The following is a 44791-nucleotide window of genomic DNA, read 5'->3' as shown; positions in this document are numbered from 1 at the left end:
CACGGCCCGGGAAACCTACCGGGTCCGCATCGACGATCTCGGTAATCCCAAAGCCGTTCCGATCGCGCGGGCCGACTATGATCGGCAGCGGACGGAGGCAGCGACCGGTGCTGCCGCAGCTCGGACCTGACCGAGAGAGGCCGCGCCGCTGCGATCGATGGCGCTCGCAGCGGCGCAGCTTCACGGTATAGACTGACGGTCGATCGACTTGGTATGCGCGTGAGCGCTCATGATGAGGTTGCAGGATGAATCCCGCTGTTGTTGCCGTCGCCATCACCGGCTCTGTTCCGCGCAAGAAGGATAATCCCGCGGTGCCGATCCTGCCCGCCGAGCAGATCGAATCGACGCACCAGGCCTTCGAGGCCGGTGCTACGCTTGCCCATATTCATGTTCGCAACGACGATGAGACGCCGTCTTCAGACCCGGAGCGCTTCGCCCTGGTGCAGGAAGGCATCCGGAAGCATTGCCCAGGGATGATCGTGCAGTTCTCGACCGGCGGGCGTGGCCGCGATCCCTCGGCACGCGGGTCATCGCTCTATCTGAAGCCGGACATGGCCTCGCTGTCGACGGGGTCGGTGAACTTTCCGACCATTGTCTACGAGAACAGCGCCGCGCTGGTCGAGACTCTCGCCGCCGGCATGAAGGCAAATGGCGTTCGTCCTGAAATCGAGATCTTCGATCTGTCGCATCTGCATGGCGCACGACGCCTGATCGAGGCGGGGCTGATGGATGCGCGTCCGCATGTGCAATTCGTCATGGGCGTCAAGAACGCGATGCCGGCCGACGAGCACGTGCTCGACATCCTGCTGGCCGAGCTGCGTCGCCTGATCCCGAAGGCAACCTGGACCGCGGCCGGCATTGGCCGCCATCAGGCCGAGGTCATGGACTGGGCCCTTTCGCGCGGCGCCGATGCGGTTCGCACCGGGCTCGAGGACAATATCAGGGTCGACAAGACGCGCCTTGCCGCCAGCAATGCGGAGCTCGTGAGCATCGCCTGCGAGGCCTTGGCGCGCCATGGCCGCCGAGCCGCAACCGCAACAGAGGCGCGATCCTTGCTCGGGATCGTGCGGTAGGGGACGACCGTCCCGCACCTGACATGCTCCTGGCTGCCTTCTGCCATTCGGCGGCCGGCGTTCCCGTGTGCTGAGTCTCCCGGTAAGAGGGGCTCACAGGCGTGATCGGCGCCTGCCGGGCAGGCGACGACTGGAATGCGGTTCTTGAAATCTGACAGCAGGCTCATCGGGGTCCTGCTGGTGCTCGCAATCACCCAGCTCATTGCATGGGGTACGATCGGCCTTCCGGCCGTGGTCGGCCGCGACCTCGCGGCCGATCTCGGCATGAGCTTGCCGGCGGTGTTCGCGGGCAGCTCGGTGCTCTATGTCACCATGGGCCTGTGTGCGCCCTGGCTCGCCAAGGCGTTTGCGCGCCACGGCGCGCGCAAGGTGATGATGGTGGGCACTGTCGTCTCCGCGCCGGGCTACGTCGTTCTGTTTTTCGCGCGCGAGCCGATCCTGTATTTTGCCGGCTGGATCTTTCTCGGCATGGGCGGCAGCGCCACCTTGTCGACCGGCGCCTACATCATGCTGAACGAGATCGCGGGGCGGGGCGCCAAGAATGCCATCGGCGGGCTGATGCTGGTGACGGGTCTGTCCAGCAGCATCTTCTGGCCGACCACCTCGTTCCTCAGTGACCTGCTCGGCTGGCGCGGCACCTGTCTGGTCTTTGCAGCCATGCTGCTCGGCATCAATCTCCCTCTCTACGCGTTCGTCGCGCCGCGCCGCAAAATCGTGACTGACGAACATGCCGAGGCCGTGAAGGCGGTGCGGCGGCCTGCGATTCCAAGAAGCACTTTCGGCCTCGTCGCCTGCGTGATCACGATGAACGCCTTCGTCAATTTCGGCATCGGCGCCATCCTGATCGAGCTGTTGCGAGCGGAGGGCCTCGCGCCCGCCCAGGCGCTTGCATTCGGCTCGATGCTGGGCGTGATCCAGGTCAGCGCCCGCGGCCTCGACTTCCTCGGCGGCGGCCGCTGGGACGGCATCACCACCGGGCTGGTTGCCGGTACGGCGCTTCCCATCGCCATGGTGCTGCTGATGCTGAGCGAGGGCGCGACCTGGGCGGTCGCAACCTTCATCCTGCTCTATGGCGCCGGCAGTGGCGCGATGGGGGTGGCGCGGGCGACGATCCCGCTGGTCTTCTACGACCAGGCCGAGTTCGCCAAGGCGATGTCGATGATCGCATTGCCGCTCAATCTCGCCTCCGCGATCGCGCCGCCGCTGCTTGCCGGCCTGCTCACCCAGTTCGGCAGCCGCGGCGCGCTGGGCCTCACGCTGGTGATCTCCTGCGCGACAGTGCTGATCCTGGTCCTGCTCGGACGGCGTCGGCCGCGGCTGGCCGCAGCGGCCGCGACCTGAGGCGTTACTCGCAGCGCGGAATTCGTCGCAGCGGGGCTGCGTCCGCTGCCATGGCAGGGGATGGCCGTATGCCGCCAGTGCAGTGCTCAGGGCACCAAAATGGTGTATCCGCAGGGAGCGCGGCACGGCCTCTCGCCGCTGCGCCAAGATCAGCTTCAAGATCCAGTTCCCCGGAGGAAATCGCATGTCGGCCTTGCCGCTCTCAGGCATCAAGATCCTTGACCTCACGCGCGTCCTCGCCGGGCCCTTGTCGGCCCAGATGCTGGGCGATCTCGGCGCCGAGGTGATCAAGATCGAGCGGCCCGGCACCGGCGACGACGCCCGCGCCTTTGGCCCGCCTTACCTCGCCGACCCCGAGGGCAAGGCCAACAACAACAATTCGTTCTATCTCTGCGCCAACCGCAACAAGAAGTCGGTCACCGTCAACATCGCCAAGCCCGAGGGGCAGGCGATCATCCGCGAACTCGCCAAGGACGCCGACGTCTTCATGGAGAATTACAAGGTCGGCGATCTCAAGCGCTACGGCCTCGACTACGAGACGATCAAGGCGATCAACCCCAGGATCATCTATTGCTCGGTGACCGGCTTCGGCCAGACCGGCCCCTACGCGCCGCGTGCCGGTTACGACGCCATTCTGCAGGCGATGGGCGGCCTGATGAGCGTCACCGGCCATATCGACGGCGAGCCCGGCGAGGGCCCGATGAAGGTCGGTCCCTCCATCGTCGATTACATGACCGGCATGAACGCCTCGATCGGGATTCTCTCGGCGCTCTACCATCGCGACGCCAATGGCGGCGTCGGGCAGCATCTCGACGTCTGCCTGTTCGACACCGTGATCGCCTCGCTCAGCCACTGGCTGCAGATCTACCTCGTCAACGGCAAGATCCCGCCGCGCCGCGGCACCTGGGGCAATGGCGGCATGCCGGCCGGCGTATTCCGCTGCACCGACGGCGAGCTGATGGTGGTGGTCGGCAATGACGGCCAGTTCCAGCGCACCTGCGCCGTGCTCGGCGAGCCCGAGCTCGCGAGCGATCCGCGCTTCGTCAGGAACAACGACCGCGTCGTGCACGGCAAGGAGATCATGGCGATCTTCGCCGGCCTGTTCCTGAAAAAGCCGGTGGCCTATTGGCTGGACAAGCTCGAGGAGGCCGGCGTGCCGTCAGGCCCGATCAACAATTTCGAGCAGGTGTTTTCCGATCCGCACGTGCAGTCGCGCGGCATGCGGGTGAAGGTGGACCATCCCTTCCAGCCTGATCTGTCGCTGATCCGCAATGCACTGACCTTCGCCGGCACGCCGATCACCGACTACCGCGCTCCGCCGCTGCTCGGCGAGCACACAAAGGAGGTGCTCGGCGGCAAGCTCGGCTATGATGCCGGGAAGATCGACGAGCTGAAGAAGCAGGGGATCATCTAGCCCTGCGCATCATCTGGTGACCAAAGCATGACGATGGCGCGGCCTTATCTGAGGCTTGCGCGCAATCCCCAGATAAACCCGGTCCGTACTCGCACAGGCTTTCGTTTCGGCTCCGACTCAGATTCGATCTCATCACTGAGTTCGGGGAGACACGTGCATGTCCTACACGATCGGGTTCCAAGCGAAGGACCAGAAGGCAATTCTGGCGACTGAGGCGGCGACTGCCAATCAGGCGGTCGCGATCATTGCCGCACTGCGGCAAAGCGCCGAAGAGATCAAGTTCATCCGCTCGCCGCAGGAAGGCGACATGGGCATCGAGATGCTGCTGCTGCTCGCCAAGGAAGAGGCCGAGGAGATGCCGCAGCGGGGCTAGCCCCGCACCCACACTTCGATCAGAAGCGAAACATGCTGGCTGCAGAATAATGTAGTCAGCAAGCAGTCCCGCTTGAACCGAAGGTGGCCCATGAAACGCGAAGTGCTCCGTGTCGAACCGATCTCGTCCTTTCTCGATCGTGTGAAGGCGCCGACCTCGCCGGTGACGCGCGCCGGCAACATGGTCTTCGTTGCCGGCCTACCGCCGTTTCACCCGGAGACGGGCGAGATCGGCGGGATGGGAATCGAGCGCCAAAGCGAAATCGTCATGGAGCAGATGAAGCTGTGCCTTCAGACCGCCGGCGCCTCGCTCGACAATGTCATGAAGTGCAACGTCTACTGCACCTCGACCAGGCACTTCGCCACGTTCAACACGATCTATGCGCGCTATTTCCCTGAAGATCCGCCGGCTCGGATCTTCGTCGTAACGCCGGAATGGTTCGGTCCGTTCGACGTCGAGATCGACTGCATCGCCATGATGTGAACTAGCGAGCGGCGATCCGTGGCGCCGCCTTGCTCTCCGTTCGCCCCGCCGTCAGCGCCATCGTCGCGACGCTGACGACGCGCCCGACCACGTCCTCGACGTCGTCGAGATCGCACTGGCCTTCCGACAGTTTCGTCAGGCGCTCGCTCTCGCGGATGGTGTGATGCGCCATCGCCAGCGCGAAATTCAGGCCCCAATAGATATCGACGTCGCTGCGGTCGGGCAGGGACCTGCGCATCGCGCCCGCGAATTTGCGCAAATGGTCGATCTCGCGGTTCTTGATGCGACGGATCGGCGGCACTGACTCGATCGAGGCGCGGATCATGAAGCGCGCCGCGGTGGAGCGCTGGTTCTCGGGGCCCAGGCACCCGCGCAGTGTGGGACCGACCAGCGCGCGCAAGATCACCTCGATCGGCGCGCGGCCGCCGCCGGCTTCTTCCGCCGCCTTCAATTCGCGCAAGCGTTCGCGATTGGTTGCGATCGAGCGGGTGACAAATAATTCCGCGATCAGCTCGTCCTTCGAGCCGAAATGATAGTTCACCGCCGCGAGGTTGACGCCCGCCTCCGCGACGATGTCGCGCAGCGTGACGTCGCCAAAGCCGCGATCAGCATAGAGCCGTTCGGCGGCGGCGAGAATGGCAGACCTCGTATGATCGCTGGCCATGGTGAGAACCTCGTCATTCCGGGGCGCGACGCAGTCACGGACCCGGAATCTCGCGCCGCAGCTTCTGGATTCCGGGTTCGACGCTCCGCGTCGCCCCGGAATGACGAGCGGGGGCACGATGCGAGGGGAGTTGCATTTCAAACACTTGTATGAAACTATCGTTTGAAGGCCGGAGAAAGTCAATCCGCATGATGGAATTGTGCCGCACCAGGGTGCCGCCGGTTCCACGCCCCGCAATCCGCTGATGGCGCTTGCGGGCCGCGCACCGCGGGAGGACAGTCCGGCGCAAAACAGGCTTTCAAAGCGAGAGACGAGGAGCGTCCCATGGACTTCGATATGTCGCCCAAGCAGAAGGAATGGCTCGAGCGCGTGCAGTCCTTCATGGCCAAGCACGTGCGTCCGGCGGTGCCGATCTACGATCAGCAGGACAAGAGCGGCGACCGCTGGAAGGTGATTCCGATCCTTGAAGACCTCAAGAAGAAGGCGAAGGCCGAAGGCCTCTGGAACATGTTCCTGCCGCCGAGCGAGCATGAGGACGACGAATTCCGCGGCGCGGGATTGACCAATCTCGAATACGCGCTGCTCTCGGAAGAGATGGGCCGCATCACCTGGGCCTCGGAAGTGTTCAACTGCTCCGCGCCCGACACCGGCAACATGGAAGTCTTCATCCGCTACGGCTCCCGGGAGCAGAAGCGCAAATGGCTGCGTCCGCTGATGGACGGCGAGATCCGCTCGGCCTTCCTGATGACGGAACCGGCCGTGGCCTCGTCCGATGCCACCAACATCGAGACCCGCATCGAGAAGAACGGCGATCACTACGTCATCAACGGCCGCAAATGGTGGTCGTCAGGCGTCGGCGATCCCCGCTGCAAGATCGCGATCCTGATGGGCAAGACCGATTTCAGCGCCGCGAAGCATCAGCAGCAGTCGCAGATCCTGGTTCCGCTCGACACGCCAGGCATCAAGGTCGAGAAGATGCTGCCGGTGTTCGGCTTCGACGATGCGCCGCACGGTCACGCCCAGGTGCTGCTCGAGAACGTGCGGGTGCCGAAGGAGAACATCCTGCTCGGCGAGGGCCGCGGCTTCGAGATCGCGCAGGGCCGCCTCGGACCCGGCCGTATTCATCACTGCATGCGCACCATCGGCAAGGCCGAGGAAGCGCTGGAGAAGATGGTGAGGCGGCTCTCCTCGCGCACCGCCTTCGGCAAGAAGATCGTCGAGCACTCGGTGTGGGAGCAGCGCATCGGCGAGGCCCGCACCAACATCGAGATGACGCGTCTTCTGTGTCTGAAGGCTGCCGACATGATGGACAAGGTCGGCAACAAGACCGCGCAGGCGGAGATCGCCATGATCAAGGTCGCCGCGCCCAATATGGCGCTGAAGATCATCGACGAGGCGATCCAGGCGTTCGGCGGTGCCGGCGTCTCCGATGAGGCCGGCCTTGCCAAGGACTACGCCCACATCCGCACGCTGCGTCTCGCCGACGGTCCGGACGAAGTGCACAATCGCGCCATTGCAAGGTTGGAAGTTCGGAAGTATGCAAATTCTCCCAAGCACTAAGCGGGGGAGAACGCGGGATATTCCCAGCTCGTCATTCCGGGGCGATGCGTAGCATCGAACCCGGAATCTCGAGATTCCGGGTCTGGTCCTTCGGACCATCCCGGAATGACGAACAAACAAATGGGGAGCGTCACCGTGACTGACGGCGTCAGGAAAGACGAGGAGTTCTCGGGCACCAAGCCGGTCGAGGAGCGTCATCGCTTCGACGAGCTGAGGCTGGAGGCGTGGATGCGCGAGCACGTCGAAGGCTTTGAGGGCCCGCTCGTCGTGCTCCAGTTCAAGGGCGGCCAGTCCAATCCGACCTACCGGCTCAACACGCCCACGCGCTCCTACGTGATGCGCAGAAAGCCGTTCGGCAAATTGCTGCCGTCGGCACACGCCGTCGACCGCGAATATCGCGTCATCGCAGCCCTTGGAAAGCAGGGCTTCCCGGTCGCGCGCGCCTATGCGCTGTGCCAGGACGACGGCGTCATCGGCGCTGCCTTCTACATCATGTCGATGGAGGAGGGGCGCGTGTTCTGGGATCCGACGCTGCCGAGCCAGGACAAAGATGCGCGGCGAAAGATCTTCACCAGCAAGATCGAGACGCTGGCGAAGCTCCATATGTACGATCCGGTCGCGATCGGCCTCGGCGACTTCGGCAAGCCCGGTAACTACTTTGCGCGCCAGATCGACCGCTGGACCAAGCAGTATCGCGCGTCCGAGACCCAGCACATAGCGGAGTTCGAGAAGGTCGCCGAATGGCTGCCCAAGACCGTGCCGGAGCAAGCGCGCGTCTCGATCGTCCATGGCGATTATCGTCTCGACAACATGATTTTCCACGCGACGGAACCACGCGTGCAGGCGGTGCTCGACTGGGAACTGTCGACGCTCGGCGATCCCATGGCCGATTTCACCTATCTTTTGATGCAGTGGATCATGCCGGGCCTCGAGGGCGCCGACCTCAAGGCGCTCAACATCCCGAGCGTCGAGGAAGCCGCGCAGATCTATTGCAACGTCACCAGGATGACGGTGCCCGATCTGAACTGGTACTTCGCCTACAATCTGTTCCGCCTCGCCGGCATCACCCAGGGCATCGCCGGTCGCGTCCGCGACGGCACCGCCGCCAACGCCAAGGCGCTGGAGTCAGCCAAGCGCACCGTGCCGCTGTCGAAGGCATCGTGGGAATACGCGCAGAAGGCGGGCGCGGCGTAGGGACGAACGAGCGCGGCCGGTGGCCGCGCTTTTGTTTGGTGCGAATGCTGCTTCTACGTACACAGCGTCATTGCCCGCAAAAGCGGGCAATCCAGTACTCCGTGAAGGCGTGATTGAAGCGAGATGCCGCGGCGTACTGGATGCCCCGGTCAAGCCGGGGCATGACACCTGCGGTGGGGTAAGCTCGTTCCGCCGTCATTGCGAGCGCAGCGAAGCAATCCAGAATCTTTCCGCGGTTGCAGTCTGGATTGCTTCGCTGCGCTCGCAATGACGCTGAGGCAAATTGCGAGACGCCCTATCCGCACTGATGCGTAGGGCGGAATTGACACCCCGCCATCCCATCATATCTCCTCTTGTGCTGATCCGCTCCGGAGCCCGCCACATGATCGATCACGCCACTCTCATCACCTACGTCCTCATCGTTCTCGGCTTCGTCTTCATCCCGGGCCCGGCGACGCTGCTCACCATGGCGCGCGCCGCAAGCTCCGGCACAAAGGCCGGCATCGCGACCGGCGCCGGGATTGCCGCCGGTGACCTGATCCACACCAGCATGGCCATCGTCGGCCTCTCGGCGATCATCGCGACCTCGGCGCTGCTGTTCAGCGTGGTCAAATATGCGGGCGCGGCGTTCCTGATCTATCTCGGCATTCGCGCCATGCTCGACAGGGCGCCGATCGAGCTGAACGGCGGCGCGCCTGCGATCGGCGCGGGCCGCGCCTTTCGCCAGGCCGTGCTGACCGAGGTGCTCAACCCCAAGACCGCGCTGTTCTTCCTGGCCTTCCTGCCGCAATTCGTGCGGCCGGAGCACGGTTCGATCGGACTTCAGCTTGCGATCCTGGGCATCGTCTTCGTGCTGCTCGGCCTGGTCAGCACCGTGGTGTTCGCCCTCGGCGCCGGCCGGCTCGGCGATCTCCTGCGCCGCCACCCTGCCGTGGTGAAGTGGCAGGGCAAGGTGGTCGGGACCATCTACTGCGCCGTCGGCGTGCGGCTGGCGTTGCAGGAGCGATGAGGCGCAACGCTGACTCTGAGGCCGGACCCGTAGGGCGGATTAGCGCAGCGTGATCCGCCACGGTGCTGAGAGCGGAGAGAATGGCGGATTACGCTGCGCCAATCCGCCCTGCGTTTTCAATTCTTCGCGCAATGCGCGATCAGTCTCTCCACGAAGCTCGCGCACTTTTCCAGCTCCGCCATCTCCACGAACTCATCCGGCGTATGCGCCTGCGCAATCGAGCCCGGTCCGATCACCACCGAGGGGACATCGGCCATGCTGGCAAACAAGCTCGCCTCGGTGCCGAACGCGACCTTGGCGTGATCGTTTCGGCCGGCGAGACCCTTGGCCAGCGTGACGATGGCCGCATCCGCCCTGGTGTCGAGCGCGGGGTAGTCGAGGATCTCCTCGAAATCGATGCCGCAGTCCGAATGTCGCGCCTTCATCGCGGGCTCGAGCTCGGCTTTGGCCCAGGCGATGATCGCATCCGTCACCTCCTTGGATTCGGTGATGCCGATGCCGCGGCATTCGAAATCGACTGTGCAGGTATCAGGCACGATGTTCAGCGCCGCACCGCCATGCACGATGCTGGTCAGCAGCGTCGAATGCGGCACGTCGTAGAGGCTGTTGCGCTCGGCTTCGCCGGCGAGCTTCACCGCGCGGCGTCGGATCTCGGTGATCAGCTCGGCGGCATATTCGATGGCGTTGACGCCGTCGGGCGCGATCGAGGAGTGGCGGGCGAGGCCGTGGAACGTCGCGCGCACGCCGTGCTTGCCCTTGTGGCCGACGATGACCTTCATCTCGGTCGGCTCGCCGATGAAGGCGCCGAGCGGCCTCACCTTCTTCTTCGCGACGTCGGCAAGCATCGGCCGCACCCCGACGCAGCCGATCTCCTCGTCATAGGAGATCGCAAGATGAATCGGCGTCGTCAGCTTCGCCTCCAGCATCTCCGGCACCATGGCGAGGCACACCGCGACAAAGCCCTTCATGTCGGTGGTGCCGCGGCCGAAAAGCTTGCCGTCGCGCTCGACCAGCTTGAACGGGTCGTGGCTCCAGTCCTGGCCGACGACGGGTACGACGTCGGTGTGCCCTGACAGCACGAGACCGGGCTTATCCTCCGGTCCGATCGTGACCCAGAGCGAGGCCTTCGTCCCTGTTTCGTCGGTGATGCGCTCGCCTTTGACGCCGAGGAAGGCGAGGTAGCTTTCGATATGTGCGATCAGGGGCAGGTTGGTGCGGTCGCTGATCGTGTCGAAGGCGACAAGCTCGGCAAGCATGTTGCGGATACGGCCGGGGCGTGAGTTCGGGAAGATCGGATTGGGCATTGTCAATTCTTGTCGGAGGAAGACGGAGGCAAAGGTGCCTGCATGAACCATACCAACGTGATGCTGGGGCGCGCAAATCAACACAGGGGCCGTAGCCCGGATGGAGCGCAGCGCAACCCGGGGCCTCCGCGGGTCTTGGCGAGAATCCCGGATTACGCTGCGCTCCATCCGGGCTACGAGATCTTGAGTTGCTTGACGAGCAAAACACGCAAGGCGGTGGGCGTGGGTCATACCGGCGCGAAGGGTTTTTGCAGGGCGGGCAACCGTGAGTTTGGCGACGAGTGGTTGTTCGGCGTTTCGATCTTCGGCGCTCGATAGATGCCGCGGTATGGGTCCCGGCTTTCGCCGGGACGACACCGACGATGTAGTGGCGCCGACGCCGGAGCCGCTAAACCGGCTTGCCCGTATACGGCATCGACGCCGTGAGACCACCATCCACCGGGAAGGCCTGGCCGTTGACATAGGACGCTTCATCGCTCGCCAGGAACAATCCCATCGCCGCGAGCTCGTGCGGCTGGCCCGCACGCTTCAGCGGATTGAGCTGGCCGATCTTGTCATGGGTGCCGCGCTCCTTCGCGCGGTCGAAGATCGGCTTGGTCATGCCGGTTTCGATCAGGCCGGGGCAGACCGCATTGATGCGTACGCCGGTGCCGGAGAGCGAATAGGCCGTGGTCTGCACCAGCGAGATGACGCCGGCCTTGCTCGCGGCATAGGGATGTCCGCTGGCACCGGCCTTGAGGCCCGCAACCGACGCCGTGAGCACGATCGCGCCGGATTGCTGCCTCACCATATGCGGCATCGCATGCTTCACCGCGAGGAACGGCCCGATCAGATTGACGCGCAGCACCTCCTGCCAATGCTCGACGGTCTGCTCGCCGAGCGGAACGAGCCCGCCGGAGACGCCGGCATTGGCCCAGATCACGTCGAGCCTTCCATGCGTCGTCACCGCCTTGTCGATGACATCAATGACATCCTTCTCGGAGCCCGCGTCGGCGATCATGGCTTCCGCAACGCCGCCGGCCTTCTTCACCTCGTCGACGGTCTCTTTCACCGCCTCGGTGCGATCGACCGCGATCAGCTTGGCGCCTTCTTTGGTGAACAGCAGCGAAGCCGCGCGGCCGATACCGCTGCCGGCGCCGGTGATGATGACGGATTTGCCTTGCAGGCGGCCCATGCGTTTCTCCCTTTGCTTCGCACGCGACGCTTGCCGCGCGACGGAATTTCAAACAAGATTTCAAACAGTAAAGTGTCTTGAGACACGTTCACACCTCACGTACAGCGACATGAGACAGGATGGAAGGGTTTCGATGGCAGCCGAAGACAAGCCTGATGTGGTCATCACGCGATGGTGGTGGGTCCGGCATGCGCCGGTGCGCAACGACGGCGGCAACATCTACGGGCAGAGCGACATCGCCTGCGATACCAGCGACACCTACGTCTTCAATGCCGTGGCCAAGGTGCTGCCACGCCAGGCGGTGTGGTATTCGAGCAATCTGATGCGCACGCATCAGACCGCGGAAGCGATCTGGGCGGCGGGCTATCCGAGGCCTGAATCGATGACATGGGAGGCGGACCTCGCCGAGCAGAATCTCGGCCGCTGGCAGGGCATGAACCGCGCCGCCTTCATTGCGAGCCGTCCCGTCGGCTCGAACTGGTTTGCCGACATCAATGAGCCCGCACCCGGCGGCGAGAGCTTTATGGACCTCTATATCAGGACGCGCCGGACCATCGATCGGATCAACAATGAGGCGGCTGGGCGGGACGTGATCGCGGTCGCGCATGGCGGCACCATCAAGGCCGCGATCGGCCTTGCGCTCGACGGCCAGGTCGAGCGGGCGCTGTCGTTCGACATCGACAATGTCTCGATCACGCGGCTCGATTACTTCGCCAGCCCTGGGCGCTCGGTCTGGCGGCTGCCGATGGTGAACCAGCAGCCCTGGATCGCCGACGATGCCCATGCCGAGATGCATCAGCCGTCAGGGCCGGAAGTCAAGAAGCTCGCGTGAGTTCGCAGTCATTCCGGGGCGGCTCGAAGAGCCGAACCCGGAATCTCGAGATTCCGGGTTCGATGCTTCGCATCGCCCCGGAATGACATTGAAGATCAATCTGGGAGGAAAGCATGACCTTGTTCGACATGAAGGGTAAAGTTGCCGTCATCACCGGCTCGACGCGCGGCATCGGGCTTGCGATCGCCGAGCGCATGGCCGAGCACGGCGCCAAGGTCGTGATCTCCTCGCGCAAGGCTGACGTTTGCGAGCAGGTCGCCAAGGACATCAACGAGAAGTACGGCAAGGGCACCGCGGTCGCGATCGCCGCCAACATCTCCTCGAAGGAGAATCTGCAAAACCTCGTCGACGAGAGCAACCGCGCCTTCGGCAAGATCGACGTGCTGGTCTGCAACGCCGCGTCGAACCCGTATTACGGCCCGCTCGCCGGCATTTCCGATGATCAGTTCCGCAAGATTCTCGACAACAACATCGTCGCCAACAACTGGCTGATCTCGATGGTGGTGCCGCAGATGATCGAGCGCAAGGACGGCTCGATCATCATCGTCTCCTCGATCGGCGGATTGAAAGGCTCGACCATTCTCGGCGCCTACGCGATCTCGAAGGCCGCCGACATGCAGCTCGCGCGCAACCTCGCTTGCGAATACGGCAAGCACAACATCCGCGTGAACTGCATCGCGCCCGGCCTGATCAAGACCGATTTTGCCAAGGCGCTGTGGGACAATCCGGAGAATTTGAAAGCGTCGACCTCGCGCTCGCCGCTGTTGCGCATCGGCATTCCCGACGAGATCGCGGGTGCAGCCGTGTTCCTGGGTTCGAAGGCCGGCGACTTCATGACCGGCCAGACCATGGTGATCGACGGCGGCGCGACGATTAGTTGAGACAACAACAGGTGTCATCGCCCGCGAAGGCGGGCGATCCAGTATCCCGGAGGCCGGCGATAGAGAGCTCGCTCTCACAACATCCGCCTCGGCGTACTGGATGCCCCGGTCAAGCCGGGGCATGACAGCGAGAATGAGGATGCAGCGTTGCGACTAAGCGACGGGAAGCGACCTCACTCCACCGCCGCGTAAACCAGGTTTCGCACCAAGGTCCTTGTCAAATCACGTTGTCCCGGGCCCTGGCTCATGAACACCGTGATCAGGTCCTCCTTCGGATCGATCCAGAAGAACGTTCCGGCGATGCCGCTCCAGGAGTACTGGCCGACGCTGCCGGGGAAGGGCGCGACACCGGCTTCGCGGCGCACGGCGAAGCCGAGGCCAAAACCGTGGCCGGGCGCGAGCAGCGTGCCGTTGGTCCGAATGTCGGATCCGAGGTGATCCGAGGCCATCAGCTCCAGCGTCTTGCGACCGATGATCCTGGCGCCGTCGAGGGTGCCGCCATTGCGCAGCATCAGTGCGAAGCGGGCGTAGTCCATCGTGGTCGAGACCAGACCGCCGCCGCCGGACTCCATCACCGGCTGCTCGAGCATATTGAACAGCGCGACCTTGTCGCCGGTCCATGGGTCGGCTTCGAACGGCTGGGCGAGCCTGCCAGCATTGGCCTCGGAGGTCGAGAAGCCGGTCTCGGTCATCTGCAAGGGCGCAAGGATACGCTCAGACAGGAATGCGCCGAGCGATTTACCGCTGACGACCTCGATGATGCGGCCGAGGATATCGGTAGAGCGGCTGTAGTTGAATTCGTCGCCGGGATGGCAGACCAGCGGAAAGCTCGCCACCAGTGCGGCGTGCTCCGCATTGGTGATCTTGCGGCTGCGGACGCGGGATTCCTGATAGAGCTTGTGCACGGGGCCGTCGCCCTGGTGCTCGTAAGTAAGACCCGAGGTGTGGCGGAGCAGGTCCTGCACTGTCATCGGCCGCTTTGGTGCTACCAGTTCCAATTTGCCGCCGCTGACGACGCCGACTTTCTGATTAGCGAATTCCGGAATGAACTTGGCGACGGGATCGCCGAGCAGAAGGTGGCCGTCCTCGACCAGCGCCATGACGCCGACCGAAACGATCGGCTTGGTCATCGAGAAGATCCGGAAGATCGAATCAAGCGCCATCGGCGCCGCGGCTGCCGGGCTCTGCTTGCCGAGCGCCTCGAACCAGCCGACCTGGCCGCCTCGGGCGACCAGCACGGTCGCACCGGGGATGGTTCCCTTGTCGATCTCGCGCTTGAACGCATCCGACATCGCCTGCAGGCGGGGCCGCGACAGGCCGAGGGTTTCGGGGCGGGCGTCCGGCAGGGCCGGTGTGCGGGCTGCAGAGGCGACTGTCGTGGCGGCGTGGGCGTTCATGGGGGCTCCCGGCTGTGTTCTTGTCGTTAGGGCGCAACACTGGCCCAGAAGCGGCACTGTGAACAAGCGGCCCCGATGCGCTTCTCCCTTGCAATCCGGTCGTCCCCTGTGCTTGAAAGCGCCCCTGAGCCGCGGCGACGCAGGTTCGTAGGAGTGTAGCTCAATTGGTAGAGCACCGGTCTCCAAAACCGGGGGTCGCAGGTTCGAGCCCTGCCACTCCTGCCAGCAAAATCAATAACTTAGCCTAAATGTGAGTGCGGTAGAACGAGGGTTTCTACCGTCCTTGTACCCAATTTTCTCTGATGGCTCGTCAAGCAGGAAGCTTGCTGCCAAGTCAGTGATGGTACTCGTCAGGGGGCTGATCGGCTTGCCGGCTGCGCCTGCGCTTCGTGCAGGTGCGCTGCAAAACCGCTGGGTCGTCACCCATCCGCTGGGCCAGGGTGTGGATCGGCACACCTGCGTCGAGCAGGGCTGGGGCGTGGATAATAGTCCCGAGAGAAGTTCCGGGGATGCCATGGGGGTAGCCGACACGGAGATGGCTGCAAACATGAGAGCTGCTTCCGGCAGGCCGATCATGGATAGGTCTACGTCAGTGTCGTGAAGCTCGGTGAGCAGCCGAAGCTGCCGCTCCTTTTCAGCCAACAGGATCGCCACTATTGCCGGGTCGAGCTGGATAGTCCGATAGCCGCGCCGAGTCTTTGGTGGGAGAGCGTGAGACGGCGGGTGAGACGCGCGGTCGGAGCGGTTAGCTGGCGCCGGCAAACACGGCAGCGCTCAAACGCGAAGATGAGCGCCCACTGTCGCGACAGGCTTCAGCGACGACGAAAACCCGTTGGCGAGTTGACGAATGTCAGTGCGAGCTTGTGGAAACCCAAAGAGCATGCAGCGTGCGCGCCTTGCGCATAGATCGCCAAACGGCGTGCGGTTTGGCGACCAGATCGTGGATCTTCAATACCTTGATCGCGATCGAACGCAAAACCGGTACCCATCTTTTGCTGATCGCACTCGGGGGCGGAGCGGCATCGCCGAGAGAAGAGGACGATGAATATTGAACAATATACCGAGCGCTCGCGCGGTTTCATCCAGTCCGCGCAGTCGTTGGCGATGCGCGAAGGTCATCAGCAGTTTTCCACGCTGCATCTGCTGAAGGTCCTGCTTGATGACAGCGAGGGCCTTGCTGGCGGTCTGATCGACCGCGCCGGCGGCAATTCCCGTGCAATCCTGAAGGCGACCGAGGACGCCCTGAACAAGGTGCCAAAGGTCTCCGGCGGCGGTGCCGGCCAGGTTTATCTTGCACCCGAGCTCGCCCGAGCATTCGACGCCGCGGAAAAGGCAGCCGAAAAGGCCGGCGACAGCTTTGTCACGGTTGAGCGTCTCCTGCTCGGCCTCGCCATGGACAAGAACAGCGAGGCAGGCCAGCTACTGGCCAAGGGCGGCATTACCGCGCAGAACCTAAACGCTGCGATCGAATCGTTGCGCAAGGGCCGCACGGCTGACTCCGCGACGGCCGAGAACGCCTATGACGCGCTGAAGAAATATGCCCGCGACCTGACCCAGGCTGCGCGCGACGGCAAGCTCGATCCGGTCATCGGTCGCGACGAGGAGATCCGCCGCACCATTCAAGTGCTCTCGCGTCGGACCAAGAACAACCCCGTCCTGATCGGCGAGCCCGGCGTCGGCAAGACCGCCATCGCCGAAGGCCTCGCACTGCGCATCGTCAATGGTGACGTGCCCGAGAGCCTGCACGACAAGAAGCTGCTCGCGCTCGACCTCGGAGCGCTGATCGCTGGCGCGAAATACCGCGGCGAGTTCGAGGAGCGGTTGAAGGCCGTGCTCCAGGAAGTGACTGCGAGCGAGGGCACCTTCATCCTGTTCATCGACGAGATGCACACGCTGATCGGCGCAGGCAAGGCCGACGGCGCAATGGATGCGTCCAACCTGCTCAAGCCCGCGCTTGCCCGCGGCGAACTGCACTGCATCGGTGCGACCACGCTCGATGAGTACCAGAAGCACGTCGAGAAGGACGCCGCGCTGGCGCGGCGATTTCAACCGATCTTCGTCAACGAGCCCTCGGTCGAGGACACCATCTCGATCCTGCGCGGCTTGAAGGACAAGTACGAGCAGCACCACGGGGTGCGCATCACTGATTCCGCGCTGGTTGCGGCTGCGACGTTGTCGCACCGCTATATCACCAACCGTTTCCTGCCCGACAAGGCGATCGATCTGATGGACGAGGCTGCGGCGCGGCTGAAGATGCAGGTCGATTCCAAGCCGGAAGAGCTGGATTCGCTGGATCGCGAAATTGTCCGGCTGAAGATCGAGCAGGAAGCCCTGAAGAGGGAAAGCGATCCCGGCTCCAAGACTCGGCTGCAGTCGCTGGAGAAGGAGCTCGCCGATCTCGAGGAGAAGGCCGCGGCGCTGACGGCGCGCTGGAGCGCCGAGAAGAGCAAGCTCGTAAACGCCCAGAAGCTGAAGGCGGAGCTCGACGCCCTGCGCGTCGAGTTGGCCAATGCGCAGCGGCGCGGCGAATTCCAGAAAGCCGGCGAACTGGCCTATGGCCGGATCCCGCAACTCGAGAAGCAGCTTGCCGAGATCGAGGCCAAGGAGAACTCCGGTGAGATGGTGGAGGAAGCCGTCACCGCCAACCATATCGCGCAGGTCGTCTCGCGCTGGACCGGTGTGCCCGTCGACAAGATGCTCGAAGGCGAGAAGGAGAAGCTCCTGAAGATGGAGGAGGCGCTGAGCGAGCGCGTCGTCGGCCAGGCCGAAGCGGTGCATGCGGTCGCGACGGCCGTTCGTCGCTCTCGCGCAGGGCTGCAAGACCCGAACCGGCCGATGGGCTCGTTCATGTTCCTGGGCCCCACCGGTGTCGGCAAGACCGAGCTGACGAAGGCCTTGGCGGAGTACCTGTTCGACGATGAGACCGCGATGGTGCGCCTCGACATGTCCGAATACATGGAGAAGCACTCGGTCTCGCGGCTGATCGGCGCGCCTCCGGGCTATGTCGGCTATGACGAGGGCGGGGCGCTGACCGAAGCGGTGCGACGCCGGCCTTACCAGGTCGTGCTGTTCGACGAGATCGAGAAGGCGCACCCTGACGTCTTCAACGTCCTGCTGCAGGTGCTCGACGACGGCCGCTTGACCGACGGCCAGGGCCGTACCGTCGATTTCCGCAACACGCTGATCATCATGACCTCCAACCTTGGTTCGGAATTCCTCGTGAACCAGCCGGAGGGTGAGGATACGGCTGCCGTGCGTGAGCAGGTCATGGGCATGGTGCGCGCCCATTTCAGGCCCGAATTCCTCAACCGCGTCGACGAGATCATCCTGTTCCACCGCCTGCAGCGGAGCGAGATGGGACGGATTGTCGAGATCCAGTTCGCCAGGCTGCAAAAGCTGCTGGACGATCGCAAGATCACGATCACGCTCGATGCGGACGCAAGGGATTGGCTCGCAGCAAAGGGCTGGGATCCCGCTTACGGCGCGCGGCCGCTGAAGCGGGTGATCCAAAAGTATTTGCAGGATCCCCTGGCCGAAATGATCCTCGCAGGCGAGGTGAAGGACGGTGACAAGGTCGCGATCTCGGCGGAAGGCAATGTGCTGACATTCAACGGCAAGGCGCCGCAGACGGCGGAAATAGCGCAATTCAATGCCCCACCTCCGAAACGGAGATTGAACTGAACGGCCTGCCAGGGTGCTGGCATGGCGTGCTGCGCCGGGGAGTATCAGAACTGGCAGGACTGGGACGGCTCGCTCTGCAAAGAGCGGGAATTGAGATCAGACGGAACGCAGCACGCAGATATTGAGCAGGATGACATGGCACAGCGTTGCAGGCACTTGGCAGGAATTCATGACGTCGTTCCCCATTCTCTTGGCTGTGAAGAATGCCTGCAACTGGGCGACCCTTGGCTGCACCTGCGTGTCTGCCGAACCTGCGGTCATGTCGGTTGCTGTGATCAGTCGCCCAATCGACACGCGACGAAGCATTTTCATGCAACCGGCCACCCAATCATCGAAGCCTATGATCCGCCCGAAGGCTGGGGCTGGTGTTATGTTGATGAACTGATGTTTGACTTATCGGATCGGCCCACGGTGCAACTAGGTCCGATCCCAAGGTTCTATTGACGCCCTACACCGCGCTGCTCGATTAGAGGCTCTGAAGGCGTGGGCGAACCGCAAACAACAATTGACGACACACGATGCTTTCCGGCGTTTGCGTTGACGGCTGTCAAGGTAGAGCGTCGCTCTACGCGTCATCGTCAGACTGCGAAACAGCCTGCCAGGGAGATGGACATGGTCGCGCGCACTGCCAGCCGTAGTTCCGACCGACGCGAAGCCAGAGTACCGGATGGCACCAAAGTTCAAACGAGAGATCCGCAACCTTATGATCGGTTTGAGCTGCTGCCCATCGCCGGGACCTGGCGCCATGGGCAGGCAGATCACAGGCTGGTCGACACGAATCCTTTTACCGGGGATGTCCTCCTCGAAATCAAGCAGGCCGATCGTCGCGATCTTGATGCGGCGTTTGCAGCGGCTGCCAAGGCTCAGGGCGAGTGGGCCGCCTCAGCACCGGCGGTGCGGGCGCAGGTATTTCGCCGTGCGGCAGACGTGATGGAAGCGCGCCGTGGCGAAATCGTCGATTGGCTCATCAATGAATCCGGCAGCACGCGACTGAAGGCGAACCTTGAGTGGGAAGTGACCCATACGGTCATGCTGTGGGCGACCTCGGTGCCGCATGCGGTCGAAAGCCGCTACATTCCGTCCGACATTCCGGGCAAGGAAAATCAGGTGCGCCGCAAGCCGGTCGGAGTGGTCGGGGCGATCAGTCCTTGGAACTGGCCGCTCCATCTGAGCAATCGCACCATCGCGCCGGCGCTCGCGGTAGGAAATGCCGTTGTGGTGAAGCCGTCAAGCGATACGCCCGTCACGGGCGGGTTGTTGTTGGCGAAAATCTTCGAGGAAGCCGGCCTGCCGGCGGGGCTCCTCAGCGTCGTTGTCGGCGCGGGCAGCGAAGTCGGCGACGCTTTCGTCAGTCATCCCGTTCCACGAGTCATTTCGTTTACCGGCTCGACGCCGGTCGGCCGCAGGATCGCGGAACTTGCGGCGAAGGCGCCGATCATCAAGCGCGTCGATCTGGAGCTCGGTGGCAATGCTCCCTTCGTTGTGCTCGCGGACGCCGATCTGGATCAGGCCATCGAGGCCGCAGTGTTCGGCAAATTTTTGCACCAGGGCCAGATCTGCATCGCTATTAACCGCCTCATTGTCGAGCAGCCCATCTACCACGCGTTCGTCGAGCGCTTTACCGAGCGGGTGGCGAGATTGAAAACTGGCGACCCCCGCGATGGCGACACCATGGTTGGTCCGATCATCAACGACTCGCAGCTTCAGAAGCTGGTGGCACGTGTTCGCCGCGCCCGCGACGACGGCTGCAAACAGCTGCTCGGAGGTGAGCCGGATGGACTCGTGTTGCCGCCGCATGTCTTCGTGAACGTCACTAACCAGATGGAACTTGCGGCAGAGGAAATATTCGGCCCCGTGGCGCCGATCCTCCGGGTCGGGAGTGCCGAAGAAGCCTTGGCTGTGGCCAATGAAACGAGTTTTGGACTGAGCGGCGCCGTATTCACGCGCGACCTGCACCGAGGCGTGCACTTTGCCCAGCGAATGCAGGTCGGCATGGCCCATGTCAATGATCAATCCGTCATCGACTTGCCGACCTGTCCGTTTGGCGGCGAGAAGAATTCCGGCATTGGTCGGTTCAATGGCTCTTGGGCGATCGAGGCCTTCACGACGGACCAGTGGCTGACCGCGCAGCACGCGCCGCGAGGCTATCCCTGGAGCGCTTCCGCCGTGCAGGGGCCGTGGTCATGAAAGGCGCATAGCATGGACGATCTATCCAACACGGTTGTCGCTGGTCTCCAGACGAGCGGCAACGGCATGCTGGAGTCCCGCCACGAGCATATGTTTCCCAAGTTCACGCCGGACGAGATCGACCGCATGCGCCGGTTCGGCGAGATCAAACACTATGCCGTCAATCAACATCTGTTCCGGACGGGTGAGGTTCCCCCCGGCACGTTCGTCATCATTGCCGGTCGGCTATCCATCGAAGCTCGCGATCGACCTGGCCGGGCGAAGAAAATCGTCGAAATGGGTGTAGGCGAATTTGTCGCCGAAGTCGCGCAACTCTCCGGCGGACCCGCCCTGGTCGATGCGCGCGTAACGGAGCCGGTCGAGTCGCTGCTCTTCCTGCCCGCCAAACTTCGCGCTTTGCTGATCGCCGACGTTCAACTCGGCGAACGCATTATGCGGGCCCTTGTTTTGCGACGGGTATTCCTGATCGAGGCCGGCGCCGGCGGCCCTTGTCTCATCGAGCACGACGGCCATCCCGGAATGGTGCGCTTGCTGGAATTTTTAGCGCGCAACGCCTATCCGCACCAGGTGCTCGACCCCACAAAGGATCCGGATGCGCAAGCCTTCTTGAAGCACTATCCCTGCAAGTCGGAGGAATTGCCGCTGGTGGTCTGTCCGAACGGGACAATCCTGAAAAACCCGAGTGAAGCTGACTTGGGTCGGGCCCTGGGGATGGTGCCTCCGGATCTCGAAGGGCGCCGTTACGACGTGGCAATTGTCGGCGCTGGCCCGGGAGGACTTGCGGCTGCCGTGTATGCGGCGTCTGAGGGTTTGTCAGTCGGCGTCTTTGACGCACGGGCGTTCGGGGGACAGGCCGGCGCCAGCAGCTGCATCGAGAACTATCTGGGATTTCCGACGGGAATTTCAGGCCAGGCGCTGGCGGGGCGTGCCTATGTGCAGGCACAGAAGTTCGGCGTGGAGATGATCATCCCCGAGAAGATCACGAACCTTCGTTGTGAGCACCGTCCATTCGCGATCGAGCTCTCCGACGGTCGCAGCGTCACCGCGCTGAGTGTCGTGATCGCGAGTGGCGCGCGATATCGCAGGCCGAACATACCGAATTTGGAGCATTTCGAGGGGCGGGGAGTTTGGTATTGGGCCTCCCCGATCGAGGCTCGTCTATGCCGAAACGAGGAGGTGGCGCTGGTCGGCGGAGGCAACTCTGCGGGGCAGGCGGCGGTGTTTCTCAGCCGCTATGCCAAGAAGGTATGGATGCTCGTGCGGGGACCCAGCCTGGCTGCGAGTATGTCGCAATTTTTGATCGACAGGATCGAAGCGACAGAGAATATCGAGTTGCTCACCTGCACGGAGATCGTAGGGGTGTCGGGTAACGAGCAGGGCCAACTCGAACGAGTCCGCTGGCGCGACAAGACCGGCGCCGAAGTTGAGAAAACGATCCGCAACATCTTCATGTTCATCGGTGCAGAGCCCGCAACAGAGTGGCTGAGCGGCTGCAACGTCAGCCGCGACAGCAAGGGGTTTGTGCGAACAGGCACGAACATACCACCTGACGACCTTCTATCGGCTGACGGCGCGAGCGTGCCATCGCTCGAGTCGAACGTGGCTGGTGTGTTTGCAGTGGGTGATGTTCGTTTGGGATCCGTCAAGCGCGTTGGCGCGGCGATCGGCGAGGGAGCCACCGTCGTGCAGCAGATTCACGCGTTTCTCGAGAGCGCGCGGACCAGCCGAAACGAAGAGCCGGCGCAGGCCGCCGCGGCATGATTGCGAAGCGGGCGAGCGACGAAAGAACTCCGCGCATATGACGCCTGTCAATGCAACTGGCGGCGAAAAATGGCAAACGTGCCCGATGATCGCGCAACTTCCCCCGGACAAGATGCCACCGCCGCGCCCAGAGGGCGTGCGGCAGTTCCAGCGACTATTTCGCGAAGCGGCTGGTCTCAACGTCGACAAGGCCGACCTCAAGCGTTACGAGGATTTCATCGACCACAGGATTTATCGGCTGTTATTGCGCGCCGAAGCCGACGCCAAGGCTGGCGGCGACATCCTGATCCAGCCCTGGAATCTCCCGATCACCGCGGGGCTCCAGGAATGCATCGAGCAATTCAGAAAGCTGGATGAAACGATAGAGCTGGCGCCGATTCTCGAGCGTCTGGCTCATCGGCCGCCGCTGCAAGTCAGCTATAGCGACGAGACCGAAGCAATGCTGCCGGACCTTGCCGGGGGGCTTGGCATCGCGGTCGCACGAACATTGAAGATCATCGAGCCGGATTTGAAAAATCCGCAGACGAAGCATTGGGAACTCGCCTCGCGGATCTTCGATCTGCTGCTGTAGCCTGTCGCACCTAATCCTGCTGCAGTTCGCACATCCGCATGAAAGCGCGGAGGACAGGGAGTGCCGCCTATGACTCTGATGGAGACCACTCGGACAATCGTGCTTCCTTCAGGTGAACATATTCCGAGGCTCGGCCAAGGGACTTGGCACATGGCCGAGAATCCGCTGAATCGAACGAAGGAGGTCAGCGCGCTACGTCTCGGCATCGATCTCGGCATGAGCCTGATCGATACGGCCGAAATGTATGCCGACGGTGGTGCCGAGCGTGTCGTCGGCGAGGCGATCAAGGGACGGCGTGACGAGACTTTTCTGGTGAGCAAGGTGCTACCTCAGAACGCCACGCGGCACGGCACGGTGGCGGCCTGCAACCGAAGCCTGGCTCGGCTGGGGGTGGATGAGATCGACCTCTATCTGCTGCATTGGCGGGGGGCGGTGCCGCTGGAAGAGACCGTCGATGCCTTCGAAACCCTGGTGGGCGCGGGCAAGATCCGATACTGGGGCGTCAGTAATTTTGACGTCGGCGACATGCAGGAGCTCGTGGACTTGCCCAATGGTGCAAACGTCGCGACCGATCAGGTGCTCTACAATCTTGCGCGCCGCGGCATCGAGTTCGATCTCATGCCTTTGTGCCAGCGCAGCGGCGTGCCGGTCATGGCCTATTCGCCAATCGAGCAGGGTCGTGTGTTGCACCACGTCACGCTCAAGACCATTGCATCGCGTCTTGGCGCAACACCGGCACAAGTGGCGCTGGCCTGGGTGCTGCGCCAGGATGGCGTATGTGCGATACCGCAATCGGGCAAGCCGGAGCATGTGCGCGAGAACCGTGGCGCGCTGGACGTTCGCCTGACGCCTCAAGACCTGGCCGAGCTCGATGAAACCTTTCCGCCGCCGGATAGCAAGCAACCTCTGGCATCGCACTAATTCGGGAGACATCGAGCCATGAGCACAGAGGCCCGCCACATCGTTTGCCCGCATTGCACGAGCATTAACCGCATTCCGGCCCGCAGGGATGCGCGTCAGGCGAAATGCGGACGCTGTCGGCAGCTCCTCTTTACGGGACATCCGATGCCGGTTTCCACCGGCAGCTTCGCCACTCACATCCAGCGCAACGATATTCCCGTTGTGGTCGATTTCTGGGCGGCATGGTGCGGGCCTTGCAAAGCGATGGCGCCGGTTTTCGAGCGCGCCGCCGGCGAGCTCGAACCCGAGCTTCGCTTCCTGAAGGTTGACGCCGAGGCGGAAGCGGAGCTGGCGGCCCGCTACAACATTCAAAGCATTCCGACCGTGATGCTATTCCACAAAGGCAACGTCGTCGCTCAACGCGCCGGCGCCGTCGGCCTCGAGGCGTTGCGCCAATGGTTGCGCCAGCATGCGCCATCAGCCGCGCCTGCGGCCTCATGAATTGCAGAACAGGATGCCTTATGCCGGCGGAGAGGCTCCCGGTGATCGGGAATGGTGCCGCCGAGCAGCAGGCATCCGATAAAGTGTAACTCAAGGACAACTGGTCGGTTCGCCATGCAGGCTAATGACACAATCACCCTGATTGAGGCTTACGATGCGATGCGGATCTTCGTGGAGAGCATCTGGCGTCGTATGGACAAACCTCAGGACGAAGTCGCGTTTCTGCTTGCCGGTTTGAAATGGGCCGATGGGTCTCCGGTCGATCCTGCGATGTGGCAAGACTGGATGGCGGCGGCGCAGCGCGTGAAGGAGGAGGGAGGTGGCGCGCCTTAGCTATCCGCGCGCGGCCTGCTTCGTGCCGATGGCGTGCTCCTCACAAAATCGATGCGCGCGCTTGAAACTCATCATCTGAGGGGTTTTCTGTTCCGGAAAGGCGGTGTCAAACCTCTTGATCGCCACATGGATCGCAATCCTGACCTCCGCCGTTCGTATAGCGATGGTCTCTTCCCGTCTACTCTTGCCGGTCCGATCGAGGATCGTGCCATGCGCGAGCCAATGGGCAACGGTCTCGACGCGCGCTGAGAGGGCTTCAGACGCGGGCAGAGCGGCACTGTCGACAGCCGGCAGCATTCCGCAGGCAGCAGCGGCCAGGGTCGCGGCGCACTCGAAATCGCCGCGATGGAAATGGTCCAATGCCGCATGGATCTGGCGCATCGAGGCGTACCTAACGGAGGTTTGGATGAATGGCGGGCTGATTATTTTGATCTCCCCGTCTCGGTCGCGACCCAACGGAACTCACGTGGAGGCCGCAATTCGCTGTTAAGGAGGTTCGAAATATCGCGCCGCTGCATCGGATCGCTGCAAGTGGCGCCTGTTCGCCTGGCACCGGTCTTTCGCTCGCGAACCAGCCGCGGCATCTTTGCACATTCTGGACAGGCATTTGACCCAAAGCTTCTTCTCATCGGTGCTAGCGCCCTGTTTGAACAGTGCTTGTTTTTCAACAATGCCGAGATTGCGGCCATGATGCTCGTCAAATGGATTGAGAAGAAATTGCCGAGGGGAGGATCGCTGATCGCTGGCGGTCCAATGGCGGCGTGCGCTCAGGGGTCGAACGGGTGAGCCGCCAATGAGAGGGGAGCTTCGCCGCGAGGGAATTGCAGGCTCTATCCCCGATACGGCTGGGACGCCGACGTGCGCTCCGTCACCTCGCGAAGGAAATCCTCGGGCTTGGTGAAGAACGAGTTTTCCACGAGAACGCCGCCCATTACGACGACAGGATGCGTGCGCAGAATGTCGATTGCCAAAGCCGTGTTCAGGAGATTGACATCGAAGGTGCAAATGACCGGATCATCGAAGTTCGATAGCACGCTGTTGAGCCGCATTTCATATTCCGCCCAATCATTCCTGCTCTTCCAGTCATCCAATGCGGTTTCGGGGTGTGCGATCATGCGCGTAAGCGGGTATCCAAGCGAGGTCCCATTCTGCAGCACTTGTTGGATGAGATTGAGCATGTCTTCTTTGTCGAAACGACCCGTTCGCAATACGTGTCTTGCGGCAGCGCGATCTCGAGCTGCCTCGATCGTTGCGCGGCATCAACGTCTATGCCGGCGCTCCGAAGTCGTGTCACGTGATCGTCGACATGCCGTTCAGGGAGCACGTGGAAAGCGCGCTGACCGCAATTCAGGCCATCGCAGATAAACGGCAAAAGCGTATTGTATTCGTCGTCCACCGAGCAAAAAAAAGCGCAAACATGCCGGTGTTCGCGAAGCATGGAGCCAGCGAAAGGAATCGGCGCCGCGGACGAGCGCGCAATCGGTCCTGCCTTCGTTGAAGCGGGCGTGTGGGCGATCCTTCCAGCGTCGCGGTCTGGAGTGGTCTGCTCTGGGGTTCCATCCTTGAGACACTCGGCAAAGTGGAGGGCTATCCGCTCCATTGGCGTGGGATCATACTCAGCATCTTCCCAGGGCTGGCGAAAATGTACCGTGAGCACGCCCCACAGCCGTCCGTTGTCAACAATTATAGGCGTCGAATGCGCCGCTGCGACGCCCACTTCTTGTAACGCTGCCAGCTCACTCGTGCCAACAAACAGGTAACTGGCGGCAATATTTCCCACAACCGTGCGCATGCGTTTCTTCAGCGTTGCTGCACAAGTAGAGTTAGTGTCGCGGCGAACAATTCGAAACAAATCCAGAGCTTGATCGGGAAATCCGCAACTGGCAACGATCCTGAGGCAGTCCTCCGCGCTATCGTACCGCTGCACAGTGCCGAAATCTGCTTCGGCAGCCCTGATGGCATTCATCAGAGTCTCACGGATCGGTTCGTCGCTGCGTCCTGCGCGCGCCGGTGGATTGATGCCATTTTGAAAGGTCTTGCCGGATCTTGCCTCTGAGCCGGGCTGGCGGTTTTGCATCGGACAATCCTCGGGCAGGACACCATAAACAGCAGGGTTAAGCATGAACTTTGTACGGCCGCCGTCCACTACGTAGTTTTGCTTACTTGAATTCAGCATCTAATAGGCGACCGGTTGTTGCGTCGGAGACTTGAGACGCTGTCCTTGGTGTCGATAAGGCGTCGGGAACCGAACGATCGGTCCCATCGCCTGTTGGGAGTACGAGATAGCAAACTCGCAACATGGATCGGAATCAGCGCGCTAATGCCTTGGGTGGAAGAGCTTTCAGATCCCGGCGAGCTCCGGCGCTGCATCAGAGACTTAGTGGCACTATCGACCTAGCCTGCCCTTTGGGAGAGGTACTCCGCGAAGGAAATAGCCGACAGTGTGGCTCTCGCTCTCCAATCGATCCTGTCCGCCGACTTCGTACATGTCAGTCTTTCTGTCGGACAGGACGAAGGGCCGATCACGGCAACACATGGGGCGCACGGACAAATGCCGCGGGACGTCACTGGGGCGATCCAGCTCGAGATCAAGCCCGAATGGTTTCAAGGTGCAGGGCGGCCTCAGGTGATGTCCAATCCGCTTGGCCGCGGCAGTGCGCACATTGCAACGGCTGCGATCGGATTGGGTCGATCGATACTCGTGGCCGGATCGTCTGGCCCAGGGTTTCCGAGGGAGACCGATCGACTGATGCTCAGCATCGCTGCAAGTAATGTCGCAATAGCGTTGCAGCGTCGGCAGGTAGAGGCGGACGAACGGCGCTTTGTAGCACTCGTCGAGCGGTCACCCGACTTTGTTGCCTTTTCGGACCTGAATGGCGGGGTGCAATTCGTCAATTTGGCTGGCCGCGAGCTGGTGGGAATTGAGCCGGCAGACGACATTTCAAATTTGCACGTCGTCGACTTCGTTAGCTCGAGCGATCAGGAGCGTCTGTCCAATCAATGCTGGCCCGCCGCTTTGACAGATAGACGCTGGATGGGGGAGCTTAACTTATGTCATTTCAAAACGGGGGAAATAATTCCATTCTTAGTCGATATTTTCAGGATCGACGACCCTCGAGGCCGCGGGCCTATGAACGTTGCCACGGTCAGCCGCGATCTGAGAAGGCAAAAACAAGCCGAACGCGAACTGCGGCGTTTAAACCAGTCGCTCGAACGAAGCGTGGAGCTGCGTACTGCCGAGCTGATGGCGGAGATCACAGAGCGAAAGCGGGCGGATGAACGGTCACGGGAATTGCAGTCAGCTCTCTCGCATGCGGGCCGGCTAAGTGTTGCCGGCGAAATGGCAGCTGCTCTGGCGCATGAGTTGAACCAGCCGCTCACGGCAGTTGCTAACTCCGCCAACGCTGCTCTACGTCTTCTTGCGCGATCCGGGTCGATGCGGACAGAGTCGATGCGCGAGATAATGGATGATGTGGCCGGGCAGGCATTGCGCGCTGGCCAAATAGTGCGGCGTCTTCGCGACTTTGTCGCTCGCGGGAAGAGCGAAAAGAAGAGCGAGGACATCGAAACACTGATCCGTGAAGCGAACGCATTTGCTCGTACTGGATTCGAAAGCTTGGAAGTTTCCGTGTGTCTGCTTTTCGATCCCAGCGCGTCGCATATCTACGTCAATCGAATTCAGATCCAGCAAGTCTTAGTAAATTTGATCCGCAATTCGCTCGAAGAAGTCGCGAAGATACCGCAAGCCACGATTGATGTTGCGACACGACGAATCGACAACAAGGAGATCGAAATCTCTGTGGCAGACAATGGGCGCGGCGTGGTGCCGCCGGTGGTCGATAAGCTGTTTCAACCATTCGTCTCGACGCGGCACGATGGTATGGGGTTGGGCCTCGCCATCTGCCGTTCGATTGTGGAATCGCACAGTGGAAAGCTTTGGTACGAGCCAAATCCCGGTGGCGGAGCCTTGTTTCGCTTCACTCTCTCATCTGCAGAGCCAACGGAATAGGACCATGCCAAATGAAGTAGTGTACATCGTCGATGATGATACAGCCGTTCGCCGATCGCTTGCACGGCTGCTCGAGTCGGCTGGCTTTGTTCCACGTTCGTTTGAGGCGCCGATCCAGTTTCTGGATGCAGCTCCCAATCTTGCAAGGGGGTGCATCCTGCTGGACGTGCGGATGGATGTCATGAGCGGTCTCGAAGTGCAGGCGGCGCTCGACAGAATGGGCTGCACGATTCCTGTCGTCGTTATGACGGGCCAAGGTGACGTACCGACGGCGGTTCGGGCGATGAAGGCCGGTGCGGTGGATTTCCTTGAGAAACCGTTCGATGATGAAGTGCTGCTCGAAGCGATTGAACGCGCGCTGGCGCGGTCCGGTCGTCCACACCAGGCTCGTGAGGCGCTAGAGGCGTGGAACCGGATTGCTGTCCTCAGCCAACGCGAGCGTCAGGTTCTCGATGCAATTGCGGGCGGACAACCAAACAAGATAATTGCCTTCAGGCTTGGCATCAGTATTAGAACGGTGGAAGTCCATCGAGCGCGAATGTTGCATAGATTGGGAGTCCGTCAGGTTGCACAAGCCGTGCGGCTGTTGGTACTCGCGGATTCGGCTCCGCAAGGCGTACTTCGACAATTACCTTAGGAAATACCTTTCCGAACGCCGTGAGGACAATCGACATTCCCATGCGGACTGGCCCCTCTGCTGCATCATCGCCAACGCTGGTCGACACAGGCCTTCGCCTTCTCGCCGCGGTCCTGTTCCAGTGAAGGATAGTCCGTGTAACCTTTCTCGCTGCCGCCATAGTATGTCGTCGGGTCGTCGTCGTTGAGCGGAGCACCGGCGCGCAGCCGTTCGGGCAGGTCGGGATTGGCGATAAACTTGCGGCCGAAGGCGATCAAGTCGGCCTGGCCATCGCGCAACCATTGCGTGGCGCTTTCGGCGTTGAAGCCCCCCGCCACGATGAGTGTTCCCTGATACTTATTCCTGATCACTCGGGCCATGTTGAGGGCGTACGGCTCCGGCTTCTCGCCCTTCTGCATTTGCTCAAGCGCCGGATTGACGATGTGCAGGTAGGCCAAACCATAGCCGGAGAGTTGCTCGGCGAGGTAACCGAACGTCGAGTCCGGAGCCTCGTCGCTGATGTCGTTCATCTTGCCAAGAGGTGAGAGCCGGACGCCGATCCTGTCCGCCCCGAGAACGGGAATCAGGGCCTCGATGATTTCGAGCAGAAGCCGCGCCCGATTCTGAACTGCGCCGCCATAGGCGTCGCTGCGTCGGTTGGTGCCGCTCTCGATGAACTGATCGATCAGGTAACCGTTGGCCGCATGAATCTCGATGCCGTCGAACTCGGCGGCCTCCGCGTTCCTCGTCGCGCGCTCATACTGTTTGATGAGGTATGGCATCTCCTCAAAAGTCAGCGCGCGTGGACGCACAAATGGGACCAGTTCTCCCTCGCCGCGCTCGTTTTCGATGAAGGCCTTGCCCGCGGGCGTGATCACCGAGGGCGCGACAGGTAGCATGTTGTCCGGCTGCAGGGCCGGGTGTGAAATGCGACCGACGTGCCAAAGTTGGTTGAAGATCAGTCCATCAGCCTTGTGCACCGCCTTCGTGACCTGCCGCCAGGCTTCGACCTGTTCGCGGCTATGGATACCCGGCGTCCAGGCATAGCCTTGGCCCTGCATCGAGATCTGCGTGGCCTCGCTTATGATCAGGGCGGCAGACGCACGCTGCGCATAATAACAGGCCGCGAGTTGAGACGGCACATTGCCGGGCTGTCGTGCTCTTGAACGGGTCAATGGCGCCATGACCACTCGATGGGGCAGGCTGAATGGCCCAAGCCGGCATGGCTGGAAGAGGGGATTCGCATCCCCGTTTTGGACCGCGTCGAGCACGCGGCTTTGCGTGGTAGCGATGACCATATTGCCTCAACTCGAATGAGCGAACTGATTCAAGCCTTCGGTAAGAAAGCGTCCGAAGACCTTTCGATCTCTACACCGCAATCTAACGGAGGATCGCTACATCGCGCTGACAATCGTCAATGCTCCTAACTGCTGGAGAGCGGACCGCCGGTGCTGCTACGGCGGGATGTTTCGCCGGCGTCCCCACGATCTGGCCAGCGCGCTCAGCTGGGCGATTTGGGCGTCGAGTTCGCTGTCAGCAATCCGTAAGTGTTTTCCGTTTTTCGTCGAATGCGGTGCTCGGCTTACGGTCAAGATTCAATTGGTACGCGCGTGATCGTTCGTCCCCGGTCATCGGTGACAACGACAGAAAAGCCAGACCAGCCGCCATCTCGCGCCAGCTCACGAGCAATGGTCTGGCCACGTTCCGCAGCGTGGCCGGGGGAGGGGAGAACGCTACCGCATTCGTCGGGATAGTTCGTTCCGTTCTCAATATGAAAGAAGAAATGGCCTCCGTCTGCGGGTTTCGTTGTTTGCGGATCGCCGATCGGCTGTCCCCCATTCAGGCGATCGAGATGACAGCGCGCCGCATGCCTCAGGGGTTCGGTGATCGTGGCGATCAGTGGCTCGACATCTTGAGAAAAGTGACGTCCGATCCGCTGGTGAGCGCCCAGAATGACGGAATGACCTGCAGTATCCGTGAGCCGCGCTCCGAGGATGTCCCGAACGCCGCAGCTCAGCACAAACTCATTGTACCACTCGCTTCTCCGCAAAAGTTCCTCCGGAAGACATGTGGAGAGCATGCTCCAGCGCGCATCCAGCAGGGGCGAGTACGGATCGAGCGCGGCGTAGGTCTCGACGTAGCGGGATTTGAACTCGGCACCGAGCCCGCAAAAGACGGCCTCATCGACCATGCCTGTCGTCTTGTTCGTGACAATCAACGCCGCTCCCGCCACGCCCGCCTCATCCATCAGCCTTTGAAGCGCTTTTGGCCAGGCATCCGCGGACATCGCTGCATCGTGAAGTGTTGAGAGAAGCGATTGCATGATCCGTGACCTTCAAGAGATTGGCGATGCCCGAACGCGCAAGCTTATGGTAGCCGATCAGCAAACGCATCAATGCGTGCGGTCATTGGCTGTGATCCGCATCGCCTGGATGTCTCGGAGCAGGCAACGCAGTCCATACAATTGATCCAGCAGATAAAGGACCAACGCGACACCTTCGTCGTTGACACCCAGGCCCCCCTTGAGATCCTCAATCAGGCGGACGCGGGCGAGATCCTGCTCGGAAAACGGATGCCCTGGTCGATGCGCTACCAGCCATTCCGCATCCACCCAGGCTTCGATCGTGGAGGAATCGAGATGAGATCGATCGGCGAATTCCTGAAGCTGCATTGTCACACTCGCATCGACTGTCTTGGGCTATCGGAAGGCTGCCACCCACTCACAAACCGTTCGAGATCCGGGTCTGGTTTTTTTGGCAGAACCAGTTTCAGCGTGACATACTGGTCCCCTCTGCTGCCATCGGCGCGCGGCACGCCGCGTCCCTTGATCCGAAGAACCCGGCCCGAGCTCGACCATTTTGGCACAGAGACCGCGACAGCACCGCTCACGGTTGGTACCTTGAGTTTCGCGCCCAGCACGCCTTCTTTCAGTGAGATCGGCAGGTCCAGGTGGATGTCGTCGCCTTTGCGGACGAAGTAGGGGTGCGGCAGCACACTGATCTCGATCAGGGCGTCGCCTGGCGGACTGTCTCCGGCTCCCCGACGACCCTTCCCCTTCAGGCGCAGAATCTGGCCGTCGCTGGTGCCGGGAGGAATATTGACCTCGAGCGTACTCCCGTCGGGCAGGACAATGGATTGCTTGCCGCCGTTGACGGCATCGAGAAAGTTGAGCTCGAGGTGATATCGGACGTCAGCCCCGCGTCCGCGCCGGGTGGTGCGGCCGGAACGTCCAAAGATCTCGGAGAGAATATCGTCGCTGCCGGCGAAGTCAGTGAAATCGGCAAAGCCGGCCCCATTGGAGTAGCCCGACCAGCCTTCACGATCGGCAAAATCCCGGTAGTATTGCCGGGGCTGCTGCTCGCTACCTGATGCATCGATCTCACCGCGGTCGAATCGGGCGCGCTTGTCCGGATCGTTCAGAAGATTGTAGGCGGCAGATAGTTCCTTGAATTTGTCCTCTGCCGCTTTGTTGCCGGGATTGAGATCAGGATGCAGCTTCTTCGCAAGCCGTCGGTAGGCCTTTTGAATGTCGGCCTGCGTTGCGTCCTTCTTCACGCCCAGCGTTGCATATGGGTCTGCAGCCAACACCAGCTCCTGTTTACGCGTCGACCGGACCGCCGTTCATTGTTGCGGGGGCTGCGGCGATTGTGGTCTAGGCGGTTTGGCTACAACGACCCGGGCCGGCCGCAAGAGACGGTCGTGAAGCATGTAGCCATTCTCCAAAACGTCCACGACGTTGCCGGGAGACTGATCGGACCGATCGGTTTCCATCACGGCTTCGTGCTTCATCGGGTCGAATGGCCGATTGAGAGCCTCGATTTCTTCGACACCGAAGCGTTTCAGGATCTGTGTCAGGATACGATTGGTGGCGACGACGCCGCCCAGCAGGCCGTCGTCGTCCTTGGCTCCCGGGTCCGGCGAGCCAGCGTCGATGGCTCGCCGCAGATTGTCCGCCACCTGCAGCAGTTCGCGGGCAAAGTCGGCGATGGCATATTGCCGGGCGTCTTGGACCCGACGCTCGGCCATGCGTCTCGTGTTCTCGGCGTCCGCAAGTGCACGCATCAGGCGATCGCGCTCGGCGGTGGTCTCCTGCGGCTGGTCGCTTTCCTTGTGCTCACCCGCGGGAAGCTCGCCGAGCACATCATCGATGGTCTTGGTAGCCATGTCGTGCTCCATCTGTCGCGTTCGGCCGGGTTGGAAGGCTTCAAGAAGCCTTTCGATCGCCGGGGTCGACTTCTTCGAACTCCGCGTCGACGACGTCCTCGCCGCTGCCAGACGATCCCGCCTGTCCGCTGCCGGGAGCTCCGCCTTGGGACGCCGCGCGGTTCAAGGCTTCGCCGATCCTGGATGCCGACTGCTGCAGCCGCTGGGTTGCCTGCTGGATCGCTGTCACGTCCTCGGCGCTCAGCCGTTGCTTTGCCTCGGCGATCGCCTGCTCAATCTCCCTCTTGACGTCGGCAGGGATCTTTCCTTCGGACTCCTTCAGGGCCTTCTCGGTGCTGTAGATCACCGCGTCGGCCTGGTTGCGGGCTTCGATGAGCTCCTTGCGCCGCTTGTCCTCGTCGGCGTGGGCTTCGGCCTCCCTGACCATCCTCTGGATGTCTGCTTCGGTCAGGCCGCCGGACGCCTGGATCCGGATACTCTGCTCCTTGCCACTCGCCTTGTCCTTGGCCGATACGTTGACGATGCCATTGGCATCAATATCGAAGGTCACCTCGATCTGCGGCACGCCCCGCGGGGCCGGCGGGATCCCGACCAGATCGAACTGTCCAAGCAGCTTGTTGTCCGCTGCCATCTCGCGTTCACCCTGGAAGACCCGGATCGTGACCGCGGTTTGATTGTCCTCCGCTGTCGAGAACACCTGGCTCTTCTTGGTCGGGATCGTGGTATTGCGGTCGATCAGCTTCGTCATGACGCCGCCAAGTGTCTCGATGCCCAATGACAGGGGTGTCACGTCGAGGAGCAGGACGTCCTTGACGTCGCCTTGGAGAACGCCGGCCTGGATCGCGGCACCGACCGCGACCACTTCATCGGGGTTGACGCCCTTGTGAGGTTCGCGTCCGAACAGCTTCTGCACGGTCTCCTGAACCTTCGGCATGCGGGTCTGGCCGCCGACCAGCACGACTTCGTTGATGTCCGATGGCTGCAGGCCGGCGTCCTTCAACGCTGCCTTGCAGGGATCGATCGTGCGCTGGATCAGGTCGTCGACGAGCGCTTCAAGTTTGGCGCGCGACAGCTTGATATTGAGATGTTTCGGTCCGGCCTGATCCGCGGTGATGAAGGGCAGATTGACGTCCGTCTGGGTGGCGCTGGAGAGTTCGATCTTGGCCTTCTCTGCGGCATCCTTGAGCCGTTGCAGGGCGAGGCGATCTTTGCGGAGGTCGATCCCATTTTCCTTGCGAAACTCGTCCGCCAGATAGTCGATGATCCGCTTGTCGAAGTCCTCTCCACCGAGAAAGGTGTCGCCGTTGGTTGACTTGACCTCGAACACGCCGTCGCCGACCTCCAGGATCGAGACATCGAACGTGCCGCCACCGAGGTCATAGACCACGATCTTGCCGCTGCCTCTCTTGTCGAGGCCGTAAGCGAGGGCCGCCGCAGTCGGCTCATTGATGATGCGAAGGACCTCCAGCCCGGCGATCCGGCCGGCGTCCTTGGTTGCCTGGCGCTGGGCGTCGTTGAAATAAGCGGGCACGGTGATGACGGCCTGCGTCACGGCGCCGCCGAGAGTGGCTTCCGCGGTTTCCTTCATCTTGGTGAGGATGAAAGCGCTGATCTGGCTCGGACTGTACTTTTTGCCCCGGACGTCGACCCAGGCGTCGCCGTTGTCGCCCGGCACGATGTGATACGGCACCATGGTCTTGTCTTTTGCCGTGATCGGGTCGTCGTAACGCCGGCCGATCAGTCGCTTGATGGCGTAGATCGTGTTCTCGGGATTGGTGATACTTTGCCGCTTGGCCGGCTGCCCGACCAGGACTTCGCCATCGTCCGTGAAGGCGACCATGGAGGGCGTGGTGCGCCCACCTTCGGCGTTCTCAATGACCCTGGCTTTGCTGCCTTCCATGACGGCCACGCAAGAGTTGGTGGTTCCGAGATCGATGCCGATTGCTTTTGCCATGATCAAATTCCTTCGGATTGTGAATACGGCGGACGGCTGGAGCGTCCTGGATGTTTGCGTACGGGGGGCGAGACGCTTCGAGCCGGTGTTGTGAGGAGAGAACGGGCTCTGGCGTCTCGCCGCGCCGACGGTCAGGCAGCTTCCTTGACCTCGATCTTTTTCGGTTCGGGCTTTGCCGGCTTTGGAATCGTGATCTTCAGGACGCCGTTGGCCATCGTCGCCTGAACGGAGGACGGGTCGATGCCGGGCGGCAGCTGCAGCACGCGAAGGAACACGCCGTAGCTGCGTTCGCTATGCTGGACATTCTTTTCGCTCTTGTCCTTGCCGCCGTCCGTGCTCTGCTCCACCTTCTTCTCGCCACGAATGGTGAGCGTATCGTCCTCGATGGAGATGTCGACGTCCTTGCGCTCGAGTCCCGGCATTTCGGCGGTGACTTCGATTGCCTTGTCTGTTTCCGCGATGTCAATGCTCGGCACGAGCTGCTGGCCGTTCGGCATTAAGCCCTGCGAAAACTCGCTGAACAGGCGGTCGATTTCCCGATGCAGGCCGAACAGGCCGAAGTCGGGTCGCATCAGCATTCCTGCATCACGAGATGGGACCAGTGAACGTAACCTCATTTTTGGCTTCTCCTTCCCAGTTTGAGATCCAACAGATTCTAGGGGCTATGCGAGCGGCATTCTCGGCGCGGCTGCGTCATCGCTGGTAGGGGCAATCTACGCGGGACGAGCAAGCGGGCCATGACGACCGTCAACTTCCGTCTCGAGTTTTCTCCTTGAGCTTTTGAAGCCGAGTGTAAAATCGCCGGAGATGATCTTTGTGGACGGAGTGAGCAGTGAGGGCGCAGCATTTGTCGCGGCCTCGTTACGGTCGCCCGAGGCGTTCGTCACCCAGCCAGGGATCCGGACGAAGTGAGTGCAATGGCAGATCTTCCGGCCGCTTTTCCAGGTCGATTTCATGAACGTGCACGGCCTGCCCGCCATGCCGCATTAGAATCTCCTGGGCCTGAGCTTCCTTCTCAGGTGCGCGAACCCGAACCCATATCAAGAGGCCATCCCATTCTGCAGCCGGCTCCAAGCCTCTGACGCGCTCACGGCGCAGTAGTCGGTATATGGGCACTATGACGACGGCGCCTGTGAAGATCCCGATCAGGATCGACCACATGGCGACCGCCATAGCCTCATAGCCTTTGATTATCAGGAAAAGAGCGGAGCCAACCGCTGCGATGCAACCAAGAACGCTACTGGCGACGGCTTCAACGCCAAGCAAATCGTCGGCTCCAAAGAAGGGCTGTCTCGGCGCGGTCGGCATATCGGCGAGATCGGCTGGAGGAATCACAGCGTAATTCAGCCGTCGCTGCACATCATCGGGAGATGCGCTGATGTCTATGTCGGAGCGATCGAATCCTGACAGAAGAAGATCCTGGGCCGCGTCATCGAGCGCCCGCCGCGAGTGGAACACAGCAGTCACCTCGCGGGTGCGGGTCCGGTCCAGGATCGTGTCGGTGGATCTTGGCATCGACATACGATGTGACCGTCAAGAGGATCGGTAGTGGAATTCCGATAGCTTCTTCAGCTCTTCTTTGGATGCGCCCGGAAGAGTGATCTTGCTGCCGGCGTCATCGATGGCGAGGCTATCAAACGGGACTGCGACCAGATGGCCACCTACGCCGAGAAAGCCGCCGACCTGCAGAATCGCGAAGTCGAGTTGTTTCTTGTCTTTGGCGGCAATCACGTCGTCTAGGCTTCCGATCTTCTCATTCTTGTCGTTGATGACGGTGCTGCCGATCAGCTTGCTCATGCGATAGCCCTGAGCGACGACGTTTAGGTCAACCTTGACGAGAGCTACGCCAGCCTGCGGCAGGGCGGGATTGCTGCTGAGGACGGCCAATATTCCGCCAAGTGCCGCCAAGCTGATGATGAGTTTTGAAAGAGGACGGGGGAGGGTTGCTTCCATGTCGCGCTCCTGTGACAGTTAGTGACATATCGAGTACCCCCTTTGAACCTGGGGTGCGCTGACCATTGTCAATTTTCGCAGATCCCTTAATCGACACCGGGCTCAGTACCTTGATTGTCCAACCGTCATGGCTGCGCCTTCGCTGCGGCATACGCCTGGATCGATGCCGCGAGAGGTACGAAGTCGTAGGAACCATCGTGCCGTAATCCGTTGTGAAGAAAGCAGAGGGCCTTTCCGTGCGATGTGGCCCATGCGCCGTTACGTGTTTCTACGTACGAAAACTTCCCAAGTTTACGAGGTTGTATTGCTGATAGTTGATTGACTGCGAGCGGATCGTTCCTCCCACCGCGAGTGCGCTGAAAAAAGGACAACGAGATGAAGCCGATAATCCACCCAGCGGACTATTATCGAAGGATGCTCGCTGCACAGCCGCACGCGCTGAAGCGGCTCGATGGGTCGGCGGCGATTGTCAAATTGAGCCGTGATCAGCAGGTTCCGGAAGACGACGGCCCCACTGGGCATTGGTACTACGTGATTGCCGGCGCCGCACGATGTTCAACTATCCGCGCTGATGGACGGCGGCAGATCCTGGACCTGATGCTGGTGCGGGATTTTTTCTTTGTCGGGAACAGCCAGAGAGAGGAAGCGATCGAGGCTATTTCGGAAGAGACCGTACTCGCGGGTTATTCGGCAGTGCGGCTTGAGGGTCTCGGCGAGCGCGATCGCGAGTTCGCAAGAGAACTGAGAGCGATCACCTTTCAATCGTTAGAACGTACCCGGCAGCAGCTCGTCGTCCTCGGGGGGGTAACGACAGCGGACAAAGTAAGTGCGTTCCTGCTGCTGCTTGAGGAACGCTACGGGGACCAGCGGGGAGACATACGGCTTCCCATCACCCGGTATGATCTCGCCGAGTACCTCGCCGTGTCCGTGGAGACTGTGTGTCGTGCGTTTTCAGATCTGCAGCAGCGCGGTGTCATTGCCCTGATTGGGATTCGAACAGTCCGCATTGTGAATCGCGATGCACTGGAGCATCAAATCGGTAGAAGGTATCCGAACGCTGGTTCGGACACGATCGCTGCCTAACGCCGCTTATGGCGTGGATTCATAACGCGCGGTCAACATAGCTCGACGAATCTCAATTGGACCAAGGCGAGGTAGTTGGAGGCGAGCCTCTCGTCACGCGTCGCCGACGACGATAAAGCGGACGTAAGCGCGGTCGTCCTGCAAGAGTGATTCTACAAGGAAGATGGCCGTTGCTCGACCTTTGGTACAAGAACGCAGCAATCTACAGCCTCAACGTGGCCACCTACAAAGATGGCAACGGCGATGGCATCGGCGATTTCAAGGGACTGGTGGCGCAGCTTGACCATATTTCTCAGCTAGGAGTGAATTGCCTGTGGCTGCTGCCATTCTATCCAAGTCCAGGACTCGATCATGGTTATGATGTGACGGACTACTACAATGTAGCGCCAGCTCTCGGAACGCTTGGCGACTTCGTCGAATTCAGCCATCAGGCGCGACTGCGGGGCATGAGGTTGATCATCGACCTCCCAATCAATCATACTTCGGAGCGGCATCCGTGGTTTCAGCAGGCGCGGACCGATCCAAAATCACCATTTCGCGAATACTATATCTGGTCAGATGCGGAGCCGGAGAACAGCACCGAGGGCGTCGTTTTTCCCGGGGTTCAACTGAGCGTATGGACCTACGATCTTTCTGCCCACGCCTGGTACTATCATAGATTCTATCAGCATCAGCCTGATCTAAACATCGCCTACTCTGCCGTCCGTGAAGAGATTTTCAAAATAGTCGGCTTTTGGCTGGAGCTCGGCGTGTCAGGATTCCGCATCGACGCTGCACCGTTCGTCGTTGAGGAGATACGCCCGGATCGTCCAGCAAAACACCGATACGAGTTCTTTGGAGAACTCCGCGACTTTTTGTCGTGGCGCAAGGGTGATGCCGTCCTGTTGGCGGAAGCTAATGTTGCTCCTTCCGAACTTGACCATTACTTCGGCGATGGATCGCGCATACACCTTCTGTTCGCGTTCTTGTTGAACCAGCATTTGTTTCTAGCGCTTGCGCGCGAGAACGCCGAACCACTGCAGAGGTGTCTGGCCGCGCTACCTCGGCTGCCACCATTCGCTCAGTGGGCCCAGTTCTTGCGCAATCACGATGAACTTGATCTCGGGCGGTTGGCGCCCGAAGAGCGTGAGGAAGTCTACGCCGCCTTTGCTCCAGTTCGAAAGATGCAACTTTATGGCCGCGGGATTCGCCGGCGGCTCGCATGCATCCTTGGGAACGATCGCCGGCGCATCGAACTCGCCTTCAGCCTGCTCTTCAGCTTGCCTGGCACACCGGTCATCTATTACGGTGACGAGCTGGGTATGGGTGATGACCTCGCGCTTCCGGAGCGATGGCCGGTGCGAACGTGCATGCAGTGGACCCATGACGAAGATGGCGGGTTTTCTTCTCGGCCGGCTGCCAGATTACTGCACCGCATCATCAATGACGTCGAATACGCTCCGGCCAAGGTCAATGCCGTCGCCCAGCAACGAGATCCGGACTCGCTCTTCAATTGGTTGCGACGCCTGGTCGAAACCCGCCAGTCTTGCCCGGAAATCGGGTGGGGCGATTTGAGTTTGCCGCAAAGCGATCAATCCACAGTTCTGACCCAACAATTCGCGTGGGAGGGCCGATCGGTGCTTACATTGCACAACTTGTCGCAGGCTAAGGGCAATGTCCATGTCACGGGTCTTTCGAAAGAACGCAAGCTGATAGACGTCTTCGGTAATCGCGTTTACTCATCAAACGCCAACCTGGATGATGAGATTGAACTTGATGGCTACGGATATCGTTGGTTTCGCATGGAATGATGGTGCGCTTGCCTGACAGAGGCGACCTGCTCCGCGGTAGCTTTCGCGAGCCCGCCGGTTCGAATTCAGGCCGCTGAGACGCAAGCTCGGTTTCGAGTATTTCAATGAGGATAGCTCAGATTGCTCCCCTGGCCGAAAGCGTCCCGCCAAGGCTCTATGGCGGTACTGAAAGAGTTGTTGCCTGGCTGGTGGACGCACTCGTCGAGCTTGGGCATGAGGTCACTTTGTTCGCGAGCGGCGATTCCAGGACCCGAGCTACGCTTTTTCCGGTCTGGCCCAAAGCCCTTCGCCTTGGGCGACCACGCTCGGATCCGAACGCGGCTTTGGCCGCCCAACTGGAAGCCGTATCCGATTACGCTACCCAGTTCGACGTGATTCACGCTCACATCGATTGGCTACATCTGCCCATCCTCAAACGAGCGGGAGTGCCATTCCTTACGACGATGCACGGCCGGCTGGATCTGCCTGGATTGCCGGCCGTGACCAGCAAGTTTCCAGAAGCTTGTTTTGTATCCATCTCCGATAATCAGCGCATCCCGCTCGCCAGCGCAAACTGGTGTGGAACGGTTTATCACGGTCTGCCCATCGACCAGTTCCGCGCCTCATTGGCTGCCGGATCGTACCTGGCGTTTCTCGGGCGCTTAACCGCCGAAAAAGGCCCCGAAGATGCTATCCGCATCGCTCTCGCCGCAAGAATGCCGCTTCGAATTGCTGCAAAGGTCCCTCGCGCCGAAACAGGGTATTTCAGAGAGAAGATAGAGCCTCAGATTGACGGCAAACAAATCCAGCTGGTCGGCGAAGTAGATGACCAATCGAAACAGCCTTTCCTTGCAGGAGCTGCTGCTTTGCTCTTCCCGATCAAGTGGCCCGAGCCGTTTGGATTGGTGATGATTGAGGCGATGGCCTGCGGAACGCCAGTCATTGCCTACCGGTCCGGTTCGGTGCCCGAGATTGTAGAGGAAGGCGTGACAGGTTTCATCGTCCAAAATGAGGACGAAGCAGTTCAGGCTGTAGCGCGGCTTGGGCAAATCGATCGCCGGCGCGTCCGTACGCGCTTCGAAGAGCGCTTCACAGCGGAGCGGATGGCACGGGAATACTTGCGCCACTATCGAGCCATCGTGGCCCGGTGAGGCTGGACATTTCTATGTATCTGCTTTGTTCGACAGCATCGTCGCGAGTGCAGCTATCGGCATGGCACAGCCGGACGGCGGCTCGATGCGCAACGCCATTTTCAATGACCTCGTGCCTCGCCGACCGTGTCGGCCACCCGGGCCCCGCGGGCGCCGATCTTGGTTGGCGGGCCCGTGGTTGTGTCGCGGGCGGTCTGATGCTCCATCTCGGCATCGATCTCGGCGCCAAGAAGGATGACGATGGCCGAGATCCACAGCCAGGTCATAAAGCCGATGACAGCCCCAAGCGAACCGTACGTCTCGTTGAATTTACCGAAGCTCGCGACATACCAGGAGAATAACCCGGATACCGCGAGCCAAAGCAGTGCCGCGATCGCGCTGCCCCACGTGACCCAACGCCATTGGGCCGCCTCTCGGCTGGGGCCGTAGCGGTAGATCAAGGCCAAGGCCAGCGTGAGTAACAGAAACATCGCTGGCCATCTCCCGATGCGGACCAGAAGGTCGCCGGTGTTGGACAAGCCAACATAATTGAGGATCACTGGAACAGCGATGATGCAGCCTAAGGCCGCCATCATGAACACGATCCCGCTGACCGTAAAACCCAGGGAAACAGCATTCAGCTTGAAGAACCCGCGCTTCTCGTCTTCGCCGTAAACGATGTTCAACGTGTCGAACAGCGACTTCATGGCGGCATTGGCGCTCCAAAGAGATGTTGCCAGCCCGATCAGGAAGGTGAGGCCGAGCGTGTTGGAGCCTTTCGACGCCACGCGGGTCAGTTGCTCTCTCACGATATCCAATGCCCCGCCAGGTAGGAAGCCGCCAAGCTGATCGAGGTGCTTGCCGATGGTCATGGGATCGGAGAAGAGTCCGTAGATCGCAACCAGCGCCGCAATCGCCGGAAAAATGGCAAGTATGCTGTAGTAGGCCATGCCTGCTGCGAGGGTGAGGACGCGGTGTCTAGAGATGTTGGAAAAGACGCGCAGCAGGATGTCCTTCCATCCCTTCGCGGGGATTTCCGACGGCGAGGTCGCCTGCCGGCCACGATCCTCTTCTGATTCGACGTCCCTGTTGGCTCTCCGAGGCGCCTCGAGAGACTTTCTTGAGTTGGGAATCTGGTTCTGGCTCGTGCCTTCTTGGCCGCCCGGAACCGTGTCAACATTCGTCATGACGCTCTCCGAACCTCCAATCGCATACGGCGGGGCGTGTTCCTTTTTTTGTTCACTGACGTCGGCTTTTGCACTTTGCCAAACGGGCGCGACGATAGTAATCGCCTGGAATTAACAGTTGTCAGGGAAGCCGCGTCACAAACTCAATAGTTTCCCAGATCACCGCCCGGCCCGCGGCAAACATCGATGATGAGGGCGCCCATCAGCGCTCGCGCCAAACGCATACTGGGAGAGCGCTATGTCCAAGCGGCGGCGTCGCTTCAAGCAATCGCGATCATTGGAAGAGCGCCTTGCGGCGGAGGCTGAGCACCTGCGCGAGAAGGCAGTTAAGGCTCCCCCAGGTACCGAGCGGGAAACCCTTCTGCGCAGAGCCCGCCAGTTCGAAGAGGGTATGCACATGAGCGAGTGGCTGAGAACGCCCGGCCTCCAATAGCCGTATTGATCGCGTGATCCCCGAGCCACAAATCGAGGCTTATTCTCGCCAAGCGCGCATCTGTCTTGGGATTGCGCTCGTCGGTGCGATCATTTTCCTTGCCGGCCTGCTTATGACCTTCCTGTAAGGCCGCGTCAGTTTGGCGGCCTCTTTCATTCTCAACGTTCCGCTTATCGACCCAAAACCGAAGTCAGGTCTGGCGTATCGGACTTCTTGGCATTAGTTGCGGCCGCAGATTGAGAGAACAACGTGTGATCTTCGATCAAGTTCGCTGGCGCACCGCTGCGATCGCAAGCCGAACCAGATCGGCGAGGTTCTTCGTGCTCACCTTGCGCATGAGGTTGAGGCGGTAGCTCTCGACCGTCCGCGGGCTCAGATTGAGGTGACGCGAGATCTCCTTGGTTGACCTCCGCCAAGTCGCTGGCCGCCGAGAGCAGCAGGCTTCAGGCCGAAGTCGCGCAATTACTCGGCGAGCTCCGTGCGGCTTAGCGCATAGCGGCGCGATCAGGGCAGTAACGGCGCCGCCGCCGTACCAAGATGCTCCGCAGCGGCCTGCACGCACGTTGCATGCCAACGGCGTCGCTCCGTAAACGTCAGCGCATCGATCGACGGTCGCAGCTTGTAGCCTGCGGCGGCCAGCCGGGCGCAGAGCTGTGGCACGGACGCTCCTATCGTATCGTCAACCAGAGGATCGAGGCCGACCACGCGGTTCAATTCGTCAATGAGCCGCAACCCTTCGCTGCGAAGAAGGATCGCGGGAGCTAGGCTGCCCGGGTCATCGATCAGTAGCTCGAGGATGAGCGCGAGGTCCATCATTGCGCCAAGAGTCGCCGGCCACCCGGCGCCTACTGACGCCGACCTGAAGTAAATCAGGGAGGGGTGCGAAGCATGGCTTTGGAGCACGGATGCGCACCAGTCGCGGCCGCCATAGAGAACGCGCCTGATTTCCTCGGGGGAGTTCAGGTCTGCGTAACATTCCAGCAGTCCTAGCGCAGACGGCGGCTCGCCCGCCGCCGTTGTGAGCGCCAAAATCCCGGCGTCGCGGCGAGAGATGCCTTCCTGCACCTCGAGCAAGTAAGTCACCGCCATCGTCAGGACCGAAAGGCCGGAGAAGCCCGCTATAACCAGGGCCCAACGCGCGGGTCCTTGCGCCTCGATGCCGCTCAGCCCCACGGTACAGAGGGCGCTTCCGACGATGAACAACGCCTGAAGGAAATCGGGAGACGGAGAGAACGAATACCTCAAGCCATGGGCCACCAGGCCGAAGCCCAGCAGGAGAAGACCCAGATGAAAAAAGAGCCCATCAAGATTGCGGGTGCGAAACTGGTCGAAACCGCACGCTTGCCGCGACGTGTCCACTTCCAGATCGGGACCGCCACCACGAGAAGCCTACGGGCTACGCGCAAAGCGCCTCTGCTCTCGCCAGGGACGACGACCGTGTCGAAGACGTCTCGCAGAGCGAGCACGACCAGAACAACACCCGCAGCGATCTCGATTGCCCGCGCGATCACGGCAAGACGCCGCCAGAGGCGCGCGAACTCCACTTGAACACGTCAAGTCTCGCAGCGGGTCACGAGCACCGCTGCTCACATGGCCAGCACCGCGATCAGAAAGGTTCCGGCGGACATCGTCCGCCTGCCGTACTCATGTCGGATCAGAAGCATCGGATCACTTCCGATTGTCAAGCATGAACCCTGCGGTTTTGTTTTCGTTCCGATACTCTGGACCGGCGATCACTCGCCACTGGCGGCGGTACGCTATGCCTGGTTAGGTCCGATGTTGATGCTGTGGACGGCTCCTCCACCGGCACGAGAGTGCCAAGGAGTGGGCGCCGTTTGAGGCTCCCACGATTCGGAGGAG

Annotated in this window: 41 protein-coding genes, 1 tRNA gene and 1 pseudogene; 25 read left to right on the top strand and 18 right to left on the bottom strand. The window is 61.3% G+C overall.

What is annotated here, in order from left to right:
- The first annotated feature begins 245 nt into the window (after positions 1-245).
- The 5 genes from XH80_RS05335 to XH80_RS05315 all read left to right on the top strand — a co-directional run bounded on the left by XH80_RS05335 (position 246) and on the right by XH80_RS05315 (position 4684).
- Positions 246-1073, top strand: a complete 828-nt coding sequence (locus XH80_RS05335) for a 3-keto-5-aminohexanoate cleavage protein (RefSeq protein WP_271597651.1) — start codon at positions 246-248, stop codon at positions 1071-1073.
- A gap of 135 nt (positions 1074-1208) precedes the next feature.
- A complete protein-coding gene (locus XH80_RS05330) occupies positions 1209-2414 on the top strand; it encodes an MFS transporter (RefSeq protein WP_271597650.1) in 1206 nt (401 codons plus the stop codon).
- A gap of 184 nt (positions 2415-2598) precedes the next feature.
- Positions 2599-3828 carry a CaiB/BaiF CoA transferase family protein gene (locus XH80_RS05325; protein WP_271597649.1) on the top strand — a complete coding sequence of 410 codons (1230 nt, stop codon included), beginning with the start codon at positions 2599-2601 and terminating at the stop codon, positions 3826-3828.
- 157 nt (positions 3829-3985) lie between these two features.
- Complete coding sequence (locus tag XH80_RS05320) at positions 3986-4201, top strand: hypothetical protein (RefSeq protein ID WP_128966853.1); 216 nt, start codon at positions 3986-3988, stop codon at positions 4199-4201.
- Between the two features lie 90 nt (positions 4202-4291).
- Positions 4292-4684 (top strand): RidA family protein, encoded by a 393-nt coding sequence (locus tag XH80_RS05315; RefSeq protein WP_271597648.1) that lies wholly within the window; start codon positions 4292-4294, stop codon positions 4682-4684.
- A gap of 1 nt (position 4685) precedes the next feature.
- Here XH80_RS05315 and XH80_RS05310 read toward each other — a convergent pair whose 3' ends face one another.
- Complete coding sequence (locus tag XH80_RS05310) at positions 4686-5348, bottom strand: TetR/AcrR family transcriptional regulator (protein WP_271597647.1); 663 nt, start codon at positions 5346-5348, stop codon at positions 4686-4688.
- Positions 5349-5672: 324 nt separating this feature from the next.
- Here XH80_RS05310 and XH80_RS05305 point away from each other — a divergent pair, with 324 nt between their 5' ends.
- From XH80_RS05305 to XH80_RS05295, 3 genes are all read left to right on the top strand, one after another.
- Positions 5673-6908 (top strand): acyl-CoA dehydrogenase family protein, encoded by a 1236-nt coding sequence (locus XH80_RS05305; RefSeq protein WP_271597646.1) that lies wholly within the window; start codon positions 5673-5675, stop codon positions 6906-6908.
- 135 nt (positions 6909-7043) lie between these two features.
- Positions 7044-8102 carry a phosphotransferase family protein gene (locus tag XH80_RS05300; protein WP_271597654.1) on the top strand — a complete coding sequence of 353 codons (1059 nt, stop codon included), beginning with the start codon at positions 7044-7046 and terminating at the stop codon, positions 8100-8102.
- Between the two features lie 382 nt (positions 8103-8484).
- Positions 8485-9111: a LysE family translocator gene (locus tag XH80_RS05295; RefSeq protein ID WP_271597645.1), complete on the top strand. Its 627-nt coding sequence runs from the start codon at positions 8485-8487 to the stop codon at positions 9109-9111.
- A gap of 116 nt (positions 9112-9227) precedes the next feature.
- Here XH80_RS05295 and argE read toward each other — a convergent pair whose 3' ends face one another.
- Together argE and XH80_RS05285 are read right to left on the bottom strand one after the other, a co-directional pair.
- Positions 9228-10415, bottom strand: a complete 1188-nt coding sequence (gene argE / locus XH80_RS05290) for an acetylornithine deacetylase (RefSeq protein WP_271597644.1) — start codon at positions 10413-10415, stop codon at positions 9228-9230.
- Positions 10416-10803: 388 nt separating this feature from the next.
- Positions 10804-11589: an SDR family NAD(P)-dependent oxidoreductase gene (locus XH80_RS05285; RefSeq protein WP_271597643.1), complete on the bottom strand. Its 786-nt coding sequence runs from the start codon at positions 11587-11589 to the stop codon at positions 10804-10806.
- Positions 11590-11722: 133 nt separating this feature from the next.
- Here XH80_RS05285 and XH80_RS05280 point away from each other — a divergent pair, with 133 nt between their 5' ends.
- Both XH80_RS05280 and XH80_RS05275 read left to right on the top strand, forming a co-directional pair.
- Positions 11723-12421, top strand: coding sequence for a histidine phosphatase family protein (locus tag XH80_RS05280; protein ID WP_271597642.1), 699 nt, complete (start codon positions 11723-11725; stop codon positions 12419-12421).
- A 113-nt stretch (positions 12422-12534) separates the two neighbouring features.
- Positions 12535-13302 (top strand): SDR family NAD(P)-dependent oxidoreductase, encoded by a 768-nt coding sequence (locus tag XH80_RS05275; protein WP_220005451.1) that lies wholly within the window; start codon positions 12535-12537, stop codon positions 13300-13302.
- 173 nt (positions 13303-13475) lie between these two features.
- Here the strand turns inward: XH80_RS05275 and XH80_RS05270 are convergent, their stop codons facing one another.
- Entirely contained in the window at positions 13476-14699 is a 1224-nt protein-coding gene (locus XH80_RS05270; RefSeq protein ID WP_271597641.1) for a serine hydrolase domain-containing protein, read from the bottom strand.
- 149 nt (positions 14700-14848) lie between these two features.
- On the opposite strand from XH80_RS05270, the gene XH80_RS05265 reads away from it, so the two are divergent.
- The 9 genes from XH80_RS05265 to XH80_RS05225 all read left to right on the top strand — a co-directional run bounded on the left by XH80_RS05265 (position 14849) and on the right by XH80_RS05225 (position 24633).
- Positions 14849-14924, top strand: a tRNA-Trp gene (locus XH80_RS05265).
- Positions 14925-15740: 816 nt separating this feature from the next.
- Positions 15741-18380, top strand: a complete 2640-nt coding sequence (gene clpB / locus XH80_RS05260; protein ID WP_271597640.1) for an ATP-dependent chaperone ClpB — start codon at positions 15741-15743, stop codon at positions 18378-18380.
- Between the two features lie 135 nt (positions 18381-18515).
- On the top strand, positions 18516-18824 hold the full coding sequence (locus XH80_RS05255) for a UBP-type zinc finger domain-containing protein (RefSeq protein ID WP_271597653.1): 309 nt from the start codon (positions 18516-18518) through the stop codon (positions 18822-18824).
- Between the two features lie 168 nt (positions 18825-18992).
- The gene (locus XH80_RS05250) at positions 18993-20567 is read left to right on the top strand and encodes an aldehyde dehydrogenase family protein (protein WP_271597639.1); all 1575 of its coding nucleotides are present in this window, start codon (positions 18993-18995) and stop codon (positions 20565-20567) included.
- A 12-nt stretch (positions 20568-20579) separates the two neighbouring features.
- On the top strand, positions 20580-22328 hold the full coding sequence (locus tag XH80_RS05245) for an FAD-dependent oxidoreductase (protein WP_271597638.1): 1749 nt from the start codon (positions 20580-20582) through the stop codon (positions 22326-22328).
- A gap of 37 nt (positions 22329-22365) precedes the next feature.
- Positions 22366-22899 carry a DUF1931 family protein gene (locus tag XH80_RS05240; RefSeq protein WP_271597637.1) on the top strand — a complete coding sequence of 178 codons (534 nt, stop codon included), beginning with the start codon at positions 22366-22368 and terminating at the stop codon, positions 22897-22899.
- Between the two features lie 75 nt (positions 22900-22974).
- Entirely contained in the window at positions 22975-23820 is an 846-nt protein-coding gene (locus tag XH80_RS05235) for an aldo/keto reductase (protein WP_442869116.1), read from the top strand.
- 18 nt (positions 23821-23838) lie between these two features.
- Positions 23839-24300 carry a thioredoxin TrxC gene (gene trxC, locus XH80_RS05230; RefSeq protein ID WP_271597636.1) on the top strand — a complete coding sequence of 154 codons (462 nt, stop codon included), beginning with the start codon at positions 23839-23841 and terminating at the stop codon, positions 24298-24300.
- Positions 24301-24414: 114 nt separating this feature from the next.
- Entirely contained in the window at positions 24415-24633 is a 219-nt protein-coding gene (locus XH80_RS05225) for a hypothetical protein (RefSeq protein WP_271597635.1), read from the top strand.
- Here the strand turns inward: XH80_RS05225 and XH80_RS05220 are convergent, their stop codons facing one another.
- Positions 24634-25014, bottom strand: a complete 381-nt coding sequence (locus tag XH80_RS05220; protein ID WP_271597634.1) for a hypothetical protein — start codon at positions 25012-25014, stop codon at positions 24634-24636.
- Between XH80_RS05220 and XH80_RS05215 the strand changes: the two genes are divergently transcribed.
- A complete protein-coding gene (locus tag XH80_RS05215; RefSeq protein ID WP_271597633.1) occupies positions 25000-25419 on the top strand; it encodes a hypothetical protein in 420 nt (139 codons plus the stop codon). The two genes, XH80_RS05220 and XH80_RS05215, sit on opposite strands and share 15 nt — an antisense overlap.
- Positions 25420-25463: 44 nt before the next feature.
- Here the strand turns inward: XH80_RS05215 and XH80_RS05210 are convergent.
- A pseudogene (locus tag XH80_RS05210) lies at positions 25464-26599 on the bottom strand (MEDS domain-containing protein).
- A gap of 477 nt (positions 26600-27076) precedes the next feature.
- Here XH80_RS05210 and XH80_RS05205 point away from each other — a divergent pair.
- A complete protein-coding gene (locus XH80_RS05205) occupies positions 27077-28642 on the top strand; it encodes a PAS domain-containing sensor histidine kinase (RefSeq protein ID WP_271597632.1) in 1566 nt (521 codons plus the stop codon).
- 4 nt (positions 28643-28646) lie between these two features.
- A complete protein-coding gene (locus XH80_RS05200; protein ID WP_271597631.1) occupies positions 28647-29279 on the top strand; it encodes a response regulator transcription factor in 633 nt (210 codons plus the stop codon).
- Positions 29280-29344: 65 nt separating this feature from the next.
- Here XH80_RS05200 and XH80_RS05195 read toward each other — a convergent pair whose 3' ends face one another.
- The 9 genes from XH80_RS05195 to XH80_RS05155 form a co-directional block, all read right to left on the bottom strand.
- Entirely contained in the window at positions 29345-30556 is a 1212-nt protein-coding gene (locus tag XH80_RS05195; RefSeq protein WP_271597630.1) for an alkene reductase, read from the bottom strand.
- Positions 30557-30846: 290 nt separating this feature from the next.
- Complete coding sequence (locus XH80_RS05190) at positions 30847-31581, bottom strand: DUF6894 family protein (protein ID WP_271597629.1); 735 nt, start codon at positions 31579-31581, stop codon at positions 30847-30849.
- Between the two features lie 69 nt (positions 31582-31650).
- Positions 31651-31929, bottom strand: a complete 279-nt coding sequence (locus XH80_RS05185) for a MerR family transcriptional regulator (protein WP_271597628.1) — start codon at positions 31927-31929, stop codon at positions 31651-31653.
- 2 nt (positions 31930-31931) lie between these two features.
- Entirely contained in the window at positions 31932-32843 is a 912-nt protein-coding gene (locus tag XH80_RS05180) for a DnaJ C-terminal domain-containing protein (protein ID WP_271597627.1), read from the bottom strand.
- A gap of 36 nt (positions 32844-32879) precedes the next feature.
- On the bottom strand, positions 32880-33422 hold the full coding sequence (locus tag XH80_RS05175; RefSeq protein WP_271597626.1) for a nucleotide exchange factor GrpE: 543 nt from the start codon (positions 33420-33422) through the stop codon (positions 32880-32882).
- 40 nt (positions 33423-33462) lie between these two features.
- Complete coding sequence (gene dnaK / locus XH80_RS05170; protein ID WP_271597625.1) at positions 33463-35376, bottom strand: molecular chaperone DnaK; 1914 nt, start codon at positions 35374-35376, stop codon at positions 33463-33465.
- A gap of 131 nt (positions 35377-35507) precedes the next feature.
- Entirely contained in the window at positions 35508-35948 is a 441-nt protein-coding gene (locus XH80_RS05165) for an Hsp20/alpha crystallin family protein (RefSeq protein WP_271597624.1), read from the bottom strand.
- A 289-nt stretch (positions 35949-36237) separates the two neighbouring features.
- Positions 36238-36897: a hypothetical protein gene (locus XH80_RS05160; RefSeq protein ID WP_271597623.1), complete on the bottom strand. Its 660-nt coding sequence runs from the start codon at positions 36895-36897 to the stop codon at positions 36238-36240.
- A gap of 12 nt (positions 36898-36909) precedes the next feature.
- Positions 36910-37329, bottom strand: coding sequence for a PRC-barrel domain-containing protein (locus tag XH80_RS05155; RefSeq protein WP_271597622.1), 420 nt, complete (start codon positions 37327-37329; stop codon positions 36910-36912).
- 375 nt (positions 37330-37704) lie between these two features.
- Here XH80_RS05155 and XH80_RS05150 point away from each other — a divergent pair, with 375 nt between their 5' ends.
- The 3 genes from XH80_RS05150 to XH80_RS05140 all read left to right on the top strand — a co-directional run bounded on the left by XH80_RS05150 (position 37705) and on the right by XH80_RS05140 (position 41332).
- The gene (locus tag XH80_RS05150) at positions 37705-38412 is read left to right on the top strand and encodes a helix-turn-helix domain-containing protein (RefSeq protein ID WP_271597621.1); all 708 of its coding nucleotides are present in this window, start codon (positions 37705-37707) and stop codon (positions 38410-38412) included.
- A 170-nt stretch (positions 38413-38582) separates the two neighbouring features.
- A complete protein-coding gene (locus XH80_RS05145; protein WP_271597620.1) occupies positions 38583-40202 on the top strand; it encodes an alpha-amylase family protein in 1620 nt (539 codons plus the stop codon).
- A gap of 104 nt (positions 40203-40306) precedes the next feature.
- The gene (locus XH80_RS05140; protein ID WP_271597619.1) at positions 40307-41332 is read left to right on the top strand and encodes a glycosyltransferase family 4 protein; all 1026 of its coding nucleotides are present in this window, start codon (positions 40307-40309) and stop codon (positions 41330-41332) included.
- A gap of 101 nt (positions 41333-41433) precedes the next feature.
- On the opposite strand, the gene XH80_RS05135 is transcribed toward XH80_RS05140, so the two are convergent.
- From XH80_RS05135 to XH80_RS05120, 3 genes are all read right to left on the bottom strand, one after another.
- Complete coding sequence (locus tag XH80_RS05135; protein WP_271597618.1) at positions 41434-42498, bottom strand: YihY/virulence factor BrkB family protein; 1065 nt, start codon at positions 42496-42498, stop codon at positions 41434-41436.
- A gap of 695 nt (positions 42499-43193) precedes the next feature.
- On the bottom strand, positions 43194-43493 hold the full coding sequence (locus XH80_RS05125; RefSeq protein WP_271597617.1) for a LuxR C-terminal-related transcriptional regulator: 300 nt from the start codon (positions 43491-43493) through the stop codon (positions 43194-43196).
- Positions 43436-44290: an ion channel gene (locus XH80_RS05120; RefSeq protein WP_271597616.1), complete on the bottom strand. Its 855-nt coding sequence runs from the start codon at positions 44288-44290 to the stop codon at positions 43436-43438. The genes XH80_RS05125 and XH80_RS05120 overlap by 58 nt, the downstream gene beginning before the upstream one ends.
- Positions 44291-44791 lie beyond the last annotated feature (501 nt).

This window comes from Bradyrhizobium sp. CCBAU 45384 (genome assembly GCF_028128665.1).
Classification (GTDB): domain Bacteria; phylum Pseudomonadota; class Alphaproteobacteria; order Rhizobiales; family Xanthobacteraceae; genus Bradyrhizobium; species Bradyrhizobium manausense.
The sequence above is the reverse complement of the archived record's forward strand: the minus strand, read 5'-3'. Positions and strand labels throughout refer to the sequence as shown.

Coding starts and splice junctions, on each gene's coding strand:
- XH80_RS05320 (WP_128966853.1), top strand. CDS start 3,986: ATGTCCTACACGATCGGGTTCCAAGCGAAGGACCAGAAGGCAATTCTG.
- XH80_RS05330 (WP_271597650.1), top strand. CDS start 1,209: ATGCGGTTCTTGAAATCTGACAGCAGGCTCATCGGGGTCCTGCTGGTG.
- XH80_RS05250 (WP_271597639.1), top strand. CDS start 18,993: ATGGTCGCGCGCACTGCCAGCCGTAGTTCCGACCGACGCGAAGCCAGA.
- XH80_RS05220 (WP_271597634.1), bottom strand. CDS start 25,014: ATGCGCCAGATCCATGCGGCATTGGACCATTTCCATCGCGGCGATTTC.
- XH80_RS05295 (WP_271597645.1), top strand. CDS start 8,485: ATGATCGATCACGCCACTCTCATCACCTACGTCCTCATCGTTCTCGGC.
- XH80_RS05135 (WP_271597618.1), bottom strand. CDS start 42,498: ATGACGAATGTTGACACGGTTCCGGGCGGCCAAGAAGGCACGAGCCAG.
- XH80_RS05255 (WP_271597653.1), top strand. CDS start 18,516: ATGGCACAGCGTTGCAGGCACTTGGCAGGAATTCATGACGTCGTTCCC.
- XH80_RS05240 (WP_271597637.1), top strand. CDS start 22,366: ATGACGCCTGTCAATGCAACTGGCGGCGAAAAATGGCAAACGTGCCCG.
- XH80_RS05185 (WP_271597628.1), bottom strand. CDS start 31,929: ATGCAGCTTCAGGAATTCGCCGATCGATCTCATCTCGATTCCTCCACG.
- XH80_RS05245 (WP_271597638.1), top strand. CDS start 20,580: ATGGACGATCTATCCAACACGGTTGTCGCTGGTCTCCAGACGAGCGGC.
- clpB (WP_271597640.1), top strand. CDS start 15,741: ATGAATATTGAACAATATACCGAGCGCTCGCGCGGTTTCATCCAGTCC.
- XH80_RS05285 (WP_271597643.1), bottom strand. CDS start 11,589: ATGGGCCGCCTGCAAGGCAAATCCGTCATCATCACCGGCGCCGGCAGC.
- argE (WP_271597644.1), bottom strand. CDS start 10,415: ATGCCCAATCCGATCTTCCCGAACTCACGCCCCGGCCGTATCCGCAAC.
- XH80_RS05305 (WP_271597646.1), top strand. CDS start 5,673: ATGGACTTCGATATGTCGCCCAAGCAGAAGGAATGGCTCGAGCGCGTG.
- XH80_RS05150 (WP_271597621.1), top strand. CDS start 37,705: ATGAAGCCGATAATCCACCCAGCGGACTATTATCGAAGGATGCTCGCT.
- XH80_RS05140 (WP_271597619.1), top strand. CDS start 40,307: ATGAGGATAGCTCAGATTGCTCCCCTGGCCGAAAGCGTCCCGCCAAGG.
- XH80_RS05325 (WP_271597649.1), top strand. CDS start 2,599: ATGTCGGCCTTGCCGCTCTCAGGCATCAAGATCCTTGACCTCACGCGC.
- XH80_RS05190 (WP_271597629.1), bottom strand. CDS start 31,581: ATGCAATCGCTTCTCTCAACACTTCACGATGCAGCGATGTCCGCGGAT.
- XH80_RS05225 (WP_271597635.1), top strand. CDS start 24,415: ATGCAGGCTAATGACACAATCACCCTGATTGAGGCTTACGATGCGATG.
- XH80_RS05200 (WP_271597631.1), top strand. CDS start 28,647: ATGCCAAATGAAGTAGTGTACATCGTCGATGATGATACAGCCGTTCGC.
- XH80_RS05275 (WP_220005451.1), top strand. CDS start 12,535: ATGACCTTGTTCGACATGAAGGGTAAAGTTGCCGTCATCACCGGCTCG.
- XH80_RS05215 (WP_271597633.1), top strand. CDS start 25,000: ATGGATCTGGCGCATCGAGGCGTACCTAACGGAGGTTTGGATGAATGG.
- XH80_RS05335 (WP_271597651.1), top strand. CDS start 246: ATGAATCCCGCTGTTGTTGCCGTCGCCATCACCGGCTCTGTTCCGCGC.
- XH80_RS05175 (WP_271597626.1), bottom strand. CDS start 33,422: ATGGCTACCAAGACCATCGATGATGTGCTCGGCGAGCTTCCCGCGGGT.
- XH80_RS05165 (WP_271597624.1), bottom strand. CDS start 35,948: ATGCGACCCGACTTCGGCCTGTTCGGCCTGCATCGGGAAATCGACCGC.
- XH80_RS05160 (WP_271597623.1), bottom strand. CDS start 36,897: ATGTCGATGCCAAGATCCACCGACACGATCCTGGACCGGACCCGCACC.
- trxC (WP_271597636.1), top strand. CDS start 23,839: ATGAGCACAGAGGCCCGCCACATCGTTTGCCCGCATTGCACGAGCATT.
- dnaK (WP_271597625.1), bottom strand. CDS start 35,376: ATGGCAAAAGCAATCGGCATCGATCTCGGAACCACCAACTCTTGCGTG.
- XH80_RS05280 (WP_271597642.1), top strand. CDS start 11,723: ATGGCAGCCGAAGACAAGCCTGATGTGGTCATCACGCGATGGTGGTGG.
- XH80_RS05315 (WP_271597648.1), top strand. CDS start 4,292: ATGAAACGCGAAGTGCTCCGTGTCGAACCGATCTCGTCCTTTCTCGAT.
- XH80_RS05310 (WP_271597647.1), bottom strand. CDS start 5,348: ATGGCCAGCGATCATACGAGGTCTGCCATTCTCGCCGCCGCCGAACGG.
- XH80_RS05155 (WP_271597622.1), bottom strand. CDS start 37,329: ATGGAAGCAACCCTCCCCCGTCCTCTTTCAAAACTCATCATCAGCTTG.
- XH80_RS05195 (WP_271597630.1), bottom strand. CDS start 30,556: ATGGTCATCGCTACCACGCAAAGCCGCGTGCTCGACGCGGTCCAAAAC.
- XH80_RS05270 (WP_271597641.1), bottom strand. CDS start 14,699: ATGAACGCCCACGCCGCCACGACAGTCGCCTCTGCAGCCCGCACACCG.